We start from the raw sequence: 57,671 nt of genomic DNA on the forward strand, positions 1-57,671 counted from the left end.
GGCGGCGGCGGCGGCGGCGGGGCGGGGCGGCGGCGGCGGGGCGGGGCGGTGCGGGGTGGTGCCGCGCGCGGGCGCTCGGCGGGCGGCGCTGCCGCGTCAGGCGGTCGGCGTGCCGGTCGCGATGAACACCGTGGAGGTCACGCCGGCGGCGGAGTCGGCCTCGACCGTGACGTCGCCCTCGTCCGGCGTGATGAAGCAGGACTCGCCCTGCCGGAGCAGGGTCGCCGACGTCGCGCCGACCAGGGTCACGACGCCCTCGGTGCAGATCGCGATCGAGGGCCCCGACAGCGGCGCGACACCGCCCGTGCTCAGGCCCACCGGTGCGCCGTCGCCGGTGACCCGGACCAGGGCGAACCCCACACCGTCGGGCGCGAACCGGTCGACGGCGTCCGCGAGGTGCTCGGGCTCGAGCAGCGGCGCCGGGTACGCGGTGAAGTCGAGCACGTGCAGGAGCTCGTCCACGTCGACGTGCTTCGGCGTGAGCCCTCCGCGCAGGACGTTGTCGGACGGCGCCATCAGCTCGATGCCGAGGCCCTCGAGGTAGGCGTGGACGTTGCCGGCGGGCAGGTACATCGCCTGACCGCGGGTGAGGGTGACGCGGTGCATCAGGAGCGACACCACGACGCCCGGGTCGCCCGGGTAGGCGCGGGCCAGGTCGGCCGCCGTCACGATGTTCGGCGAGAGCGCATCGCCGTGCTCGCCGTGCACGCCGTGCTCGCCGTGCTCGCCGTGCTCGGCGACGAGCTCGGTGGCCAGGTGGCCCGCGGCGTCGATCACGGCCGCCGCGGACGCGTCGGCCGTCTCGAGCCAGCGCACCGTGTCCTCGAGCCCCTGGTGCAGGTGTGCCACGAGCGGACCGAGCCGCCCGCTGTCCCCGTCGAGCGTCGCGACGTCGACCAGGGTCTCGGGTATCGGCCGGAACCCGCTGAGGGCGTCGAAGCGGTCACTCAGCGCCACGACGAGCTCGGGTTTGGGGAACGGGTCCTTGTAGTTCCGGGACGGGTCGTCGATCGGGATGCCCGCCGCTTCCTCGCGGTCGTAGCCCTCGCGCGCCTGCTCCGGGGTGGGGTGCGCCTGCAGCGAGAGCGGTGCCGCGGCGGCCAGCACCTTGAGCAGGAACGGCAGGCCGGTGCGGTCCTCGCCCAGGGCGGTCTCGGGCTCGGCGGCGATCCAGTCGAGGACGGTGTCCGCGCCGCCGACCATGGCGGGGTTCACGACCACGCTCGGGCTGCCGGGGTGCGCGCCGAGCCAGAGCTCTGCCTGCGGGGCGCCGGTGACGGTCCGCCCGAGGAGCTCGGGGATCGCGGTGACCGACCCCCAGGCGTAGTCGCGGGCCGTGTTCGTGATGCCGAGGAACATGTCCCGAAGCGTATCGGCAGCGACCGTCAGGCCGCCGCGCACTGCGGTGCGGGGTGGTGCGCGGTGGTGCGGCGCGGCATGGACGATCCGTCATACATAGACTTTCCGGGATGCCCGAGTCGTCCGCCCGCACCCGACGCCGCCCGGACACCACGCGGTGGGACATCCAGGGACTCCGGGCCTTCGCCGTGCTGGCCGTGGTCGTCTACCACCTGTGGCCGAACCGGCTGCCCGGCGGGTTCGTGGGCGTCGACGTCTTCTTCGTCATCTCCGGCTTCCTGATCACCGGGCACCTGCTGCGTGAACAGACCACCACGGGCCGGATCGCCCTCGGCCGGTTCTGGGCACGACGGGCGAAGCGGTTGCTGCCCGGCGCGTTCCTGACGCTGCTCACCACCGGCGCGGCGGTCCTGCTGCTGGTCCCGAGCACCTTGTGGGGCCAGTACGGACGCGAGCTCATCGCCGCGACCGTCTACGCGCAGAACTGGCAGCTCGCCTCCGACTCCGTCGACTACCTCGCCTCGGACAACCAGCCCTCACCGTTCCAGCACTTCTGGTCGCTGTCGGTCGAGGAGCAGTTCTACATCGCCCTGCCGGTCCTGCTGGTCCTCCTCGCGCTCGTGCTCCGACGCACGCGGTGGCACTCCCCCGTGCGGACGGCGCGCGTGCTGCTCGGCGCGGTGGTCGTCGTGTCCCTGGTCTGGTGCGTCGTCGAGACGCGCACGGCACCCGGCATCGCCTACTTCTCCACGGCGACCCGGGCCTGGGAGTTCGCGCTCGGCGGGCTCGCGTCCACGGTGGCGCTGTCCGCCCCCGCCACGCGCGTGGCCCGGTCCGTCCGGACAGGAGGTGCGTGGCTGGGCGCCGTCCTGCTCCTCGCGTCGCTCGTCGTGATCACCCCGACCACCCCGTTCCCCGGCACCGCCGCGCTGCTGCCGGTCGTCGGGGCGGCGCTCGTGGTGCTGCTCGGCGGTCGGAGCGGCCTCCAGGTCCTCGGGCGCTGGGCACCCGTCGCCTTCGTCGGCCGGATCTCGTACGCGGTCTACCTGTGGCACTGGCCCGCCGTCGTCCTGGTGCCGATCGCGACCGGCCACCCGCTCGGCACCCGGGACAAGGTCGCGATCCTGGTGGTGACCGCCGTCCTCGCCACCGCGACGACGTTGCTCGTCGAGGAGCCGCTCCGGTTCTCCGCGCGCTTCCGGACCCTCCGACCGCGGCGCGTGGCGCTGTACGGCGCGCTCAGCACCGTACTGGTCCTGGCGCTCGGCGCCTCGACGCTCGGGGCGCTCCAGGTGCAGCAGACCCACGCCGCCGCGTTCCAGCGATCGCTCGAGACCGGCGACGTCCGGTGCTTCGGCGCCGCGGCGCGCATCGGGTCCCCGGACCCGTGCGTCAACCCGGCCCTGGCCGACGTCCGGGTCCCGACCCCGGCGGCGGCGAGCAAGGACGACGTGAACCGCATGGCGTGCTGGTCGAACACCACCGCGGACTTCAACGTCTGCAGCCTCGGGCCGACGACCGGGTACACGCGGCACATCGCGGCGATCGGTGACTCGCACAACAACGCCCTGCTGAGCGCCTACGCGGCCATCGCGAAGGAGCGGAACTGGCGGATCGACGTCGCCGGGCACATCGGCTGCTACCTGACGACCGCCGTGCAGGACGCGCCGTCGCAGGCGTACGTCGACTCGTGCAACGGCTGGAAGCAGGCTGCGCTGGCCTGGATCGGCTCGCACCCCGACCTCGACGCGCTGGTCGTCACCCACGCGACGACCAAGTCGCGCACCGCGGACGAGGCAGCGACCGTGGACGGTCTCGTCGGCGCGTGGCGGGCCGCGACCGACGTGGGCGTCCCCGTCATCGCGATCCGGGACAACCCCGTGGCGCACGACGACGTCATGACCTGCCTCGGACAGATGACCGGTCCGACGACCACCGCCTGCGACGTGCCCCGGACCGAGGCGCTGTCCTCGTTCGACGGATCGGAGCAGGCCGTCGCGGCGATCGGCGACCGGGCGCGGTTCGTGGACCTGACCCGCTACTACTGCACGGCGACAAGCTGTCCGGCCGTGATCGGCGGGGTGCTCGTGCACCGCGACCCCACGCACCTGACGGCCACCTTCGCCACGACGCTCGCGCCGTACCTCGGTGAGGACCTGCAGGACGCGCTCGACTCGTTGGACGGGTGAGCGGCGCTACCCTGTCGGAGTGACGAACACCTGGCCCCTGGCGCGCGGCACCGTCCCCGAGCGCGAGGCCTTCGCCTTCGCCGCCACGGTCCTGCTCACGATGTTCGCCGGCGACGCCGTCCCGAACATGATCACCTGGTACGGCGCGGCCGTCGTCTGGGCACTCGAGGGAGCGTGGGGCGTCGCGATCGTCGTCCGTGCCCGTCCGTCGCTGGCCCGGACGCCCCGTGCGCTCTGGGTGTTCCTGGCCTGGTGCCTGCTGTCGGTCGTCTGGTCGCACTGGCGTGCCGCCACGACCGCGAGCATGGTCGCGCAGGTGCTCTGTGCGCTGGTCGCGTTCGCGATCGCCTCGACCCTGACCTGGCGGCGCATCCTGGACGCGATCAGTCTGGCGATGCGGTGGGTGCTCGGACTCTCGCTGCTCTTCGAGGCGGTCGTGGCCGTCCTGGTCCGCCACCCGATCGCACCGATCTGGACGCACTACGGCGATGCGAAGATCCCGGACGCGTTCTACTTCTCGCGTGCCGTGCTGTTCACCGGTGACCGCATCCAGGGCCTGCCCGGCAACGCCAACCTGCTCGCGATGGTGGCACTGCTCGCCGCGATCGCCGTGGCACTGCAGCTCGCCGAGGGCCGGATGCGCCGCAACCGCGCCATCGGGTGGCTCGTGGTCGCCGTGCTGGTGCTCGGGCTCACCCGGTCCTCGACCGTGCTCGCCGCCGCCGTCGTGGTCGCCGTGGCGGCCGCGCTGGCCGTGGTGATCCGCCGGGTCCCCACCGAACGCCGGACCCCGCGGTACGCGCTGGTCGCGGGCCTGGCCGTCGTGGTCGCCGTCGCGGCGGTGCTCGGCCGCGGTGTCGTCACCGGCCTCCTCGGCAAGAGCTCGGACCTCACCGGTCGCGGCGAGATCTGGCGGGTGGTGCTCGAACGCATCGACCAGCACCCGGTGCTCGGCTCCGGCTGGATCGGCTACTGGTGGCCGAGCATCCACGAGCTCTCCGACATCGCCCACCGCAAGGGCGTCACGTACCTGCAGGCGCACGACGCGTACCTCGACGTGTGGCTGCAGACCGGGATCATCGGGCTGGTGCTGTTCGGCATCTACGTCCTCACGACGCTGAACCGGTCGTGGTCGAGCGCCACCCGGATCGGGTACGGCCCGGACCAGCTCCCCCGCCCGTTCGACCCGGTGTCGCTGCTGCCGCTGCTCGTCGTCGTCGCGCTGCTCGTGCAGTCGGTCGCCGAGTCGCGGCTGCTGTACCAGGGGAACTGGATCCTCTTCGCGCTCGTCGCGATCAAGTCCCGCAACGTGCTCGTCGGCGAGGAACCGGTGTCCGTCGGGGACGGTCCGCGGACACCCCCGGCGAAGCGCGAGTTCCGCTGGTCCGCCGCGCGCTGACCGGACCGGTGTCTAGCGCAGGACGAGCGCGCACGGGACGTCGGTCCCCCACGGCGCCGTCCTGACCTGCAGGACCACGCCCGGGTCCGCTCGACACGCGGGCTCGCCGGCGTGCACCTGTGGGGCCCAGGCCGGACCGTTCGAGCGCTGGGTCACGCCCGGGACGGCGCTCGTCACGGCGGCTGCAACCACGACCGCGATCGCGCCCCACGCGAGCACGCCCGCTGCTGCGCCGGCGACCGCGCGCGTCACGCGAGGCACCGACCCGGCCGCTGCCGTCCCCGACCGGGGACCGCCCGCCCACGATCGTCGGTCCGCCACCACCGCAGCGGCCAGGACCACTCCCGAGGTCAGCAGCACCGCCGACGCCGCCGAGTACCGGCTCGACCCCGACCCGGCGAGCGTCGACACGGCGACCTCACCCCAGTGGCCGTTCGCCTCCAGGTTCGCCACGAGCGCTGCCGTCCAGACCACGAAGGACCCGAGCCCGAAGGCGAGGACCTGGACCCGTGCCCACCACGAGCCGACGACGAGCGCAGCGGCCACGAGCACGGCCATGCCGACCAGGGGCACGACGAGCACCCACCACCCGTGCCGAGCGATCGCGTCCGCGACGGTCCCGACCTGGCGCGTCCAGGCGCTCGGGACCACGATCAGCAACCACCCGTGCACGACGTCGCGCACCGTGGGGTCCCCCGGGGGTGAGAGCCGGGGCACGGTCAGGGCGCACACGACCTGCGCGGCACCGGCGCCCGCGGTCACGATCGAGACCGGCAGGGCGCGCAGCCGACTGCCTTCGGGCCCCCTGGTCGTCCGGAGCCACCCCACCACGAGCAGCGGTGCGAAGAGCAGCGTCTGCGGCTCGGTGAGCACCGCGACCAGGGCGAGCAGCGTGAGGACGGCGGACCCCCACCACGAGCGCACCCGGGCGGCGAACACCCAGGGCACCAGCAGGAGCATGAACCAGTGCAGGTTCGCCGCGTTGCCGCTGATCTCGACCGGCACGACGGGCACCGCCACCGGCACCGCAGCGAGCACCAGCCGGAGCGGCCAGGCCGGCACCAGGTCGCGCGCGAGCACGAACACGGCCGCGGCGACCACCCCGACGACGACGCAACAGGCACCCGCGACGGTGACGGCGTACTGGTCGACCGGCCGGGCGAACCCGAGGTCGACGACCAGACGGGGCAGCAGGTGCAGGTAGCCGGCGTAGGGCCGGAACAGCGAACCGTCCGCGCCGAACGCCAGTCGGTCGCGGAAGAAGATCCCGCCGTCCTCCGCCCAGACCGTGGCGCGCGTGACCGGCCCCAGGCGGTACCAGGCAGCACCGGTCGCGACCGCTGCGACCACCAGCGCCGCCAACGCGGTCGTCAGGGCCCTCGGCGCTCGTCGCATCGCGCATCCACGATATATGCGCCGCACCAGGAGCCGTGTCGACGCACCGTGCGGCGCGCTCGACACCGCACGACGTGCGAGAGGATGGACCGGTGACGGACAACAGGGTGGGCAGGCGAGCACTCGCGCGCCGCTACCTGTCCGCCTGGATCGGGTTCTCGGCGGGCGGGCGCTTCAGCCAGGCGCTCGCGACGATGATCCTGCTGTTCGCGTTCGGGCAGCCGACCGCGACCGCCCTCGTCGGCACCGCCGGCACCTGGGCCGTGCTGGTCACCCTCGTCGTGCTCGCCGGTCTCAGCCTGCTGGGGCAGCGGTACCGCATCGAGTGGCACGGCGTGCTGCCCCTGTCGCTGCTGGCCTTCGTCGGGTACTGCGCGCTGAGCGTTGCCTGGAGCGACTACTCCTGGGTGGCGCTGCGCGGGTTCGTGGCGACCGTCGGCTTCGTCGGGCTCGGGCTCTACCTGGCGCTCGGGCGCGACCTGGTGCAGGTCATCCGCGCCGCCGGCGACGCCTTCCGCATCCTGCTCGTCGTGGCGCTCGGGCTCGAGGTCCTGTCCGGTCTGGTCCTCGACGTGCCCCTGCCGGCGTTCGGCATCCGCGGGGACATCGCGTACGGCGGCCCGATCCAGGGCATCGGCGGCACCCGCAACTTCATGGGCTTCGTCGCGGCCGTCGCCCTCGTCACCTTCGTCGTCGAGTTCCTCACCCGCTCCGTCACGACGTGGCGGGCCGTGGCCTCGACCGCGCTCGCCGTGATCGCGCTCATGCTCGTCCAGTCCCCCATCACCGGCCTGGCGATGATCGCGCTCGCGGTCACCGCGCTCGCTCTCTGGTCACTCCGACACGCCCGGCCCCGCACACGTCCGGTGGTGAACACCGTGCTCGCCGCGATCGTGATCGGCATGGGCGTCGTCGGGGTGCTCGCCCGCCACCGGATCCTCGCCGAGATCGGCGCGTCCGGCGGCAGCGCCGTCCGACTGGGCCTGTGGGCGCAGATCCGCGTGCTCAGCGAGCAGCACCCGATCCAGGGCTGGGGCTGGGTGGGGACCTGGCCGCACGAGGCGGTCGTGCCCTTCGTCACGCTCGTCGACCCGACCGGCACGCGTTTCACGTCGGGGCTGAACGCCTTCGTCGACGCATGGCTGCAGATCGGCCTGGCCGGCACGGTCCTGCTGCTCGCCACGTCCCTCCTGGCCTTCGCCCGTGCCTGGACGACCGCGACCTCGTTCCCAGGCGTCGCGTACGTCTGGCCCGCCGCGATCCTGGTGTTGCTCGGCGTCACCAGCGCCGCCGAGAGCTACCTGCTGCACGGTGCGGGGCTCATGCTCTTCACGACGGTGATCGTGGTCGCCGCCCGACGCCGGTCGTGGCGACGGCTCCTGCCACGCGCCGACCACCACGCCTGAGCCCGGGTCGGCACCGCCCGCCCAGTACGGTGGGCGGGTGCGTCCACGCCTGCTCGAACGTCTCGCCATGTGCCTCGTCGCCGTGGTGGGGACGGTCCTCAACCTCGTCCAGAAGCTGCCGTGCACGGTGTCGGAGCCGCCCGGTGTGCCGCGGGTCGCGTACGTCAGCCAGTACGCGTGCTGGTCCGACGTCGCCGCGATCTGGAACCACCGTCAGCTCGGTGAGCACCTGTTCCCGTACGTGACCGGGACGTACGGCGGCGATCCGCCCGTCCTCGGCGGCGGCTCCGTGGAGTACCCGACCCTCACCGGGATCTGGATCTGGGCCACCGCGCTGCCCGCGGACTCCGCGAAGCAGTTCCTCGTCGTGACGGCCCTCGTCGCGGCCGTGCTCGTCGTGCTCGTGACGCTCATGCTCGCGCGCATCGCCGGACGCCGTGCCTGGGTGTTCGCGGCGACCCCGCCCGTGATGCTCTACGCCGTCTACAACTGGGACCTGCTGCCGGTGCTGTGCACCGTCGCCGGTCTGCTCGTGGCCACGCGGGCACCGGGGCGGTGGCCGCCGCTGCTGCGGTGGGGCCTGGCCGGAGCGGCCTTCGGAGCGGGTGGGGCGTTCAAGCTGTACCCGTTGATGTTCCTGGCGGCCCTGGTCCTGGCGGCGGTGCTCGACCGGGACACCGCGGACGCGCCGGACGACCGGCCCCCGGGCGGACCGGGTCGCTACCGCCGGGCCGCGGTCGCCCTCGGGTCCGGGCTCGCCGTGGTGCTCGCGGCCAACGTCCCGTTCGCGCTGGTGAACGCCGAGGGATGGTGGTCCGTCGTCGAGTACCAGGCCCAGCGACCGATCGACTCGTCGACCCTGTCGATCTGGTACTACGGCCTCCTGCCCTGGTCGAGCGATCCGGCCTCGCCGTTCCAGGACACGATGGCGACGCTGGCCACGGTGTCGACCGCGGTGGGGCTCCTGGCCGTGCTCGTCGTCGCGGTGGTGCTGGGCGTCCGGACGGGTCGGACGCCCTGGGTCCAGGCGTCCGCGGCGATGCTCTGCGTGTACATGGTGTGCAACAAGGTGGACTCGCCGCAGTACGTGCTCTGGCTGCTGCCGTTCTTCGTCGTGCTGCGACTGGGAGGCTGGTGGATCGCCGCCTACCTGGTCACCGACGTCGCGCTCACCACCGGGTTCTTCCGGAACCTGTACTACAGCGCGCTCGGCGTGACCGGCGGGACCTGGGCGCTGCAGCTGTTCACCGCGGCGATCTGGATCCGCGCCGTGCTGCTGGTCGTGTTCGTCGTGCGGTTCCTCCGGGCTCCGGTGGCCCCACGCCCCGGGATCCCGAGGCGCCGGGACGACCGGTCACGCAGCGCAGCCCCGGACCGGGACGGCGAGGTGCTCAGCGCCGCGCCGGGTCCCGAGGTCCCCCGGACCATCGGCGTGGACCCCGCGGGCTGACGGGGGCCTCAGCGGCCGCCGACCACCAGTCGGCACGGCACGGCGGTGTCCCAGACCTTGTCGATGGCGTGCGGGGCGTTGTGCACGACGATCGACGCTGACGGGTCGGCCCGGCACAGGGCGGTCTGCGCCTCGACCTGGGGACGCCACGCGGGTCCGTCCTGCCGCTGCGAGAGCCCCGGGGTGACCGAGCCCACCGCGGCCGCGACCACGACGACGACCGCACCCCAGCCGGCGACAGCGGCCACCACCCGGAGCGCCCGGCTCCGGTCGACGAGCGGCACCCGACCGGATCGCCTGGTCGGTCGCGGCCCGATGAGCAGCGCTGCGGCGAGGACCACCGCCGCGGTGAGGAGCATCGCCGAGGGTGCCGCGTAGCGCGTGGGGACGGTCGTCATCGCCTGCAGCAGCCCGGCCGGCTCGTCCCATCCCCGGTTGCCGGAGCTGTTCGCCTGCAACGCCGCCGTCCAGATGCCGATCGACCCGATCGCGAGCGCGACGACCTGGATGCGGCCCCGCCAGGACCCGACGACCAACGCCGCGACGAGCAGCACCGCGATCGCGACCACCGGCACCACGACGACGAAGGACCCGTGCGCGACGACGGCCCGCGTCACCATGAACGAGTCACGGATCCACGCGCCCGCGAGCGGCTCGAGCAGGTAGCCCTTGACGAGCTCGGCGACCGAGGGGTCACCGGCCGACGTCGGCCGCACCGTGGTGAGCGCCGTCCACACCTGCAGGCCCAGACCGCCGAGTGTCACGAGGGTCACCGGCAGTGCACGCAGCGCGTCGCGCAGCGGCCGTCGCCACCACGCCACCGCCAGCAGCGGGACGAAGAGCAGGGTCTGGGGCTCGGTCAACACCGCGAACAGCGCCAGGACAGCGACGGCGGCGGAGCCCCACCAGGTCTTCACGTGGGCGGTGAACACCCACGGGACCAGCAGGAGCATCAGCCAGTGCAGGTTCGCGGCGTTGCCGAGCACCTCGATCGGCGCGATCGGCACGATGACCGGGACCGCGGCGAGGAGCAGGCGCAGGGGCCAGGCCCGGACGACGTCGGCGGACAGCACGAACACGGCGGCGACGACGATGCCCGCGACGACGCAGCTGGCGCCCGCGACGGTGACCGCGTACTGCTCGATCGGCCGGTGGAACGCCAGGTCGGCGACCAGGCGCGGCAGCAGGTGCACGTAGCCCGCGTAGGGGTGCAGCAGTGAGCCCACGGAGCCGTACTGCAGGTGCTCGCTGAAGAACACGTCACCGTCCTCGGCCCAGACGGTCGCCCGGGTCGTCGGCCCGAGCCGGTACCAGGTGAAGGCCGTCGCGATCACTGCGAGGACCACCGCGCCGACGGCGGTGGTGAGGGTCTTCTGTGCGCGCTCCATCGACCGACGACCCTAGTCGAGCCGTGGTGTGCCGCCACCCCGACGCTCCGCGACGCGCCCTCGTCACGGACGGGCGCGGGCCCGCGTGGGGGTGGCGAGGCCGCCGCGTCCGGCGCGGTGGAAGCCGTTGGTAGCATCGACGGCATGTCCCTGCTCCAGCAGACGCTCATCGTCATGCCCGCGTACAACGAGAGCGCGGTGGTCGGCGACGTCGTGGGCGAGGTCCAGGCCGCGCTGCCGGGCGTCACCGTGCTCGTCGTCAACGACGGGTCTGCGGACGACACCGCCGCGGTCGCGCGCCGTGCCGGTGCGACGGTCCTCGACCTGCCGTTCAACCTCGGCGTCGGCGGGGCGATGCGCGCCGGCTTCAAGTACGCGGTCGCCAACGGCTTCCGGTACGCCGTGCAGGTCGACTCCGACGGGCAGCACGACCCGGCCGGCGTCCCGCAGATCCTCGACGCGCTGCAGCGCAACGACGTGGTGATCGGTGCACGGTTCGCCGGCGTCGGCGACTACGAGACACGTGGTCCGCGCCGGTGGGCCATGGTGGTGCTCGCGTCGGTCGTGTCGCGGATCGCCCGGACCCGCCTGACCGACACGACGTCGGGCTTCCGCGGCGCCGGTCCGCGCGCGCTCGAGCTCTTCGCCGCGCACTACCCCGCCGAGTACCTCGGGGACACCGTCGAGTCCCTCGTGCTCGCTGCCCGGGCAGGCTGCTCGATCGAACAGATCCCCGTGGCCATGCGCGTCCGAGCCGGGGGCACGCCCTCCCACGCGCCGTTCAAGGCCATGATCTACCTCGGGCGTGCAGCGATGGCCCTCGTCGTCGCGCTCTGGCGTCCCCGCCTGTCCCTCCGTGCATCGGAGGTGCCCGGCTCGTGAACGTCGTGACCTACGTCTTCGGCATCGTCGTCGCCCTGCTCGTCCTCGGGGCGGTCATCGAGCTCCTCCGTCGTCGCCGCCTGCGCGAACGCCACGCCCTGTGGTGGATCGTCGCCGGGATCGTCGCCCTCGTGGTGGCCGTGTTCCCCGGTCTGCTCGTCGACACCGCCTCCCTCCTCGGGTTCTCGGTCCCCACGAACCTCGGGTTCTTCATCTGCCTCGTCCTGCTCTTCATGGTGTCGGTGTCGCAGAGCGCCGAGCTCACCGTGCTCGAGGAGAAGACCCGCGTGCTGGCAGAACAGAGCGCGCTGCTCGAAGAGCGCATCGAACGCCTCGAGCACCAGGTCGCGGTCGTCCGCCCGGCCGCTGAGCGACCGGTCGCGCAGCCGGACGTCACCGCGCACGTGCACGACGCGGACCACCGCTGATGACGGCCCGAGACGTCACCGTCGTCATGTTGGCCTACGGTGACGAACCGGTCCTGCACGCCGCCGTGCGGTCCGTGCTCGAATCGCAGGGTGTCGACGTCGCGGTCGTCCTGGTCGACAACGGATGCACGTCCGACGCCGTCCGGACGCTCCCTGCGGACCCTCGGCTGACGGTCAGGACCCCGGCCGAGAACCTCGGCTTCGCGGGCGGGGTCAACCTCGGTGCCGCCGATGTCACGACGACCTACCTCGGCCTGGTGAACTCCGATGCCGAGGTCCGTCCGGACGCCCTCGCCGCCCTCGTACGGGTCGCCGAGCGCCCCGACGTCGGCATCGCGAGTGGCAGCATCCGTCTGGCCGACCGCCCGGACACCATGAACTCCGCCGGCAACCCGGTGCACGTCGTCGGCCTGAGCTGGGCGGGCGCCTACGGCGAACCGGCGGCGGCACACGTCCGCGAGCAGGACATCGCATCGGCCTCCGGCGCCGGGCTCGTCCTGCGCCATGAGCTCTGGGAGCGCCTGGGCGGCTTCGAGGACACCTACTTCGCGTACCACGAGGACGTCGACCTCAGCTGGCGCACCTGGCAGCTCGGGCTCCGCGTCGTCTTCGTGCCCGACGCCGTCGTCCTGCACCACTACGAGTTCAGCCGCAACGCCCGCAAGATGTTCCTGCTCGAGCGGAACCGCCGCATCTTCCTCTCGACGCTGTACGGCCGCCGGCTCCGCGCCGCCACGGCCCTGCCCGCCTGGGCGATCGGGCTCGCGATGGGCCTGGTGGCCCGGGCACAGGGGTGGGGGCCGCAGCACCGCGAGGCGCGCCGGTGGATCCGCGACAACCAGGCGTGGCTCGCCGAGCGCCGTGCGCGCGTCGAGGCCGCAGCCGTCGTGGACGACCGCCGGATGGCGCGCCTGCTCACCGCGACGCTCGACCAGCAGGTGTTCCCGCTCCCCCGGGGCGCTGGCGTCCTGCAGGCCGTGATGCGGGCCTACTGGACGGTTGCCCGCCGCTTCGTCTGATCCCCCTCGGACGCCCGTCCGGAACGGAACCCGATCAGGACCAGCGCGACGAGGCTCACCACCGAGCCGACGACGAAGCCGGTCGTGCCGGCCGTCAGCGGTGCCGACGACACCGAGACGGCGATGACGACGACCCCGACGACGAGTCCGGTGAGCGATGCCACGGCGACCTCGCCCGACCGTCCGGCCGCGAGCAGGAACGCGGCCGGGACCAGCGCGATCGTGAAGACGAACACACCGACCAGCAGCCCGCGCAGCACCGGCGCCGCCGCGACGCCCTGCTCCGGGTAGAACAGCGGCATCACGAACCCGGCCAAGGCCGCGATCGCGCCGAACACGACGACGCAGCCGGCGGTGAAGACCAGGAAGACGGCGAGCCGGCGACGGTCACGGAGCGAGCCGTTGCCGGCCTCGTGCGCGAACGCCGGCACGATGATCTGACTGACGGCCTGCCCCACCATGGAGGCCGGGGTCGCGATGGTGAAGGCCGCCGCGTAGACGCCGACCTGCGCCGGTGCCGCGAAGACCTCGGCGCTGATCATGGCCAGTTGGAGCAGCCCGTTGGTGGCCAGGCCCGCCAGGACGTTCCAGGCCGCGAAGGACAGCACCCCGGTCCGCGGCAGTTCGGTGTCGCCGGCGACCCCCCGCGGCCAGCAGACGACGGCGAACACGGTGTAGCCGAGCGAGATCGGCACGAGCACCCATGAGTGCGCTCCGACCGCGAGCACCACGGCGAGCCCAGCGACGGCCAGCAGTCCGGTGCCGAGGTCGGCGAGCCCGACCCGGCGTGCGCGGCCCCGTCCGAGCGCCCCCGTCCGGGCGTAGGCGTACGCGCCGTACCCCGCGACGGTCCACGCCGCGGTCGCGGCCAGGACGCCGTCGTGGGTCCAGCCCCACGCGACGGGGACGGCGACGGCGGCGAGCACGACGACCGACACGGCCCAGGTCCGGGTGAGGAGCCGGACGACCGCACGGTCGTCCTGGCCGCGGGCCACCGCGAACGCGATGTACCGACTGGCGGCGTTCCCGGCGGCGGTCGGCCACACGAGCGCCATGAAGATCGACAGCGACAGGACGGCGCTGACGTGCCCCAGGTCCGCCGAGCCCAACGACCGACCGATCACGACCGTGTACGCCAGGCGGGCGACGCCCTGCGCCACGATCCCACCCGTCGACCAGGCTGCCGACCGGGCCAGGTCCGCGCTGCCCGCGAGCGCGGCGGGCTGCACCGTCCCGGGCACCCCCTCGGGGACGCCAGGGGTGCCGAGTGACCCCTCGGTGCCGCGCGGGGTCACGAGCGGGGGCGGCGGAACCAGCGCTGCACGCCCCACTGCGTCACGCGCAGCATCGCCTCGATGATCACCGAGCGGTCCATCTTCGACGTGCCGAGCACGCGGTCCCGGAACTCGATCGGCACCTCGACGATGCGGCCGCCGAGGTCGTGCACCCGCAGGGTCATGTCGACCTGGAAGCAGTAGCCCTTCGAGTCGACGCCGCTCAGGTCCATGCGGCGGATGGCGTCGGCACGGTACACGCGGTAGCCGGCGGTGACGTCGTGCACGCCGAGACGGAGCATGAGCCGGGCGTAGAGGTTCGCCGTCCGGCTGAGCAGTTCACGGCGCTTCGGCCAGTCGACGACCGAGCCGCCCCGGACCCAGCGGGAACCGATCGCGAGCTGCACGTCGTCAGCCGGGGCGTCGGCGACCGCGGACAGCAGGGCCGGCAGGCGGTCCGCGGGGTGCGACCCGTCGGCGTCCATCTCGATGAGCAGCCCGTAGCCGCGCTCGAGTCCCCAGTCGAACCCGGCCACGTACGCCGTCCCCAGCCCGAGCTTGCCGGTGCGGCGCATGAGGTGCAGCCGGCTGTCGTCGGCCGCGAGGGCCTCCACCCGGTCACCCGTGCCGTCCGGGCTCGCGTCGTCGACCACGAGCACGTGGACGTCGGGCGCGTGCTCGAGGATCTTGTCGATGGCGGTCTCGATGTTCTCGACCTCGTTGTAGGTCGGGACCACCACGAGGGCTCTGAGGGCGGACGCACTGTCCTGGGTGTCGGGCACTGTTCGGTCCGCTCCTTCGTCGATGTTCGCCGAGCGATCGTAGCCGACCCGTCGCCGGGCACCTACTCGGACGCACCGTCCGACGCGGAACCGGCCTGCTCGCGACGCCGCGGTCCGGCCGTCAGGGACTGCACCCGTTGCCCTCACGAGCAGCGGACGCGCGCGCTGCTAGAGTTCCGGATGGCCCGCGACCGGCGGGCGGTGGCGCAGGGGCGCCCGGGTGAGGAGACGCAGGACACCGATGACGGGAACGACGCTCGGAACGACCGGACAGACCGGAACGACCGGCGCACGACGCCCCGCCTGGCAGGTGTTCCTCATGGCGTTCCTCGTGATCGCAGCCATGGCAGGCAGCTGGGCGATGACCAGTCCGCTCGAGTCGGCGCCGGACGAACCCGCCCACACCATCCACGCAGCTGCCGTCGTCCGCGGTGAGTTCGTCGGCGCGAAGTCCACCGTGCAGCCGGGGGCGAGCGACGTCGAGGTGCCGGCATGGGCCGCGCAGACGTCGAAACTCGCGTGCTTCGCCTTCAACCCGGGCATCGCCGCCAACTGCCAGAAGCCGGTCACCCAGTCCGACGCCGAGCAGACCGCCACGACGAGCGCCGGGACCTACAACCCCGTCTACTACGCCGTCGTCGGTCTGCCGTCCCTCGTCCTCGACGGGAAGGCCGCGCTGTACGCCATGCGGGGCGTGAGCCTGCTCTGGTGCTCCGCACTCCTCGCCCTGGCGGTCGTGGCGCTGTCGAAGCTCCGCGCCCGCGGGTGGGCGTTGGGCGCCTTCGCGGTCGCCGTGACCCCGATGGTGCTGTTCATCGTGGGCTCCGTGAACCCGAGTGCGCTCGAGATCTCGGCGACCGTGATGCTCTTCAGCTGGCTGACGCTGATCGCCGAACGTCGCGCCGCCCGGGTCGCCCCGAGCCATGCGGCCGCCGTCGCGGTCTCCGGTGCGCTGCTCGCCAACACCCGGAGCATCGCCCTGCTCTGGTTGCTCCTCGTCGCGGTCGCCACGCTCCTCGACCTGCGTCTGCTCGGTCGCCTGGTGCGCATCCGCGCCGTCTGGATCGCCGCCGCCGTGCTCGCCGTCGCCGCGGTCGCCGGGCTCGCCTGGACCCTCGGGAGCAACAGCCTCGGCGAGGGGGTCCCGTACGTCGGTACCGGAACGAGTCACCTGCGCGGCTTCGTGCACATGTTCGCGCTGACCTTCCAGAACTCGGACGGCTACATCGGCCTCTTCGGCTGGATCGACACCCCGCTCCCGCCGTCGACGGTCTCGCTGTGGGGCGGCGTGATCCTCGCGCTGACGATCGGCGCGCTCGTCTTCGGCCACGGCCGTCGGCGGTTCGGCGTCATCGTCCTCGCCGCGGCGATGCTCCTCGTCCCGCCGGTCGTCCAGGGCATCGCCGTCACCGAGTACGGCTACATCTGGCAGGCCCGCTACGTCCTCGCGATCCTCGCCTGCATGGTGATCGCCGCCGGCGTCGCGCTCGACCACGCGTTCCCGCACGCGTTCGCGAACACGCGGGTGCGGTGGATGCTCGGGCTGATGCTCGTGACCCTCGCCGTGCTGCACGTGCACAGCTCGATCTGGGCCCTGAAGCGGTACGTCGTCGGCGTGCACGTCGGGTGGCGTGCCATGGTCACCGAGCCGCAGTGGCAGCCGCCGCTGGGCTGGCCCGTGTGGGTGGGCGTCCTCACCCTCGCGGTGATCGTCGGCGGGCTGCTCGTCATGCGCGTCGCCGTCGCCCCCGTCGGTCCGCTCCCCGTCGACGGGCCCCGCGACGCCACGCTCGACGACGACCGTCAGTCGCGGGAGTCGGCCAGCGCTGCTGTCCGCACGGAACGGCGCTCCGACGACGCGACCGCCGACACCGCGCCGACCCACACGGTCGCCGACACCGACCCGACTGCGTCCGACGCCCGCTGACGGCGCTGGTGCGGACGCGCTGACACGGTCACCCCGCTGACGGCGCCCGCGCGGACGCGCGGACGCGCTGACCGCAGGCGCACGTCGACGCGGCCGTCCCGGGCACCGACGCCCGTCGGCTGGTACCGGAGGTCCGTCCCGCCCTCCGCGGAACGCCCCCCGACCTGAGGAATGCGCCCGAGGCCCGCACCTGAGGAACGCGCCTGCCGCGCTGACCGGGCGCGGTCGTCTGCGCCAGGCCGTCACAGCGAGCGGTCCCCGATCCTCCTGCATCCGTCAGCGGGTCGGAACGCCGACCACACCCGGGACTGACCGCATGCCGAACCGCCGATCCGCCGAACCGCCGACGGCGTCCCAGGCCGCCGCCGACACCCGGGAACGCCGACGGCCCCGAACCACGAAGGGGTCGGGGCCGTCGGCGTCCAGCGCGGTCGATGCCGGTCAGGGCACCGTCACCGTGAAGCACCCGAGCGAGCTGTCCCCGCCCGTGCCGGTGTTCACCGCGGTGACGCAGAGCTGCTGTCGCCCGGACGGGGCCGGGACCGTCGTGTCGAAGCCGTGCGCCGGACCGAGGGCCGGGTACGCGGCGCCGACGTCACTGCGCGTGACGTTCGCCGTCAGCGGCGTGACGGTCGAGCCGACCTGGGCCTTGACGGTGATCGCGGTGCCCGGGGTGTCCTGGTCGAACGCCCATCCGCGGAGGGCGATGCCGCCCGCGACACCGGTCGCCGAGTCGACGGAGCCGCGGGGCGTCGTGCCCGGGTCACCGGCGACGGTCACCTGTCGGCAGCCGAGGTCGGTGTCCCCGCCCACGCCGTCGTTGACGGCCGTCAGGCAGACGGTCTGCTTCCCGGTGCCGGCGGGGATCGTCGTGTCGAACCCGGTCGTCCCGGTCGCCGCGGGGTAGGCCTTCGGCACGTCGGTGCGTGCGCCGGAGGCGGTGATCACGGTGGTGGTCCCTCCGACGGTGGCGCGGACCGTGATCGGCTTCGCCGTGTCGGGGTCGAACGCCCACCCGACGACGCGGACCCCGCCGGGGACCGCGGTCGCGTCGTCGTACCAGCCGATCGGCTTGCTGCCGGCGTCCGTGACGACGACCGTCCAGCAACCGAGCGACGTGTCCCCACCGGTGCCGGTGTTCACGGCGGACAGGCAGACCTGCGTCGGACCGGTGCGGGCCGGGATCGTCGCCGCGAAGCCGTGCGCTGCGCCGGCAGCCGGGTAGGCGGTCCCGACGTCGGTGCGGACGGCGTCCGCCGTCAGCTTCGTGACCGTCGACCCGACCGTCGCGGTGACGGTGAGCGGCGTCTTCGGGGTGTCGCTGTCGAACGCCCATCCGCGCACCGTGATGCCGCCCGGTGCCGCGGTGACCGCGTCGACGTTGCCGCGCGGGACGGCTCCGGTGTCCACGACCGGCTGCGGGACGGTGACCGTCTTGCAACCGAGGTCGGTGTCCTTGCCGCTGCCGACGTTCACGGCGGTGGCGCAGACCGTCTGCACGCCGGCGGGAGCCGCCACCGTGCCTGCGAACCCGCTCGTCGCGCCGGCCTTCGCGTAGACGCGCTGCACGTCGGGTCGGGCCTGGTTCGTCGTCATGGTCGACGCGGTCGACGCGACGCTGAGCTTGATCGTCAGCGGAGCGGTGCTGTCTGCGTCGAACGCCCAGCCCCGGACGGCGATCCCGCCAGCGGTCGGCGTCGCGGAGTCGAACACGCCGGTCGGCGAGTTGCCGCTCGGCGCCACGATCGTCACCGACTTGCAGCCGAGTCCGGTGTTCGCGGTGCCACCGCCCTGGTTGATGCCGAAGGCGCAGACGTTCCAGGTGCCGGGCGACAGGGTCATCGTCGTCAGGAAGCCGTGCGCCGCACCGTAGGCCGGGTAGACCGCTGCGACGTCCGGACGGGACTGGTCGGCCGTGGCGTGCTGGCCCTGGGCGTTCGCGTACACGTCGACCGGGATCGAGGCACTCGTGTCCGGGTCGATCGCCCATCCGCGCAGCGTCACCGTGTTGCCCGAGGTCGTCACGGAGTCCAGGGCGCCGATCGGGTTCCCGGTCGGGACCTGGACGCTCTGGCAGCCGGCGGGGGTGTTGGGGCCGCCCTGCGCGTCGATGAAGAACAGACACACCTGGTGCTGACCGCCAGCGATGCCGAACGTGCCGGCGAAGCCGTGGTCCGGGCCGTTGCTCGGGTAGGCGGAACCGATGTCCGCACGCCCCAGGTTCGCGGTGATCGCGCCCGCACCGACGCCGTCGATGTAGACGTGCACCTGGATCGGCGTCTTGGCGGCGTCCGGGTCGATCGCCCAGCCGGACACGCTGACCGTGCCGATGCCGGCCTTGACCGACTCGACGTTGCCGAACGGTTGCGACGCGCCGGTCGGGGACCCGAACCAGTTCGTGTAGTAGTTGAAGAAGTTCAGGTTGCCGTAGGCACCGCAGGAGTCACCGCGACCGGCGAGCACGCTGGCGTTCGGCTGGTACGGCGTGTAGTAGTACAGCGCCGCGGTCGCCTTGTTCTGCACGGTCACCTGGCTGGAGCCGCACGCCGCGTTCGGGTTGTACCGGACGGCCGAGGGGACACCGATCGGGTACCACGTGAAGTAGTTGCTGGTGCCGGCCGGGTTGCCGTAGCGCTTGAGCTGCCACGCGGCGAGGTAGATCTGGTTGTACAGGCCGGCGTAGGCGGGGTCGCACCAGCCGGGCTTCGCGGTGTTGTCGGGGCAGGCGTAGCCCATCGCCCGGTCCAGGCGCGCGTCGGACGGCGCGGACATCGTGACGAGCGACTGCTCCTTCTGCAGGATCACCAGCAGGGCCTTCGCGCTGATGCCGCAGGACCGCTGCACCTTGAAGATGATGGTGGACGTCAGCTCGCCGGACGCGCCCTGGTAGGCGGCACACATGGCGTCGCCGCCGCGCGAGGCGGTGTCCGTGCGCTTCAGGCGCAGGCAGTTCCCGTTGCCGCAGGACGGCTCGTTCGCGTTGAGGAACGCCTGGATCTCGGCCTCGGACATCGCGTTGGCGTTGTAGAAGTTCGCATCCGAGATGATGTTCCCGGCCTGGAACGTCGCCGCGCCGGCGGAGTTCGACTGGACGGCCACGAGTCCGCCGACCACGGTCGCGACGAGCGCGAGCGCGATGGCACCTCGGAACCAGATGGATCGCAGCATCGCTGCCATGGAGCTCCCCTTCGGGCGTCAGCCGCGTCCACACGGCGTCTGATCACCTGCTGTTCGGGAGTCAGCAGACATGGACATCAAGATGCTATGCGACAACAGGCGTTCACAGCAGCCCCATCTGTCACCCGAGAACGGGGGACGCGCGATCCGGACGCTGGCCGGGCACGACGCGACGAGCGGGCCGGACGGGAGGCACGCCTCCTGTCCGACCCGCTCGTCGCGTCCGGTGTCCGGTCCGGTCAGTCCGCCGCTTCGGCGGCCGCCAGCGTGCCGGCCGGCGCCTCCGCCGGCTGCTGGGCGGCGATCACGCCTTCGGGGTCGACCAGGAACGGGTAGATGTGCTCCAGCGCGTGGTCCCACGAGCTGTGGTGCTCGTCGATCGTCTGCAGGGCGCCCGCGGAGAGCCGGCGGCGCTGCTGGGCGTCGAGGATCAGCGCTTCGAGGTTGTCGACGATGTCGTCCAGCGAACGCATGGTGAGCCGCGAGTTCTCGCCGTCGCGGAACAGCCACGTGAACCACTCGCTGTCGGGCGCGACCATCGGGACGCCGCTGGCCATGAGCTCGAGCGGCAGGTACGACGGGTGCCGGGAGATCTGCATCGTGAGCCCGATGTCGGTCTCGCGGTACATCCGACCTGTCGCGCGGTAGTCGAGCAGCCCCATGTCGATGAAGTCGGCGCTCTGCGGCAGGTACCGGGCACCGGCGGCCAGGATCCGCACGCCGTCGCCGTGCCGCCGCTTGATCTCGGTGAGCGCCTGGAACACGAGCTCCCAGCAGTTCCGGAAGTGGTCGCGGGCGTAGGCGAAGATCGTGACCGGCTCGTCCTCGCCCTTCTGCCGACGTCCTTCGGGGTGGTAGATCGAGCGGTCGACCGCCGGCGTGAACGGGATCGACTTGCCGCCGTACTCCCCCGAGTAGATGCGGTGCATGCTCTCGGTGTTGCAGATGCCGTAGAGCCCGAGTCGGTAGCTCTCCTCGGCCATCGCGAACATGCTCGACGCCGGGTAGAACGCGGGCTCGTAGTCCTGCATCAGGTAGAACTTGCGCGGCGCGCTGTCGGACCGGGCGACGTGCATCGCGGTCAGCCAGAGCGTCGCCACGGCGGCGTCGGCCTTCGGGATCGCGGCGATCTGCTCGTCCGATCCGTCGTAGAACATCACCTCGGACTCGGCGAGCGAGGGGAAGGCGGCGGCGATCGCGGACTTGATGTAGGCCTCGTTCGGCTGCGCGTACGCGATGAAGCGGTGGTGCACACCGTGCTCGCGGGTCAGCTTGTCGGCCAGGCGGAACGCGGTGTTGAGCCCGCCGAAGAACGGCATGTCGACGTCGGGGATGAACCAGTTCACCGTGCGGACCTCGCGCGGACCGGTCGTCGCGGCGTGCAGGTCGTGCACGCGCGCGACGGTGTCACGGGTGACCGAGGCCACACCGAGGAGCGACTTCGCCTCGTCCGAGATCGAGGAGCTCTGCGCGACCTTCGTGTAGGCGCGCCCGATCACCGCGAAGGCGAGCTGGACCGGCTTCGGGTCGCGGGTGCTCGCGAAGCGCGGCACGGCCGACAGCCGCGAGACGTTCGGCGACGAGTACGGGTCGCCGTTCTGCAGCCAGGGGTGGTAGCGCCAGTAGCTGGCGAAGAAGTCCTCCATCGGGACGGTGGTCCCGCGGGTGATGGACTCGTAGTGGCGCACCATGTCGAACGGGATGACGACGTTGCGGCGACCGGCGATGACCTGGTCGAGGCCGAGCACGACGTCGCTGCCGGTCAGGATGAAGCGCTCGTCGAGGCCGTTGACCGCCTCGAAGTGCTCGCGGGTGATCGCCACGCAGGCGCCGGTGACGGCGAGCGAGTCGCGGTACCAGCGCGTCGAGCCGAGCAGGGTCTCCGAACCGGGCTGCATCCCGGTGAACAGGTTGTCCGCGAAGCCGTTCGGGCCGACCATGACGCCGCCGTGCTGGATGAGGCCGTCGCCCTGGCGGTGCTGCATGCCCACGGTGGCGACACCGTCGCGCTGGAGCATGCCGACCATGTCGCGCAGCCAGGTCGGGTCGACGATCTCGGTGTCGTCGTTGAGCATCACGACGACGTCGCCGTCGGTCGAGCGGACGCCGACGTTGTTGACCCGCGAGTAGTTGAAGGGCGTCTCGGTCCACCACATGACCTTCGGCACGATGCCGTGGACCCCGGAGGCGTACCAGGCGTCGCGCTCGTCGTCCTGGCCGCCGTTGTCCACGATCGTGACGTCGAACTCGGGGTAGTCGGTGCGGGCGAGGCTCGGCAGCAGGCGGTCGAGGTTCGGGCGGTTGTGCCGGGTCGGGATGACGATCGACACCTTCGGCCAGGCCTCGGGCTCGAACGAGACCCGCACGACGCCGTCCTGCGGCCGGGTGACGACCGTGTTGCCCTGCGCCTCGAGCACCTCGCGCACCATCGCGGCGTCCGCGGGGACCGCGCGCCACGCGGTCTCGTCGACGCGCTCGGAGAGCAGCACGCGCGAGACGTTGCCGACCGTGCGCTCGTGGAGGTCCGCGCTGAGCAGGAAGCGCCAGATCCCACGGTCGGACAGGTCCGCCTCGGGGACCTGCGCGACGGTGGCGCGGCTGGCGGCGAAGGCGCGGCCGATGTAGTTCGCGCCGAGCAGCATCTCCGGCGAGAACACCGGCCGGAACCGGGGCGAGCTCCGACGGCCACGACGGCCGATGTGGTCGGAGTCGAGCACGATGAGCGCCAGGGCCGGGTCGATGCGGTGCACGCGGGCGATGTCGGTGAACGCGTTGGAGCGCAGCACGCTGCCACCGCGCAGGAAGAGGTAGAAGTCGGCGTCGGTCCGCTCCGTGATGGCCGCGAACGTCGTGCCGCGCGGGACCACGACGGTCTCGACCGCACCGTCACCGCGCTGGGCCCGGACGCTCTCCCGCGTGACCTGGTCGGCCTGCGGGTCCGTCGACTCGATGACGACGGCGAAGCGCGTCTGCGCCAGGCGGTCGAGCGGGGCGTGCGGGATCCGACGCTGCTGGGCCAGGAAGTCGTGGTACGACTCGAACCCGGCGGCGCGCTGCGGGACCTTCGCGAAGAGCTGCTTGGTGTCGGCGATCCAGACCCGGGCGCCCTTGTAGGAGTGGAACCCGGCGATCGCGAGCCCCCGGCTCCGCGAGTTCATCGGGAGCGACTTCCGTGCGCTCGCGACTGCCCAGACCCTGAACTTGTGCAGCAAATTGCTCTCCCTTTGGGTGTCGATCGACTGGGGCAGTCTAGACGGTCGTTCAGGCCGCGCCCACGGAGGCGGCGGCGTCCAGGTAGGTCGCCCCCCAGCGCTCCGTCGGCTCGAGCACCGCCCCCTCGGCCCACTCGTTCCAGGCGTTGAGGTAGACCACCGGCGCGTCCGGCGTGACGCGTTCCGCCGAGCGGACGGCCTCGGCCAACCACCGTCGGAACGTGAAGGGGTTCGCGCCGTACCAGATGTCCGGCGTGAGCTGCCGACGCGCGGTGTTGTCGAAGCCGACCATCACGCCGGGAGCGACGCTGCCGAGTCCCTGCGGTGCGCGGAGGCGGTCGATGGTCTCGTCGGCCATCGCGCGGTACTCCAGGATCCGCCCGGCGAACGACGGTCGGACGTCGAGCGCGCCCTGCTCCTTCCACCGCCACGGGTGGTTGTGCGGCGGGAACCCGAGCAGGCCGTCGAGACCGGAGTCCTCGAGCCCAGCGGCTCCGAGCCCGTCGAACACCGCGCCGACGTCGACGCCCACCACGTGCAGCGGCCCGACCCCGGCCTCGGCTGCCCGACGCCGCCACGCCGCGATGGCCGCGCGGTGGTCGGGCAGGTGCGCCGGGCGGTAGACGGCGATGACCGCGGCGCCGCGGACGCGGTACCAGCGGGAGTCGGCGAGCATCGGCAGCAGGTGCTCGATGAAGTCCTCGGCTGGTGCCCGGTCGTAGTCCTGCGCGATGAGCACGCTGTCGCCGCGGCCGTCCCAGGTGCGGGTCCAGTCCTCGTTCGCCCACATCACGCAGAAGCGCTGGTCCAGGTCGCTCGCGACGAGGCGCTCGAGGGGCATGTCCATGAGCCGTTCGCCGGCGAACCAGTAGTGGTAGTACATGAAGGCGCCGATGCCGGCCTCGTTCGCCAACTGCGTCTGGGCGGCCCGGACCTCGTCACGGTGCAGGTCGTAGAACCCGAGCGCTCCGGGCAGCAGCGGCTGCTGGTGTCCGGCGTGGTCCGGCACCGCGCGCGTGACGTTGGTCCACTCGGTGAAGCCGGTCCCCCACCACGCGTCGTTCTCGGGGAAGGTGTGGAACTGCGGCAGGTAGAAGGCGACGAGCTCCGCCCGCGCCGGCGGTTCCGGTCGCCGCGCCGGCAGGTCGTCGACCGCCGAGACGGTCAGGCCGCTCTCGATGGTGAGGACGCCGAGCAGTCGCTCGACCGCGTGCGCGGTGGTGCCGTCGATCTCGCCGCGCTCGTCCGGGAAGTCGTCGCGGTCCATCCGGAGCGCCCGGAGCCCCCGGAGCACGAAGCCCTTCGCCCAGTACACCGACCCGGCCGGGAAGCGCAGGTCGACGGGCAGGTCCTCGAGCTCGAGCCGGTGGAGCAGCGAACGGACGCCCGGCTCGTCGGCCCCCCAGTGGTCGGCCCCGACGATCGACGCCGCCGAGGTCACCATGCCGGCGTCGGTGTGCCGGAGCGCGTCGACGATCGCGGCGGTCCGGTCGCGGTCGCCGAGCACGGCGTCGAGGAGCTCGTCGCGCCAGTCGGCTCCGCTCCCCTGCAGCGTGCCGTGGTCCTCGCGCCAGGCCGACCGCTTCGTGTGCACCTTGAGCACGGCGTCGTACCCGTCCAGGAGCCCGGCGTTGACGACCGACACGAGCGGCAGGACGTCGCGCCCGCGGTTCTCGATCGGCAGGACGACCACCCGGCGCACCAGGTCGAGGCCGGTCGTGTCGACGTCGGCGTCGATGCCGTCCGTCACGGTGACGACCAGGTCGAACGGCTCGGGGACGTTCCGCAGGCGGGACACCAGACCGGCCACCAGCTCGGGGTAGTGCACGTGCAGCACGACGGCGAGGCGGGGGCGTTCGACCCCGACACCGCGGTCCGCGGCGCCGATCAGCTCGCGCCACTGCTCCGGGAACCCGACGAACCGTCCACCCGAGCGACGCTCCACCCACGAGCCGAAGTCGTGGGGCGGTCGCGACGCGGTGTCGGCGGCCGCGGCCTGCCGGATGAGCGCGCGACCCAGGTGGATGCGGTACCGGCCGAGACGTCGCTTCGCCCCGGCCCACGTCGGGATCCTGATGATCTTGCCCCTTCCGAACGGACGGAGCGCAGGTCTCGACCACCGCTCCAGCCGGTCTATCGTAGTATCTCCGCGGCGATCACTCGGTCGCCGCCGGTCGCCGCACCCGCGCGACCGGACCCCCCGGCGAGGAGACCGCACCTGATGCCAGACGCGAGCACAGTGGCCACCCGACGCGCGGAACGACTCGCGACCGAGCCCTGGCAGCACGCCGGCGCACGCGGGACCGGCCTGGCCGGCTTCGCCAACACGGTCCGTGACATCTGGGCGCAGCGCGAGCTGCTCGGCATGCTCACGAAGCGCGAGCTGAAGGCCCGCTACAAGGACTCCTCGCTCGGCTTCCTGTGGAGTCTCGCACGTCCGCTGACGTCGCTGTTCATCTACTACGTGGTGCTCGGGACGTTCCTCGGCAACGCGAAGAACATCGACAACTTCGCGATCTACATCTTCTCCGGCCTGACGATCTTCACGGTCTTCCAGGAGATCGTCGGCTCGGGCACCGCGTCGATCGTGGTGAACTCTGGCCTGGTGAAGAAGGTCTACCTGCCGCGCGAGATCTTCACGCTGTCCTCCGTCGGGTCCGCGCTGTTCAACTTCCTCATCCAGTTCGCGATCCTGCTCGTCGCCGCCCTGGCCCTGCAGACGATCGCCTTCGGGTGGGACCTGCTGTACGGGGTCGGTGCGCTCGTCCTGACGATCGTCTACGCGGTCGCCCTCGCGCTGCTGCTCGGTGCGCTCAACGTGTACCTGCGTGACGTGCAGTACCTGGTCGAGGTCGTCCTCATGCTGGCCATGTGGGGCTCGCCGATCGTCTACTCGTGGACGCAGGTCGCCACCCGGGTGCCGGGCTGGATCACCGAGCTCTACCTCAACAACCCCGTCACCCTCGCCGTGATCGGCTTCCAGCAGGCGATGTGGGGTGCGACGAGCCACGGCACGACGCCGGACCACCTCGCCACGCGCATGATCGTCGCACTCGTCATCGGACTGGTGCTGCTGTTCGTCTCACAGCGGGTCTTCGCCCGCCTGCAGGGCAACTTCGCCCAGGAGCTCTGAATCGATGTCCACCGCCACCCCCATCGTCCGCGTCCAGGACGTCTCCAAGCGGTTCGTCCTCCACAAGGAGAAGAGCCTCAAGGAGCGCGTCCTCAGCGCCGGCCGCAACAGCGCCTTCCGTGAGGACTTCTGGGCGCTCCGCAACATCGACCTCGAGATCGACTCCGGCTCGACCGTCGGCCTGATCGGCCCGAACGGCTCCGGCAAGTCCACGCTGCTCAAGACCATCGGCGGCATCATCCAGCCGTCCAGCGGCTCCGTCGTGCGCCGTGGCCGGATGGCGGCCCTGCTCGAGCTCGGCGCCGGGTTCCACGCGGACCTCACCGGGCGGGAGAACGTCTACCTCAACGCCTCGATCCTCGGGCTCTCCCGCACGCAGACCGACCGGTACTTCGACGACATCGTCGAGTTCTCCGGGATCGCCGAGTTCATCGACACGCAGGTGAAGTTCTACTCGAGCGGCATGTACGTGCGGCTCGCCTTCGCGGTGGCCGTGCACGTCGACCCCGACCTGCTGCTGGTCGACGAGGTGCTCGCCGTGGGCGACGAGGCGTTCCAGAAGAAGTGCCTGGACAAGATCGCGTCCTTCCAGCAAGAGGGCCGCACGATCGTGCTCGTCACGCACACGCTGAACCAGATCACCGACCTCTGCTCGCGAGCCCTCGTGCTCGCCCGCGGCAGCGTCGTCTTCGACGGGGACCCGACCGACGCCGTCAGCGTGCTGCGCTCGGGGTTCCAGACCACCATCGCGGCGGACGAGGAGAGCGCCCGGCGCACCGAACCGGAACCCGAGCCCGCACCGACGTTCGACATCGCCCGCGTCGAGTCGATCGTCGTGGACGGCGACCGCGACGACAAGAGCGGCCAGGTCGTCGTCCGCCCGGACCGCCCCCTGACCATCGACGTGACGGTCGACGCCAAGACCCGGCTCGAGGAGTGGGGCATCGGCGTGCACGTCGACAACCCGTTCGGCCAGGTCGTCGTCGGCACGCACAGCGACCTCGTCCGGACGCCCCCGCCGTTCGAGGGCAAGAAGACCGTCCGGTTCACGTTCTCCGACGTGCGCCTGGGCGGCGGCGAGTACCGCGTGACGAGTGCCGTCTTCGGTCGGGGCAGCCAGGAACTGCACCGCATCACCGACGGTGCGACGTTCACCGTCCGCCCGACGCGCACGTCCTACGGCCCGATCGGCGCCGCCGCCGCCATCCAGTTCTGACCCCGATGCCCGGCCGGATCGAGGTCGTCGTCGTCAACTGGCGGCGAGCCGACCTGACGATCGCGTGCGTGCGGTCAGTCCAGGACCAGGCAGCGGCGCTGGACGCCGTCGTCACCGTCGTCGACAACGCCTCCGGTGACGGGTCGGCAGCGGTGCTGCGCGACGCCCTGCCCGGCGTCCGGATCGTCGAGAGCCCGGTGAACGGCGGGTTCGGCGCCGGCGTCGACCTGGCTGCCGCTGCCTCGACCGCGGACGTCCTCGTCCTGCTCAACAACGACGCCGTCGCCGAACCCGGCTTCCTGCGCGCGCTCACCGACCCGGTGCTCGACGGCACGGTGACCGGTGCCACGACGGCCCGCATCCTGCTGCACGCCGAACCCGGGGAGCCGGTGCTGACGAACTCGACCGGCAACGTGGTCGACGCGGCCGGCAACGGCGGCGACCGCGACTGGCTGGTCCCCCACCCCGCCCAGGCGACTGCTTCGGTCTTCGGCTTCTGCGGCGGCGCGTGCGCCATCGCGATGCCGGCCTTCCGCCAGGCGGGCGGCTTCGACGAGTCGCTCTTCATGTACTACGAGGACACCGACCTCAGCTGGCGCCTGCGCCGCCACGGCCACCAGGTGGCGTTCGTCGGCACGGCCGTCGCGGTGCACCGGCACGCGTCCTCGCTCGGCACCGAGTCCGAGGGGTTCGTCGTCGCCAACACCCGCAACCGCCTGGTGGTCGCGGTGAAGAACGCGCCGTGGCCGGTCGTCGTCCGTGCGGCGGTACGCGGCGTCGCCCGCGCCGGTCTGGACACGTTCTCGCGCGATCCCGGGGTCCGACGGCGCGCACGCTGGGAGCGGCGCGCGCTCGCCCAGGCCGTGACGCGCCTCCCGTCCGCTCTGCGCGCCCGTCGGGCGCTCGACCGGAGCGCCACCGCACCGCGGCCCCAGATCACCGGCTGACACAGACCACCAACTGACACCGACCGTCTGGAGGCGCGGATCGCCCCCGGCGGCCAGCGTCGGCCGGTCCGTGGGTGGCGACCGGCGGTCAGCGTCGGCCGGTCAACCGGAGCGCGTCGCGGCGGACACGGTCGCGGACCCGCTCCGCGACCAGGCGCGGACCGCCGTCGCGCAGCAGCCGGGCGAACGTCACGAGGTCGTCCTTCCGGGTCCGGGCGGGCAGCGGCGGCGGGTCCTCGACCATGTTCCAGATCGGGACCGTGCTGCGCGCCGGCGCCTCGAGGAAGTCGAGGAACGGGCCGAGCACGCGTTCCCAGGTCATCGCCTCGGCGAGCTCCCGCGACGCTGCCGCCCACGCCTCGCGCGCCGACGTGTCGCGCGCGGCACGCACGATCGCGGCCGCGAGCGCGTCGACGTCCCCGACCGGGACCGTCAGCCCGTTGCCGTGGCGCTCGACGAGGTCCGCGAACACGTCGCCCTCGGTCGTGATGATCGGCAGCCCCGCCCACAGGTAGTCCAGGTTGCGGGTGCGGAAGCTGAAGCGGGTCTCGAGCCCCGCGGGGTGCGTCGTCACCCCGATGTCCGCCTCGGCGAGGTACCCGGCGCGCTCGTCGTAGGGCACCCACTCCTCGTTGAAGACGACGTGGGTGCCGAGGATCCCGAGCTCGCGGGCGAGGGCGACCGCCTGGTCGGGGACCGCGTGTCCGTCCAGCATGGCGTTCGGGTGCACCTTCGCCATGAAGAACAGGCGCAGCTCCGGGACCTCGTGCCGGGCGACGTCGACCGCCCGGATCAGGGTCATCGGGTCGAACCAGTCGTAGATGCCGCCGCCCCAGACGAGGACGAAGTCGTCCGCGCCGATGCCCTCGACCGCACCGCGGAGTGCCCCAGGCGTCGGCTCGAAGGCCTGGCCGGTGACCCCGAACGGGGCGATGCGGACCAGGTCGTCGATGACACCCGCTGCAGCGCCGTCGGCGCCCGCTGCGGCGCCGTTGACCGGGCGGACCCGGCCGAGCGCGGCGAGCTGACCGATCCACAGGTCGCGCTGCCGGTCGTTGGCGCAGAGCACCAGGTCCGCGCGGGAGAGCTGGGCGTTGAGCTCCTTGGTGAGCTCGCTGACCACGCGGGTCTCCTGGTCGCGGTCGAAGCCGTGCTGGCGCCCGAGGAACTCGAGGTGGAACGGGTCGTAGAGGTCCATCACCTGGATCTGCGGGCGGACGGCGAGCCAGGGCATCGTGGCGTAGAAGCCCCCCTGGAACACGACGACGTCCGACTCGTCGACCAGGGCCTCGGCGTTGTCGCCGCGGAACTCGACCACCCGGAAGCCCTCGCCCTCCCGCGAGACGGACCGGGACGACGCGATCGTCACGTGGTGGTTGCGCGCGGTCAGGGCACGGGCGATCTCCCAGGCGCGGATCGCCGGACCGGCGAGCCGTTCGGAGATCGGCTCGCCCACGATCAGGAGCACGCGCGCGCGGGCGGGGACACGGGTTGCAGTCACCTCAGCGAGCGTAGTGGCATCGACGTACCGTTATGCTTGACGCTGCCCTGCCAGCCGAGAGGAACCGCACAGCTCCATGACCGTTCCAGTGCTCATCGACGGGACCGCGATCCCGGAACGGCTGGGCGGAGTGGGTCGGTACCTCGAGGGGCTGGTCGCCGGACTGCACGAGCTGGGGACCCCGTTCGCGCTCGTCGTCCGCCGCGAGCACGTCGCGCACTTCCGCGCTCTCGCCCCGTCGGCCCGGATCGCCGTCGCCCCGGACTGGATCCGGTCGCGACCGCTGCGGTTCGTCTGGGAACAGCTGGGGCTGCCGCTGCTGCGACTCCGCGCCGGCGCGCGGGTGCTGCACTCGCCGCACTACACGTTCCCACTGCTGGCCCACCGCAGCGTCGTCACCCTGCACGACGCCACCTTCTTCAGCGACCCGGCTGCACACGGCACCCTCAAGCGGCGGTTCTTCCGTGCGTGGACCCGGGCGGCCCTGGCAACCCGTCGCGTGTGCCTGGTCCCGAGTGCCGCGACCGCCGATGCCCTGCGCGAGCACGTGCACGGCGTGCGCTCCGGACTCGTGGTCGCCCACCACGGCGTCGACCGGTCGGTGTTCCGCGTCCCGGACGACGCCGAGGTGGACCAGGCGGCAGCGCGGCTCGGCATCGACCGCTCCCGCGGGTGGATCGCCTTCCTCGGCACGATCGAGCCGCGCAAGAACGTCGGCCCGCTCGTCGAGGCCTTCCGGCGCCTGCGCCGCGACCGTCCCGACGCCCCGGACCTGGTGGTCGCCGGGCAGCGCGGCTGGGACCCCGTCGCCGCTGCCGCGCTCGACGCGGTCCGGCCCGGCGACGGCGTGCACGAGGTCGGCTACCTCCCCCTCGAGACCCTGCCCGGCCTGCTCGGTGGCGCGACCGTGGTCGCCTACCCCAGCTCCGCCGAGGGCTTCGGGCTGCCGGTGCTCGAAGCGATGGCGACCGGCGCGTGCGTCCTGACCACGGACCGGACGGCCCTGCCCGAGGTGGGCGGCGACGCGGTCGCGTACACCGAGCCCGAGGCCGACGCCATCGCCGCGGCCCTCCGCGACCTCGTCGACGACGCGGACCGGCGGGCGGGCCTGCGTCGCGCGGCGGTCGACCGTGCGGCGACGTTCACCTGGGCCGCCACCGCACGCCGGCATCTCGACGCCTTCCGGGGCGTCGCGTGAGCCGGGTCGCGGTCGTCACCGTCGCGTACGACTCGGCCGATGCGCTCGACGGGTTCCTGGCCAGCATCCGCGCGTCCGACGGCTTCGGGGACGCCGAGGTGGTCGTCGTCGACAACGCCTCGTCGGAGCAGGCCGCTGCGCGCGCCGTCGCCGAGCGCCACGGTGCCGGGTTCGTCGCGTTGACCGAGAACCGCGGGTACGGCGGTGGGATCGCAGCCGGACTCGACCGCGTGTCGAGCGCGCCCGAGTACGTGCTCGTGTCGAACCCCGACGTCGCGGTCGGTGCGGGAGCGATCCGCGCACTCGTCGAAGCCGCCGACAGGACGCCGGTCGGGGCCGTCTTCGGTCCGCGCATCCTCGACGCCGACGGCCAGGTGTACCCGTCGGCGCGGAACGTCCCGTCGCTCCGGACCGGCATCGGGCACGCCGCGTTCGGCCGGATGTGGCCGAGCAACCCGTGGTCGCTGCGGTACAAGGCCGAGCGGGACACCGACCGGGAACGCGACGCCGGGTGGTTGTCGGGCGCGTGCCTGCTCGTCCGCCGTGACCGCTTCGTCGCCCTGGGCGGGTTCGACGAGGACTACTTCATGTACTTCGAGGACGTCGACCTCGGCGCCCGGGTGACCGCCGCCGGCTGGGCGAACCGCTACGTCCCGAGCGCCGTCGTCACCCACACCGGCGCACACTCGACCGCACGGAACGTGAAACGCATGGAGCGGGAGCACCACCGCAGCGCGTACCGGTTCCTGTCCCGCCGGTACCGCGCGTGGTGGCTCGCACCGCTCCGGCTGGTGCTCCGGGTGGGACTCGCCGCACGCGCGCGCTGGGTCACCCGCTCGCAGCGCTGACGCCGGTCACGACGCAGGACGCGACGACGCCCCGGTCTCGTGGAGGCCGGGGCGTCGTCGTGCTTGCTGGTCGTCGTCCTGCGTGCTGCTTACTTGCCGAGCAGGCGCTGCAGGTAGACGCCGTAGCCGCTCTTGACCAGCGGTGCGGCGAGCGCAGCCAGAGCCGTGTCGTCGATCCAGCCGTTGCGCCAGGCGATCTCCTCGATGCAGCCGATCTTGCTGCCCTGACGGTCCTCGATGACCTTGACGTACTCGGACGCCTGCATCATCGACTCGAACGTGCCGGTGTCGAGCCACGCGGTGCCGCGGTCGAGGACCTGCACGCTCAGCGCGCCGTCGTCCAGGTACCGCTCGTTCACCGTGGAGATCTCGAGCTCACCGCGCGCGCTCGGTTGGATCGTCTTGGCGATCTCGACGACGCGGTTGTCGTAGAAGTACAGCCCGGGGACCGCGTAGTCCGACTTCGGCTGCTGCGGCTTCTCCTCGATGGACAGCGCGCGGAACTCGTCGTCGAACTCCACCACGCCGTACGCCTTCGGGTCGGCGACCTGGTACGCGAAGATCGTCGCGCCGACGACGTCGGTGTTGTTCTTCAGGCTCGAGCCGAGGCCGGTGCCGTGGAAGATGTTGTCCCCGAGGACCAGGGCGACGCTGTCGTCGCCGATGAAGTCCTCGCCGATGACGAACGCCTGGGCCAGGCCGTCCGGGCTCGGCTGCACGGCGTACTGGATGTCCATGCCGAGGCTGGACCCGTCGCCGAGGAGCGCCTTGAACTGCTCGTTGTACTCCGGCGTCGTGATCACGAGGACCTCGCGGATGCCGGCCATCATGAGGGTCGACAGCGGGTAGTAGACCATCGGCTTGTCGTAGATCGGCATGAGCTGCTTGCTGATGCCCTTGGTGATCGGCCAGAGCCGGCTGCCGGACCCCCCGGCGAGGATGATGCCCTTCACTTGATGCTCCTCAGCGACTCCGTGTACGCGATGCACTCCTCGTACGTCGGCAGCAGACCGAGCTCCGCGGCCTGCTCGAGCGTCGGTGCGCTGGTGTCCTTGTCGGACAGCACCGGCTCGCCGAGGTCGCTCGGCAGTTCGAGCCCGACCGTCGGGTCGAGGATGCTGATCCCCTTCTCGCGCTCGGGGTCGTAGTGGGCGCTGACGAGGTAGTTCACGGTCGACTGGTCCTCGAGCGCGACGATCGCGTGCCCGAGCCCCTCGGACAGGTAGACGGCCTTGCGGTCGACGTCGTCGATGCGCACCGAGTCCCACTGCCCGAACGTCGGCGACCCGACGCGGATGTCGACGATGTAGTCGATGAACGCGCCCCGGACGGCGGTGACGTACTTCGCCTGGCTCGGCGCGACGAGCGCGTAGTGGATCCCACGCGCGACGCCGCGCGACGAGATCGACATGTTGACCTGGCGGAGGTCGAGCGGGTGTCCGACCGTCGCTTCGAGCACGTCGGCGCGGTAGGCCTCGAGGAAGGCTCCTCGTGCGTCGCCGTGCTGGACGGGGGTGAACTCCCACGCGCCTTGGATCTTCAGTTCGCGGATCTGCACCGTGGAAGCCTAGCAAAGCGCACCAGACGCGTCCCCGTTTAGGCTGGACCCCTCCCGAACCGCCTCGCTCGCAGCGCGACCCCGCGCGCAGTGCCCCGACGACCAGATCGAGACGCCCCGACATCGTGAAGCTCTTCATCCAGATCCCGTGCCTCAACGAGGAGCAGACGCTCCCCGACGTGCTCGACTCGATCCCGACGTCGATCCCCGGCGTGGACGAGATCGAGGTGTTGGTCATCGACGACGGGTCGACCGACCGGACCGTCGAGGTCGCACGCGCGCACGGCGTCCAGCACGTCGTCCGGCACACCACGAACATGGGGCTCGCCCGGTCCTTCCGGGACGGCGTCGACTACGCGCTGCTGCACGGGGCGGACATCGTGGTGAACACGGACGGCGACAACCAGTACCCCCAGGCGCAGATCACCGAACTCGTGCAACCGATCCTGCGCGCCGAGGCCGAGATCGTCATCGGCGACCGCCAGACGCGCACGATCGAGCACTTCTCGGCGTTCAAGAAGCTGATGCAGCGCTTCGGGTCCTGGGTCGCCAGCCGCGCCGCCGGTCTCGACCTGCCCGACGCCGCCAGCGGCTTCCGGGCGTACTCGAAGTACGCGCTCATCCGGCTCAACATCGTGACGCGCTTCAGCTACTGCATGGAGACGATCGTGCAGGCCGGCTACAAGCGCATCGCGATCGCCAGCATCCCGATCTCGACGAACGCCAAGACCCGCGAGTCCCGCCTGTTCCGCAACGTGTGGCAGCACATCTTCGAGTCCGGCTCGGCGATCGCACGCGTCTACCTGATGTACCGCCCGATGGCGCTGTTCGCGTCGGTGAGCGCGGTGCTGGCTGCCTGCGGGATGGTCCCGTTCGTGCGGTACCTGGTCCTGCTCGCGACCGACTCGGGCGGCAACCACGTGCAGTCCCTGCTGCTCGGCATCGTCCTCGTCATCACCGCGGTCCTGTCGATCACGATCGGTGTCGTGGCCGACCTCACCCGGCTGAACCGCACCCTCGCCGAGGAGCAGCTCGACCTGCAGAAGCTCGCACGGTATGGCGACTGAGCCCCCGGTCGCACCGAGCCACCGCGAGCGCCTCGTCGTCCTCGTGGTGACCGCCGCGTTCGGCGTGCTCCTGGTGCTCTGGGCGGCGCTCGTCCCGGCGTTCCAGGCGCCCGACGAACGCGCGCACTTCGACGCGGCGGTGCACGTCGCGATCGGGGACGGCTGGCCTGCCCCGGGCGACCTCCACCTGCTCCGCGCGGTCGACCGGGCCGAGCCGGGCACCACGGAGTCGATGGGCGCGTTGCTCGACGCCTCCGACGCGGGCGAGGTCGACACCGTCGACCAGATGACGCAGCACCCGTCGACCTACTACACGGTGGCCGCCGGGGTGCTGCACCTGGTCGACTTCGGAGCGCACCGACCGGCCGTTGACGTGCTGGCGCTCCGGTTGCTCAGCGCGCTGTTCGTCCTCCCGCTGCCCGCGCTGGCGTGGGCCACCGTCCGACGGGTGACGGCGAGTCCCCGCGCGGCCGTGGTCGGGGCGTTCGCCGTGCTCGCGGTCCCGGAACTGGCGTCGATCGGCGCATCGGTGTCGAACGACGCCCCGGTCATGCTCTTCGGTGCCACCACGGTCTGGCTGGCCACCCGGGTGCTGACCGGCGACGCCAGGACCAGGACCGCCGTCGCCCTCGGCCTGTCCCTCGGGATCGCGATCCTCTGGAAGGGGACGGCGTTGCCGCTCATCCCGTTCGTCGGGGTCGCCGTCGCGCTGTCGGTCGGAGCGCCGCACCGGAGGACCCTCGGGGCCCGGCTGCTCCGGACGCTCTGGGTCCTGGCGATCGCCGCGGTGGTCGGGGCGTGGTGGTGGCTCCGGAACCTGCTGGTCTTCCACACGCTGCAGCCGGACGGCTACGCCGCACTCCGTCCACCACAGGCGTTCCCCGCCGGGACCGGCCCCGACCCGGTGTCGTTCGCGACGGTCTCCTGGAGCACGATCGCACGCACGTTCTGGGGCAGCTTCGGCGGCGGGGCGCAGTGGGTCCTCTCCCCCGTGGTCTACGAGACCGCGACCGTGCTCGGGCTCGGCGCAGTGCTCGTGTGGGGCTTCCGCCGGCAGCCCGGACTCGCGACTGCGGTGTCGCTCGCCGTCCTGCCCCTCACCGTGTTCGTGTTCCAGACGGCGACCACCTGGAACAGCTACCTGTCGACGACCTTCGTCGGCGGCACGCAGGGGCGCTACTACTTCCCCGCGATGGTCGCGTTCATCGCCCTGAGCGCGATCGCCTGGCGACGGGCACTCGACGCGACCGCCGATCGGCGGCGGTTCGCCACGACCGTCAGTGCGATCGGCGGTGCGCTCGCTCTGTACGGCCCCTTCGTCGCCTACACGTCGTTCGCCGAGGTCGCGCGCACCCAGGTCACGCCGGGCGGTCTCGAGACGCTGGCGGCGTCCACCCCGGTCCCGGTCGCGGCGGTCGTTGCTGCCTGGGTTCTCGCACTCGCGCTGACCGTCGCCGCGGTCGTGCTGTCACGTCGGGTCCCGGGCAGCGCTGCCCTGCGCAGACCGGCCGACACCCGGGCCGACGCCGAGCCGGTGACCGGACCCGTGAGCCAGCCGGAGGCGCGCGCATGAGCGGCCTCCCCCATGCAGCACGCCCGACGCGTGCCGAGGTCCTGGCGATCGCCGGGATCACCGCGACGTTCGTCCTGCTCCTCGCCACCTGGGCGTACCTCGACCCACCGCTGCGCGGTCCGGACGAGGCCGCGAACGTCGACGCGGTCCTGCACCTGCTGGCAGGACGACCGTGGCCGGCGACCGGTCACCTGCACTTCTTCCAGGGGGTGCTGGCGCAGGACGTCGCCGCGCAGCTGCCGCCGGTGGCGCAGCGAGGCTCGGTCGCCGCCCTCGTCGGGGACGGCTCCGAGAACGCGCTGCAGAACCCGATGTCGCAACACCCGCCGACCTTCTTCCTGGTGCAGGCGGCCATCGCGCTCGCGCTCGACGCCGGGCCCAGGCGCTGGGACCACGTGGTCCTCGTGATGCGATTGGTCGACGTCCTGGCGATGGCTCCGCTGCCGGTGCTCGTGTGGGCGTCGGTCCGGCGCGTCACCCGGTCGCCACGGCTCGCCGTCGCCGCTGCCACGGTCCTGCTCGCGGTGCCGCAGGTCGCCCAGCTCGGGTCGACGGTCTCCGTCTGGGTGCCCGTCATCACCGCCGGAGCGCTCGCCACCTGGCTCGGACTCCGCGTGCTCACCGGCGACCGGTCCTGGCTGACGGTGCTGGCGCTCGGCGGCGCGGTGGCGGTCGGGACGGCCGTGATGGCGGGCGGGTTCCTCGCGGTGCCGTTCGCCGTGGTGGCGGTCCTCGCCGCCCGACACGACACGGAGTCCGCGGCGCCGGTGTCGTCCCGACGGGGCCTGGTCGTCCGGGTCTGCCGCGCGCTGGTGGTGCTGGCCGTCCCCGCGGTCACGACCGGCTGGTGGTACGCCCGGCAGTTCCTCCGGACGGGCTCGCCGCAGCCCGATCCGTACGCCCCCGTGCACGAGCACTGGGCGGCGGGCGAGGGACCGGACGTGGTCCAGTTCGTGGGCGCGTTCTGGAACGGCATGTCGGACTCGTTCCTGGGGCTGCTCGGGCGGTACCAGTGGCCCCTCTCGCCGGTCGTCGTCGACACCGCCACGGTCGTCGCCCTCACCGCACTCGTCTGGGCCGCGACCAGTCGGCGGGTCGACCGTCGCACGATGCTCCTCGTCGCCGCGTTCCCCGTGACCGTCCTGGTCGTCGTCGTGGCTCGGGACTGGGCGAGCTACGTCGGGCACGTCGGCATCACCGTGGTGCAGGGCCGGTTCCTGTTCCCGGCGATGGCCGCCCTGTTGGCCATGCTGGCCCTCGCGTGGCAGGGCCTCGTCGTCCGCCACACGGTCCGGGTCCGCCTGACCCGTGCCGTCCTGCTGGTCGCACCGCTCATCGCCGTCGGGGCGCTGGGGCTGCTGTACTCGGGCTCGTTCGAGGGCCTCGTGTTCCGGGTCTCCGCCGCGGGCCGGCAGGCGCTCTGGACCTCGCTGCCGTCCGGGCGCGGGCCACTCGTGGCGCTCGTGGGCCTCCTGGCCGTCGTCGGGCTCGCGACGGTGGTCGCCCTGTGGCGCTGGTTCGGCCGTCCCGGTGCGGACGCGACCGCGCACGCGACCCCGGACGAGACCACCCCGACCGCGCACGCGACCTCCGAGTCCGCTCCGACCGCGCACACCACCCCCGAGCTCGCTCCGCCGAGCGCGCCCGCTAGACTGCCCGCCGACCGTCGACCCCCTCACTGAAGGAACCACGCGTGAAGATCCTCGTCACCGGAGGAGCCGGCTTCATCGGCTCCAACTTCGTCCGCCGTACGCTGCAGGACGCCTACCCCGGCCTCGAAGGGGCCGACGTCGTCGTCTACGACGCACTGACGTACTCGGGCAACCTCGAGAACCTCGCGCCCGTGGCGGACTCGCCGCGGTACTCCTTCGTGCAGGGCGACATCACCGACGCCGCGAATCTCGACGAGGTCGTGCCCGGGGTCGACGCCATCGTGCACTTCGCCGCCGAGTCCCACGTCGACCGTTCGGTCCGCGACTCCGGCATCTTCGTCGAGACCAACGTCGTCGGCACCCAGCGCCTGCTCGACGCGGCCCTCCGCCACGGCACCGAGCGCTTCGTGCACGTCTCCACCGACGAGGTCTACGGCTCGATCAGCGAGGGGTCATGGGCCGAGGACCGCCCGCTCGAGCCGAACTCGCCGTACTCGGCGTCGAAGGCCGGCAGCGACCTGCTCGCGCGCAGCTACCACCGCACGCACGGGCTGAACCTGTCGATCACGCGCTGCTCGAACAACTACGGGCCGTACCACTTCCCCGAGAAGGTCATCCCGCTGTTCGTCACGAACCTCATCGACGACGTGCACGTGCCGCTGTACGGCGAGGGCAACAACATCCGCGACTGGCTGCACGTCGACGACCACACCCGTGGCATCGCGATGGTGCTCGTCAAGGGCCGCGCCGGCGAGATCTACAACATCGGCGGCGGGACCGAGCTCACGAACAAGGAGCTCACGGAGATGCTGCTCGAGGCCACCGGCAAGGACTGGTCGTACGTCGACCGCGTCGCCGACCGCCTGGGCCACGACCTGCGCTACTCGGTCGACATCTCAAAGATCCAGGCCGAACTCGGCTACGAGCCGCAGGTCCCCTTCGCTCAGGGACTGGCCGACGTCGTGCAGTGGTACCGCGACAACCGCGCGTGGTGGGAGCCCCTCAAGGAGCGCGCGGCCCTCGCATGACCCGCTACCTGATCACCGGCGCCGCCGGCATGCTCGGCCAGGACCTCCAGCAGACCCTCGTCGGCCGTGACGTCACCGCGCTCTCCCGCGCCGACCTCGACATCACCGACCAGGACGCGGTCGCTGCTGCCGTCGCCGGGCACGACGTCGTCGTCAACGCCGCCGCGTACACGAAGGTCGACGACGCCGAGTCCCACGAGGACGACGCGTACGCCGTGAACGCCCGCGGCCCGGAGGTCCTGGCCACCGCGGCGGTCGCCGCGGGCGCGAAGCTGGTGCACGTGTCGACGGACTACGTCTTCGACGGCAACGGCACCTCGCCGTACGCCGAGGACGAGCCGACCGACCCGATCGGTGCCTACGGCCGCACCAAGGCCGCGGGCGAGGAAGCGGTCCGCCGGATCGCCCCGGACTCGTCGTACGTCGTGCGTGCCGCCTGGCTGTACGGCGCGGGCGGTCCGAACTTCGCCAAGACGATGATCCGCCTCGCCGGCTCGCACGACACCGTCAGCGTCGTCACGGACCAGGTCGGTCAGCCCACGTGGACCGGCGACCTGGCTCGCCAGATCGTCGCGATGCTCGACGCTGACGCACCGGCCGGCATCTACCACGGCACGAACGCCGGGCAGGGGTCGTGGCTCGACTTCACGAAGGCGATCTACACCGAGGTCGGGCTCGACCCGGAGCGGGTCCTGCCGACGGACAGCTCGGCGTTCGTCCGTCCCGCTCCGCGCCCCGCCTACAGCGTGCTCGGGCACGACGCCTGGACGCGCGCCGGCATCGCGCCGATGCGCGACTGGCGCGAGGCCCTGCACGCCGCGGCGCAGGCCGGGGTCCTCACCGCGTGACGGCGACCACCGCGCTCGTGATCGGGGGCGGCGGGTTCCTCGTACGCGCCGTCGCCCGGTCACTCGCGGCGGCCGGTGCGGACGTCATGGTCCCCCGCGTCCGGTGGGACCACCCCGACGCGACCGTCCCGCCCGGAGCCGACGCGCCGGGTGTGGTGGTCTCCGCGTCGCGCTCCTCCTCGATCGTCCGCCGGGTGGTCGACGACCGCAGCCGCACGCGGTTCGACGACGACGCGCGCCGCACGCTGGCCGACGTGCTCCACACCGTCGCAGCCGACCCCGCTCCATGACCCACGCCGGAACCGCGCCAGGCCATGTCCGCGCCGCCGTCGCGAGGCACCCGTGGGCCGGGCTCACCGTCTGGGCCGCGGTCGTCTTCGTGCTGGCTGCGTCCGTCGCGCGCGCGTTCACCTACCCACCCCTCGGCAGCGGTGACGAACCGGCGCACTTCGACTACGTCGTTGCCGTGTGGCACCTGCACCTGCCCATCTTCGAGGACGGCATCACCCACGCCGCGCCGTTCGGGGTCACGACGCCCGTGCAGTGGGTCTCGCAACACCCGCCGCTGTACTACCTGCTGCTCGCGCCGGTGGTCGGACCGCTCTACGACGGCGGCGATCCCCTGACGGCGGTGATGGCCGGACGCGCGATGAGCGCGCTGATGGCGGGGGGTGTCGTGCTCGCCGCGGCATGGGCGGCCTGGCGGTGCTTCCCCGGCCACCGACGGCTGCCCGGCGCCGTCGCGATCGTCACCGCGGGCAACGGCATGCTCATCCAGCAGGGCGGTTCGATCTACAACGACGTGCTCTTCGTGCTGCTGCTCGTGCTCGCCTGCGGCATCGCCGGGGCGGCGATCCGCTCCGGCACGGGGCCGGGACTCGCGACCGCTTCAGCGCTGGTCGGGGCGGCGGGCATGTCCACCCGGCTGTCGTTCGCGCTGTGGCTGATCGCCCTGGTGGTCGCGACCCTGTGCGCCCGACGCGTGCAGCTCGGCCGACTCCGTGGGGTCCCGGCCCGGGTCGTCGCGGCAGCGATGCCCCTCGCAGCCGCGGCCGCCGCGTCGGGGTGGTTCTGGCTCCGCAACATCGACCAGTCCGGCAACGTCAGCGGTCGTCATGCGCAGTGGGGCATCGACAACACGGGCCGCGTCGTCCGACCGCACATCGACGTCGCGCTCGACGGCGACTTCTGGACCGGCCTCTGGGGCGTCTACCGTGGGGTGACGGCCCCGACCGATCCGGTGCAGTGGGTCCTCCTGCTCGTGCCCGTGCTGCTCGCAGCCGCCGTCGGCCTCGTCCTGTCGGTCCGTGGCCGTCCGGGGTCAGCCGGAGACCGCGTCCACGACCGCCGCTCGACCTCGCTCGTCGTCCTGATGTTCGCGACGCTGACGGTCCTCCTGACCGCGGTCGAGGTCGACTACGTGCACGGCGGCGGTGCCCCGATCCCGCGGTACGCCCTGACCGTCCTGCCGGTCGTGTCGATCGCGATCGCCGCTGGCCTGACGGGCCTGCGGCGAGCCTCCGGTGTGCTCGTGGCGGCGTGGGCCGCCCTCGCTGCCGTGCCCTACCTGTCGCTCGTCGACCTGCAGGTCGAGGGGATCGTGCCGCACGCCGCACAGGTGGTGCAGGTGGCGTTCGCGGTGTCCGTGGTCGCGGCGCTCGCCGCCGCCGTCGGGGCGTTCCTGGACCAGCGGCACCGCGAACCGGCTCCGGTACCGTCTGGTCCCCGCTCGTTCCGTCCTCCGGTCGCGGCTGTGCCGACTGATCAGGACCGGACGGCCGCCCTGAGGAGGGTGCGGTAGCGGTCCGCCACCGCGCTGACCGTGTGCGCCGCGGCCGTCGTGACCGCGGGCGCGTCGAGCCGCTCGACCGACTCCGGATCTGCGACGACGAGCACCGTCGGCCGATCGGCGGGATCGGGGTGCACGCGGTGCGCTCGCCTAGAGTTGGCGACCGATGGACAGACGACAGCCGACGGGTCCCGTTCCGCCACCCCCCGCCCCCGGGCCCGGCACGGCGGGGTCCCCTCGGCGACCCCGCCGCGAGCGTGTCCTCACCGTGGTGAAGTGGGTCGCAGCGGTCGTCGCGATCGGCCTGCTCGCGCTGGGCATCGCCCGGCAGTGGGAGGCGATCGTCGCCGACTTCGCCCGCCTCGACGCCGTGACGGTGACCGTGGGGCTCGTCACGACCCTCGCCGCGCTCGTCACGAACATGCTGTCCTGGCGGGCGATGATGGCCGCCACCGGTGCGCGGGTTCGGCTCGCGCCGGCGGCGTCGATCTTCTTCGTGGGCCAGCTCGGCAAGTACATCCCCGGCGGCGTGTGGTCGATCGCGGCGCAGGCGGAGCTCGGCCGGTCCCACGGCCTCGCGCGGACCGGCAGCGCGGTGGCCTCGCTGGCCTCGATGCTGGTGAGCATGGTCACCGCTGCCCTCGTCGGGATCGTGGCGCTGCTGGTGTCGGCGACCGACGGTCTGGCGCACTACTGGTGGCTCGCGGTCGTCGTCGTGCTCGGGCTCGTGGCGCTCACCCCGCCGGTGCTGAGCCGGTTGATCGCGCTCGCCTTCCGGGTCCTGCGTCGACCGTCGGCGTCCGTCCGGCTCACCTGGTCGGGAACGGCGATGTCGATGACCTGGTCCGTCGCCATGTGGGTGCTGTACGGCGTCCAGGCCACCGTCGTCCTGCGGGCGTTCGGCGCCGCGGACCCGTCGCTGTTCGCGGTGGCGACCGGGGCGTACGCCGTCGCGTGGCTCGTCGGGTTCCTGGTCGTCATCGCACCAGCGGGTCTCGGCCCACGGGAAGGCGTGCTGCTCCTGCTGCTCGCCGGCATCGTGTCGCCCTCCGGCGGTGCCGCACTGGCCCTGGCGGTGGTCAGTCGGGTGTTCATGACCCTCGGCGACCTGCTGCTGGCCGCACTCGGGTCGGCTCTGGCCGTGCGCCACCGACGCGCGGCGCGTCGACGGGTCACCGCCGGTGATCTCCCGGACCGCCACTGGTAGCCTCGCTGTCGACCCAGCCGGGGACTCCCCCGTCCGACCACCCGAGGAGCCCGACCAGATGACGACCCTCCGCGTGATCGTTGACCAGGTGATCGCCCCGGTCCCCGGCGGCATCGGTCGGTACGCGGAGGAACTCACCCGCCAGCTCGTCGCGGCGGCTCCCGCGGGCTGCGACGTCGAGGCGATCGTCTCGGCTGCCCCCGCCTCGGACATCGACCACCTGCGCCGGCTCCTGCCGGGCCTGGCCGGGCTCGAACGGCTCGCCCTCCCCCGCCGCGAGCTGGCCCTCGCCTGGCAGGGCGGCATGGTCGGCAGCGCCGCCCAGGGCATGGTGCACGCCCCGAGCGTCCTGGCGCCGCTGGTGAAGCACAACCGCTTCCAGGAACCCGGGCGGCAGACGGTGGTGACCGTCCACGACACCGTGCCGTGGACGCATCCTGAGACCCTCACCACCCGTGGTGTGCACTTCCACAAGGCGATGGTCAAGCGGGCGTTCAAGCACGCCGACGCGGTCGTCGTCCCGACGCACGCGGTGGCGGCGCAGCTCAACGAGGTGCACCGGTTCGACGAGCGCCTGCGGGTGATCGGCGGCGCCCCGAGCGGGCGACTCCGCGTCCCGGTCGACGCCGACCTGCGCGCCGAGCGGCTGGGGCTGCCCGAGCGCTACGTGCTGGCCGTCGGGACCCTCGAACCGCGCAAGGGCCTGGCCGACCTGATCCGGGCGATGGCACACCCCGACGCCCCGAAGGACGTCCCGCTCGTCATCGCCGGACCGGACGGCTGGGGTGACGTGGACGTCGTCGCCACCGCCGAGCAGGCCGGACTCGCGGCCGACCGCGTGAAGGTGCTCGGACGCGTGGACGACCCCGACCTGGCCGTGGTCTACGACCGGGCGACGGTGTTCGTGTTCCCGAGCCTCGCCGAGGGCTTCGGCCTGCCCGTGATCGAGGCGATGAGCCTGGGGACTCCGGTGATCCACTCCGACGACCCCGCCGTCAGCGAGGTCGCCTCGGACGCCGGTGTCCGCGTCGAGACCAACCCGCGCGAGCAGTACCCGCAGCGGCTAGCCCAGGCCGTGTTCCAGGTCGTCAACGACCCGCTGCTCGCCAGCCAGCTCGCGATCGCCGGACCGGACCGCGCCCGGATGTTCGACTGGCACGACGCGGCCCTCGAGACCTGGCAGCTGCACGCCGACCTCTGACCGACGCGCCTGGCAGTCCCGCCGCCGGGATCCCGAGCATCACGGGAGCGCATCGATCCCCCACCGCACCGTGTCGTCGGCCGACGGTGTCTCCCCCTCCTGCCATCATCGCCACATGGCTCGTCGACTCCATGCCCCGGTCCTCTCCGCAGCCCTCGTGCTCGGCGTCGGGCTGACCGCCCTGCTCACCGGCTGCTCGGACGGGTCGTCCCCTGCACCCAGCGCCTCGTCCTCGAGCAGCGCCGACGGCTCGCAGGACACCGGCTCGACCCCCGGCGGCGACCAGACGAGCGACGACAGCGCCACGTCGGGCACCGGCAACGGCAGCGGCGTCGAGGACCCGGGAACGATCGACTGGGCCGCCGTGACCCAGCAGGGCATCGCCGGGGCGGGCGGCGGCTCGGTCGTGTCCGTCTCCGGGGCCGGGGACTCGTGGACCGTGGTCGTCGTCGGTCCGGACGGGTCCGAGACCCAGTCCGTCGTGTCGGCGGCGCTCGGGCGGGTGACCTCGGGGCCGTTCCCGAAGGCGGTCGACGCGGCCACCGGGACGGCCGACCTGGCGCGCGCGACCGCTGCGAAGACCGACGCAGCGACCGCGGCGACGACCGCGCTGCAGACCGTGTCCGGCAGCAAGCTCTCGGCGCTGACCCTCGGCGGCACGGCTGCTGCTCCGGTCTGGACCGCATCGGTCACCGCCGGTGGCACGACCAGCACCGTGACGGTCGACGGCCTGACGGGCGCGGCCACGGCCTCCTGACCGTCCCGCGCGGTCCGGCACGTCCGCGCCGGACGTGACCGCGGGTCAGAGCGCTTCGCGCAGCGCCTGCGCCTTCCGTTCGACGACGTCCTCGAGTCCCGCCGCGTACTGCGCGAGCCGCTCGGCCACGGCGACGTCGGCGCTGCCGATGATCCGGGCGGCGAAGAGCCCGGCGTTCGCCGCACCGTTGATCGCCATCGTCGCGACGGGGACACCCGCCGGCATCTGCACGATCGACAGGAGCGAGTCGAGTCCGTCGAGCCGCGCCAGCTGGACCGGGACGCCGATCACGGGCAGCGTCGTCATCGCGGCGACCATGCCCGGCAGGTGTGCAGCCCCGCCCGCGCCGGCGATCACGACCCGGATCCCTCGCCCGGCGGCACCGCGCGCGAACCGTGTCATCTTGTCCGGGGTGCGGTGCGCGGAGACCACGTCGGCCTCGAACGGGATGCCCAGTTCGGTGAGCAGGTCGGCGGCGGCACGCATCGTGGGCCAGTCCGAGTCGGAGCCCATGATGATCGAGACGAGCGGCGCAGGAGCAGTGGTGTCGGTCACGCCGACGAGCCTAGCGGCGCCCCGGACGCCGGCAGCGGGGCGGGCCTCAGCGCACCGCAACCGTCCGACATCCCAGCGAGGCGTCACCGCCGGGGCCGAGCCCGGTCGCGGTCACGCACACCCGGTGGCTCCCGGACGGACTGACGACCCGCGTCGCGAACCCGTGCGACGGCCCGGCCGCGTGGACCCGGTCGACGTCCGGCCGCGCGCTGTCGGCGGCGATCCGCGCGGCGCGCGCACCGTCGACGGTGACGGTGACCGTCACGGCCGACGTCACCTGGTCGCGGTCGAACGCCCATCCGGACACGTCGACCCGGCCGCGCGACGGTGACGCCGCGCCGTCGAAGGCGCCGAGGGGTGCGCTCGCGGCGACGATGACGGTCCGGCAGACGGGGGTGCTGTCGACACCGGGACCGCGGTTCGCGCCGGTGACGCAGACGCTGTGCGTCCCCGCCCCGCCGGGCACGATCGCGGACCAGCCGTGGGCCTGACCTGCCCCGGACGGCAGACCGACCAGGTCGGTCCGCCGTTGGTCGGCGGTCAGGGTCCGGACCGATCGACCGTCGACCGTCACCGTGACGGCGAGTGCGGCCGACGGCTCGTCCTCGTCCAGACCCCAACCGGACACGGCGACCCCCGCCATGGCGACGTCGGCCCGCTCGAACGCCACGACGGGCGAGTGCGGCACGTCGCCGACCGCGGCGGTCGGAGCCGGCGGTGTCCCGAGCTGCGCGGCGCGCACCAGGGCCTGCGCGTAGGACGACCACCACGTCCCGGCCGCCGGACCACCGTTGCAGGTGCCGTCGCTCGCACCCGGGGTCTTCACCCAGAGCAGTGCGTCGAGCGCGGTCCCGTCCGCGACGACCCGTGGCGACGTGCCGAGGCCGGCGCCGGGGGCGTTGCACCAGGTGCCGCGCCACCCCGTGCCGTTCCGCGAGGTGTCGATGACGTAGTGCGAGCCTCCCGTCAGGGCCGACACCTGCTCGGCGTAGGCCTGCTCGCGCGCGGTGGGGTAGTAGTTCGCGACGTTCGTGAAGAAGCCGCGCGCGGTCCGCACCCCGGCTGCCTCGAGCCGGCCCGCCATGGCCGCGGGCTGGATCCAGTTCGAGTTGCCCGCGTCCAGGTAGGCGGGGACGCCCGCGGCGGTGAAGGCCGCGACCTCGCGGGCGAGGATGCGGTACCGCTGCTGGTCGAGGGTGCTCGTGCACCGCGGGTCGCTCAGCATCGCCAGGGAGTCCGGCTCCACCACGACGGCGGACCGGGTGCCCGCGACGGCGCGGACGATCTGGTCGACCCACGCGCCGTACGCGGCCTCGTCGAAGCCGCCGGACGAGTACCCGCCGCAGTCGCGGTCCGGGATCGCGTAGGTCACGAAGACGGCGGTGGTGTTCGTCGCGGCGGCCCCGGCGGTCGCCGCAGCGATCGTCTTCGTCAGGGTCGTGCCGGTCGTCCACTCGCCGAGCCAGGTGGCCACCGGGTACCGGGCGATCGTGGACGCGGCGGTGGCCCCGGCTGGGTCCGTGGCGGCGAGTGCCGTAGCGGCCTTCGCGGCCTCGCTCGTCGGCGACCGGTACTGTCCGGCCCCGAACAGCTGCGCGGACGTGCGCGAGCGGAGGTCGGTCGCGCTCGTCGCGGCGTCGGCGGTGGTCGGTGTGATCACGCTGGCGAGCACCGCGACGAGCGCGATCCCGGCAGCGGCGACCGTCGTGGTGCGCATGCGGTGGTTCCCCTGGTGGTTCGGTGTCCCGGACCCTGCAATGGCACCACCGGACGGCAGCGACGACCAGCCGCCAGTCCGGGTGCCACCCGTCGAGGTGGCACCCGATGAGGAGGCCGTCCGCTCAGTCGTCGAAGTGGGCTGCCGCTGCGCGGGCCCGGTAGACGACGTCGTCGACGTCGTCCCCGACGACCGTGACGTGGCCGATCTTCCGCCCCGGTCGCGGTGCCTTGCCGTAGAAGTGGAACTTCGCCTCGGGGAACGCCGCGAGCGCGTCGGGGTACCGCCCCGCGAGGTCGCCGTCGGCCGGTCCCCCGAGCACGTTCACCATGACCGCGTGCGGGGCGTGCGCACCCGTGGCCCCGAGGGGCAGGTCGAGAACTGCGCGGAGGTGCTGCTCGAACTGGCTCGTCGTGGCGCCGTCGATCGACCAGTGCCCGGTGTTGTGCGGACGCATCGCGAGCTCGTTGACCAGGATCCGCTCGTCACCGGTCTGGAACAGCTCGACGGCGAGCACCCCGGTCACCCCCAGTTCCTCGGCGATGCGCACGGCGAGCGACTCGGCCGTGTCCGCGAGACGACCGGCGCTGTCCGGGGCCGGGGCGATCACCTCGGCGCAGACGCCGTCGCGTTGCACGGTCTCGACCAGCGGCCAGGCGGCCACCTCGCCCGAGGGACGTCGTGCCACGGACTGGGCGAGTTCGCGCGTGAACGGCACGAGCTCCTCGACGAGCAGGGCCTGGTCGCCGCCGGCCTCGGCCACCGCGGTGAACCAGTCCTCGACCTCGGACGGGTCGGTCACGACGCGGACGCCCTTGCCGTCGTAGCCACCCCGTGCGGTCTTGACGACGGCGCGACCACCGTGCTCGGCGATGAACGCGGCGAGCGCGTCGGCGTCCTGCACGGCGGCCCAGTCCGGCACCGGCACCCCGAGGTCGGACAGCCGCTGGCGCATCACGATCTTGTCCTGCGCGACCGCGAGCGCGTCGGGTCCCGGGTGGACGTCGACGCCGGCGTCGACGAGCGCACGGAGGACGTCCTGGGGCACGTGCTCGTGGTCGAAGGTCACGACGTCCACGTCGCGCGCGAAGGACAGCACCGTGTCGGTGTCGTGGTAGTCGCCCTCGGCCGTCGCCGCGATCCCCGCGGACATGTCCGGTCCTTCGGCCAGGACCCGGATGTCGACCCCGAGCTCCACCGCCGCCGGCACCATCATCCGAGCGAGCTGTCCGCCACCGATCACGCCGACGCGCAGGGTCATGCTGAACGTTCCTTCCGTGCCTTCCCACGTCCCGGGAGGCGGCACTCGTCTACAATCTCGGAGGCTGCCACGGCAGCACCACCGCCCGGCCGGGCGGTCGGGTCAACTCTACGGACACCAGGAGGCACCGTGCGGCGACTCATCGCGCAGCTGGCCCGGTTCGGCGTCGTCGGAGCCGTCGGGTTCGTCGTGGACACCGTGCTGTTCAACGTGCTGCGCGCGACCGTGTTCGGCCCGGAGGACCACCAGGCGGGCCCGGTCATCGCGAAGGTGATCTCGACCACGGTCGCCATCTTCGTCAACTGGATGGGGAACCGCTACTGGACGTTCCGCGACCAGCGCCGTGACGTCGCCACCCGCGAGGGCCTGGAGTTCATCGTCGTGTCCCTCGGCGGCATGGCGATCTCGCTCGGCTGCCTGGGGGTCTCCCACTACCTGCTCGGCTTCACCTCGGCCCTCGCCGACAACGTGTCGGGGAACGTCATCGGCCTCGTGCTGGGGACGGCCTTCCGCTTCTGGCTCTACCGCGTCTGGGTGTACCACCCCGACCGGGTCACGGGTGACGCGTCCGGTCAGCACCAGGGCGACGGCGTGTCCTCGACCCCGGAGCACTCGTCCGTCTGACCGACGCACGGCACCCGGTAGGCTCGCGGCGACCCCGACCCGTGCCGTGCGACTGCCCGTCGGCAGGTGCACAACCCACCGACGGAGGCCCATGACCCACCGTGCCCGGCCACGACTGCTCGTGCTCGCATCCACCTTCCCCGCGCACGCGGACGACGGCGTCCCCGCGTTCGTCCTCGACCTCGCACGGCAGGAGGCGCTCGACTTCGAGACGGTCGTGCTCACTCCCCGGGTCCCCGACGCTCGCCAGACCGAGGTCGTCGACGGCATCAGGGTCGTCCGTTTCCCCTACTTCCCCCGAGCGTTCGAGGACCTGGCGCACGGTGCGATCCTCGACAACCTCCGGGAGCGACGGACCCGGTTCCTGCAGGTGCCCGCACTGCTCGTCGCCCAGTACCTCGCAGTGCGACGTGCTGTCCGGACGTTCCGCCCTGACGTCGTCCACGCGCACTGGTTGGTCCCCCAGGGTCTCGTCGCCGCGCTCGCGGCACGACGTGTCCCGCTCGTCGTCACCACCCACGGTGGGGACGTGTACGCACTCCGCGCCGCCCCCCTCGTCCGGCTCAAACGCTGGGTCCTGGGCCGCGCTGCCCACGTCACCACGGTGAACGGAGAGATGCGGGAGCAGCTCACCGACTGGGGCGTCCCGGAGGCGCGGTCGAGCGTCGTGCCGATGGGTGTCGACCTGGCACCAGCTGCACTGGCTCGCGCGCGCGTCGACCGTCGGCCGGGTCGGGTGGTGGCCGTCGGTCGCCTGGTCGAGAAGAAGGGGTTCGGCCTCCTGGTCGAAGCGCTGCGGACCATCGGTGACGTCCCCTGGGAACTCGTCATGATCGGTGACGGCCCCTGGCGGGCACGGCTGCAGCGCCAGGCCGACGGCCTCCCCGTGACGTTCCTCGGCCAGCGGGGGAAGACCGAGGTGCTCGCCGCCCTCGCGTCGGCCACCGTCGTCGTGGTGCCCTCCGTGCCCGCGGAGAACGGCGACCAGGAGGGCCTCCCGGTCACCCTGCTCGAGGCGGCGGCGGTCGGTGCCGGGATCGTGGCGAGCGACCTGCCCGGGATCCGGGACGTCGTCGTCGATGGCGTGTCCGGCCTGTTGGTGCCCCCGGGCGACATCGCGGCGCTGACCGCGGCGGTGCGCCGGGTGCTCACCGACAGCGCAGCACGCGATCGCTTCGGTGCCGCGGCGACGACCGCTGCTGCGGCGTTCTCCGGGACGGTGATCGGCGAACGCTACCGCGCCGTGCTCCACGACGCGGTCGGCTGAGCACGACGCCCCATCGTCCGGTCCGAGGCCTCGGACGGAAGGACCGCTCGGGCGCCAGGGCGGCAGCGGGTCGGCTAGCGCCCCATCCCGCGCACGGTGAACCCGGCGGCCGTCCAGGCGTCGCGGTCCAGGACGTTCCGGCCGTCGATGACGACCCGATCCCGCACGAGCGACGCCACCGCGGTCGGGTCGAGCTGGCGGAACTCGGTCCACTCCGTCAGGACCAGCACCAGGTCGGCGTCCTGCACCGCGGCGTCGACCGAGCCGACGTAGTCCAGTTCCGGACGGACCCGGGCCGCGGTCCCGTTCGCCTGCGGGTCGTACGCGCTCACGGTCGCACCGAGTTCGCGCAGGCGGTCCGCGATGTCCAGGGCGGGCGAGTCGCGGACGTCGTCGGAGTTCGGCTTGAAGGCCAGCCCGAGCACCCCGACCCGCTTGCCGGCGAGGACGTCACCGAGCAGCTCCTGCGCGAGGGTGACGACGTGGGCCCGGCGCCGCAGGTTGATCGCGTCGACGTCGGCCAGGAAGTCGAGGGACTCCCCCACGCCGAGCTCGGTTGCCCGGGCTCGGAACGCGCGGATGTCCTTCGGCAGGCACCCGCCGCCGAAGCCGAGTCCCGCGTTCAGGAACTTCCGCCCGATCCGCTCGTCGTGGCCGATCGCGTCCGCGAGCGCGGTGACGTCGGCGCCGACGACCTCTGCGATCTCGGCCATGGCGTTGATGAACGAGATCTTCGTCGCCAGGAACGCGTTCGCGCTGACCTTGACGAGCTCGGCGGTGGCCAGGTCGACCACCAGGCGCGGGGTGCCGTCGGCGAGGGTGGCGGCGTAGACCTCGTCGAGCGCGGCGACGGCTGCCTGCCCCGCGGGGCCGGACGGCACGCCGTAGACCAGGCGGTCGGGCGAGATCGTGTCCCGCACCGCGAAGCCCTCGCGCAGGAACTCCGGGTTCCACACGAGCGTCGCCCCCGGGACCACGGCGGTGACCTCGGCGGCGAGCCGTGCAGCGGTGCCGACGGGCACGGTGGACTTGCCGACGACGAAGTCCCCGTCGGACAGGTGCGGGACCAGGCCGGCGACCGCCGCGTCGACGTACGTCACGTCGGCGGCACCGGTCGGCCCCTGCGGCGTCCCGACGGCCAGGAAGTGCACGCGGGCGCCGGCGACCTCGGCGGTGTCGGTGGTGAAGCGGAGCCGACCGGAGGCCAGCGCCTCGGTCAGGATCTCCGGCAGCCCGGGTTCGAAGAAGGGGGCGTCACCCGCGGCGAGCCGTTCGATCCGGACCGGGTCGACGTCGACGGCGACCACGTCGTGCCCGAGCTTGGCCATGGAGGCGGCGTGCACGGCACCGAGGTACCCGCAGCCGATGACGGAGATCTTCACCCCTCGACGGTAGCGGGTCGAACGCGCCCGGACGCTACCGTCGCGTCTCGCCCCACGGCGGCCGGTCCGCTCCCCCGACGATCTCGTCCCAGTCGGGCTCCCGGTGACGCCGGCGCGCCTCGTACGTCTCGACCAGGTCGTGCAGGACCGCGACGACCAGGTCGGCGTGCGGCACGTCGGCGAGCACCACGGCGGGGTCGTCCCCGGGGAACACGAGGACGTCGCCGGAGCGGAACAGCCCTTGCAGTCCCCGACGACGCACGGTCACGTCGTACCCCCGTGCGTGCAGCAGTTCCTGGCGGGTCCGGGTCCCGAGGCCGCGCACCACGACCAGGCGCCGGGTGGTGAGCACGTAGCGCTGCGTCAACCACCGCACCAGCGGCACGATCCCGCCGAACAGCACGAGCACGACGACGAGCACGGCGATCACCACGTTGACCCACGCGAACTGCGCCTGGAACACCCCGAAGCCGAACCCGCCGGCCACGGCGACGAGCACGACGAACACCGCCGGTCGCACCAGGCTCCGAGCATGCGGCCGGAGTCGGGCGACCACGCGTTCCGGCGGCGGCTCGGCGGTCATGGCGTCAGGCATACCGCAGGTGGGTGACGTCCCCCACGGCGACGCCCCTGGTGGCGCCGTCCCGATCCCGGATCGTGATACGACCGGTGTCGTCGATGCCGACGGCGTCGGCCTCGACGGCGCTGCCGTCGGGCAGCTCCAACCGCACGCGCGCGCCGATCGTGCCGCACCGGGCGCGGACGTCGGACCGGACCGCCTCGGCGTCCGCACCGCCAGCGGCCAGGGCGACCACGGCCTCCCGGACGCCCGTGACGAAGGCCGACAGGACCGCGTCGGCCAGGTCGGGCGCGGATCCGGCGGCGCCGGCGACTGCCAGCGACGTCGACGTCGGGGTGGGCAGGCGGTCTGCGGGGATCGTCAGGTTCACGCCCACGCCGACGACGACGGAGCCGTCGGCGGCGACCTGGCAGAGGATGCCGCACACCTTCCTGCCGTCCACCAGGACGTCGTTGGGCCACTTCACCAGCACCCGTTCCGGCTGGTCCGGTCGTCCCGGTCCGTCCGGTCGTCCCGGTCCGTCCGGTCGGGAGGCTCGGCTCGGGTCCGCCTCGTCCGTCGCGTCACCCTGCGCCGGCTGAAGGGCCGCGCGCACCGCGTCGCACATCGCCGCTCCGGCGACCAGGGGCAGCCACCCGCGGTCCCGGTCGTCGAGCGCTGCCCGGACCAGCAGGCTCGCCGCCAGGGTCTTGCCGGCCGGCGCGGTCCACGTCCGGTCGAGCCGTCCGCGGCCGGCGGTCTGGTCGAGCGTCACCACCACGCTGCCGTCGGCCAGGTCCGGGGCGGCGGCGAGCAGGTCGGCGTTCGTGGACCCCGTGCGCGGTCGGACGTCCAGGACGGCTCCGGCGGACACGACGGCGGCACGGGAACGCGGCAGGGCGGGTGTGGACATGCACGCAAATGTACGGGCAGGAACCGTGGGGGTCCTCCAACCGTCGGCTGTGCGTCCCCCGGTAGGGTGAGCGGGTGACTCAAGGCGACACCCCCGATCTCTCCACGACGGCCGGCCGGCTCGCCGACCTCCGCGTGCGGTACCACGAAGCCGTGACCGCCGCTGGCGAAGCCGCCATCGCGAAGCAGCACGCCAAGGGCAAGACCACGGCGCGCGAGCGCATCGAACAGCTCCTCGACGAGAACTCCTTCGTCGAGCTCGACGAGTTCGTCCGGCACCGCACCACCGCCTTCGGCATGGACGCCAAGCGCCCCTACGGCGACGCGGTCGTCACCGGCTTCGGCACGATCCACGGCCGCCAGGTCGCGGTCTACGCGCAGGACTTCACCGTCTTCGGCGGGTCGCTCGGCGAGGTCGCCGGCGAGAAGATCATCAAGGTCATGCAGCACGCGCTGAAGACCGGCGTGCCGATCATCGGCATCCTCGACTCCGGCGGGGCACGCATCCAGGAGGGCGTCGTCGCCCTCGGCAAGTACGGCGAGATCTTCCGCCTCAACACCCAGGCGTCCGGGGTCATCCCGCAGATCTCCATCGTCATGGGCCCGGCAGCCGGCGGCGCCGTGTACTCCCCGGCACTCACCGACTTCGTGATCATGGTCGACAAGACCAGCCACATGTTCGTCACCGGCCCCGACGTCATCAAGACCGTCACCGGCGAGGACGTCGGCTTCGAGGAACTCGGCGGCGCGCAGACGCACAACGCGGTCTCCGGGGTCGCGCACTACCTGGCCGAGGACGAGTCCGACGCGCTCGACTACGCGCGCTCGCTCATCGGCTTCCTGCCGGACAACAACCTCTCCGACGCCCCGGCGTACGACGTCGGCCCGGAGCTCGAGACCACCGACGCCGACCGCGAGCTCGACCTCGTCATCCCGGACTCGACGAACCAGCCGTACGACGTCACGCAGATCATCGAGCACGTCGTCGACGACGGCGACTTCTTGGAGGTGCAGCCGCTCTTCGCGCCGAACATCCTCATCGGGTTCGGCCGGGTCGAGGGCCGCACGGTCGGCATCATCGCGAACCAGCCGCAGGCGATGGCCGGCACGCTCAACATCGACGCCGGCGAGAAGGCCGCCCGCTTCGTGCGGTTCTGCGACGCGTTCGGCATCCCGATCTTGACCCTCGTCGACGTGCCCGGCTACCTGCCCGGCACCGACCAGGAGTGGACCGGGGTCATCCGCCGCGGCGCGAAGCTGCTGTACGCCTACGCCGAGGCCACCGTCCCCCTCGTCACCGTCATCACGCGCAAGGCCTACGGCGGCGCGTACATCGTGATGGGCTCGAAGCAGCTCGGCGCGGACATCAACCTCGCGTGGCCGACCGCCGAGATCGCGGTGATGGGCGGCCAGGGCGCGGTCAACATCCTGTACCGGTCCGAGATCAAGCGCGCCGAGGACGCCGGCGAGGACGTCGCCGCCGTGCGCTCCCGCCTGGCGAACGAGTACACGTACAACGTGGCCTCGCCGTACCTGGCAGCCGAACGCGGGGAGCTCGACGGCATCATCCAGCCGCACGCCACCCGCGTGTCCGTCATCAAGGCCCTCCGTGCACTCCGGGGCAAGCGCGCGTCGCTGCCGCCGAAGAAGCACGGCAACATCCCGCTGTGACGGTGCGCTGATGGCCAAGCACGCAGCCGCCGTCCCCGCGGACGAGCCCGCATCGGTCGCGGACGTCCGTGTGGTGTCCGGTGAGCCCACGCCCGAGGAGCTCGCCGCGGTCGTCGCTGTCCTGCAGCGGCAGGCCGACGAGGCCGCCGCCGCGGGTCGTGCGCGGATCGAGGTCTCGCCGCGGGCGTCGTGGGACGCCTCGGCGCGCGGACTCCGGGGGACGCTGCCGTCCGGCCGGGGCGCCTGGTCGCGGTCGTTGCGGTAGCGGTCGCCGCCGGGGGCGGTCGTTGGGGTAGCGCGGCCGTTGCGGTAGCGCGGCCGTTGCGGTAGCGCGGCCGTTGCGGGCCGTTGCGGTGGTCCGCATGCCTGGGGACCGCCCCTTCCGGTCCGATGATGCATCGTGCGACCATGTACCCCTCGGATCCTCCCCGGTATCGGCGTTGCAGGGTGCACTTCCGGGTCCGTCTCCCCTCGATCGGGGGTCAGGATCTCCGGAACGGCGTCGAAACGGGCCGAATTGTCCCCCATAATGACGACTGACACCTGTCGTCCGTGTCGGCATAGTAGTTCGTGTTCGGTGTCCTTCAACGAAGAGCATCGCCGGACGGTGGCCGACTAGGGTACGACGCCATCGTCCAATGCGAGCCAGGGCGATATTCGGGTTGTCGCTCTGCCTCGGGTCGTGAACGGGCCGGTCGGATCTCCGACCGGCCCGTTCCCCGTTTCCGGCCGTCCCCCGTTCCCGGCCGTCCCCCGTTCCCGGGCTGGCACGGTCGCGTGCGCCGGGCGTCGGGCGCCGGGCCGCCGCTCGCCGGGCCGCCGTGCCGCGCGACATCCCCGCTGTCGTACGACATCGACGGTGTCGTTCCGTCGGACGGAGCGACGCCGACTCCGTGCCGCGCGACATCCCCGCTGTCGTACGACTTCGACGGTGTCGCCCGAGTCGCTCGCCCCGCCCGAGTCGTTCGAGTCGCTCGAGTCGCTCGAGTCGTTCGAGCCGTTCGAGCCGCCCGAGCCCACGGCGACCACCGCCGCCACGCTGACCACGGCCGCCGCGCCGCGCCGCGTCGGCACCGTCGCGCGCTGGTCAGGCGGTCTCGTGCCGCGGGATCTCGAGCCAGAGCGCCACAGAGTCGTCCCCGTCACCGTCCTCGTCGTCGTCCTCGTCCTCGTCCTCGCCGAGCCCGGCCCCGAGCGCCGCCGACTCGCTCGCCGCCAGGTCGAGGCGCAACCCCACGACGGTGACCGCCGCACCGGACCCCTCGGGCACCGTCCGCACGATCACGTTGTCGGCGTCGTGCGCCTGTCGGAGCGCGTCGGCCAGGTGCAGGTGGATGCGACGCAGGTCGTCGACCTCGAGCTCGTCGAGCCCACCGTCGTCGTGCAGCTGCACCACCGCTCCCCGTCGGCGCAGCCGCATGACCTCGTCACGGACGTCGTCGGAGAGCAGAGAGCGACCTCGGATCTCGTCGCGGATGGCCTGCTCCAGGTGCAGGCACTCCTCGCGCTCGTCGTCGGTGAGGTCCCCGCAGGAGTCGATGATGCGCTGGAGCATCGGCAGCGCCATCCGCGTGGTCTGGCTCAGCCGGAACTGCCGCTCGAAGACGTGGGCGTCCTGCGCCGCCTGCCAGTCCGCGGTCTCCTGCTCGGCGCGCATGAAGTCCCGAGTGATGCGCGTCGCCCGGTTCATCGCCGCGGCGAAGGCGGTGGCGATCGCGACCCACGACAGGCTGCCGACCACGCCGAGCTTGCTGAGCGAACCCGGCCCGGCCCACACGGCGACGAAGACGGTCAGGAACAGCACGCCGGCCCAGGCGAAGGGGGCACGCTGCCGCACGACCAGGATCGTCATGAGCGTCCCGATCGCTGCCACCCACCACGTGGCGTAGCTGGCCTCGTCACCGGGGTCGACCACGGGCGCGGCCACGACGGGCATCGCGATCGCCGTCGCGAGCGCGAAGCACGCGGACCACACCGGCAGAGCCTGCGCCCGCAGGAACAGCGCCGTCCCGGTGGCGGCCACGTACAGCGCCATGCACGCGATCGCTGGGCCCATGTCGCTCGCGCCGGGCAACGCCGTCAGCCCGAGCACGAGGTGGTAGACCGAGAACAGCGCGGCGAGACCGGTGGCGATGCCCGCGGGGACGGAGACCTTCACCGTGCTGCCTCGTCCGGAGCCGGCCAGGTCAGCACGACGTGCGTGCCGGATCCGGGCGTCGTGTGGATGGTCGCGGTGCCCCCGGCCGAGACGACGCGCTCCAGGATGGACCGTCGGACGCCCAGCCGCTCGGCGGGGATGGCGTCCTGGTCGAAGCCCGAGCCGTCGTCGCAGACCTCGATGCGGACGACGCCGGCGGTGTGCTCCATCGTCACCCAGCGCGACGCCGTCTGCCCGGCGTGCTGCACGCTGTTCACGGCGGCCTGCACCGCGGCGGACGCCAACGCGTCGGCGACGACGGCCGGGACCGTGGCCGTGGCCGAAGCCGAGGACCGATGACCGGGCCGGACCGTCACCGGGGCCGCCAGCCCCGTCACGGCGTGCGTCACGCGGTCGCGCAGCTCGGTCAGCGACACCGGAGGGCCGTCCCCCGGGGCGTCGGCCGCGGCGGCGAGGTGGTCGATGGCGTTGCGGGCCATCCGCGCCGCCAACGTCCGGGCGTCCTGGGTGTCGGTCCGCGCGGCCGACAGCAGCGTCGTCAGCACGCTGTCGTGCACGATCGCGTCGACCTGGATGCGTTCGACCTCGGTGGCGTGCTCGCGGATCGCGTGGGCGTAGCGCCGGACCGCGGTCGCCTGGGCGGTGTCCACCGTTGCCGCGGCCCGGCGGAGGATGACGATGAGCACGAGGGCCGCACCGCCGAGGATGCCGATGTACGTGCCGTCGAGGACCGCCCGGAGCACGCCGACGTCGCC

At 72.6% G+C, this 57,671-nt stretch carries 46 protein-coding genes (1 of these 46 running past the window's edge); 27 read left to right on the plus strand and 19 right to left on the minus strand.

All coding sequences use genetic code 11. The features are described 5' to 3' along the window. Positions 1 to 96: 96 nt before the first annotated feature. On the minus strand, positions 97 to 1,359 hold the full coding sequence (manA, locus tag BIU90_RS03805) for a mannose-6-phosphate isomerase, class I (RefSeq protein ID WP_071298921.1): 1,263 nt from the start codon (positions 1,357 to 1,359) through the stop codon (positions 97 to 99). Positions 1,360 to 1,469: 110 nt separating this feature from the next. On the opposite strand from manA, the gene BIU90_RS03810 reads away from it, so the two are divergent. Both BIU90_RS03810 and BIU90_RS03815 read left to right on the plus strand, forming a co-directional pair. Continuing rightward, positions 1,470 to 3,548 (plus strand): acyltransferase family protein, encoded by a 2,079-nt coding sequence (locus BIU90_RS03810; protein ID WP_083403672.1) that lies wholly within the window; start codon positions 1,470 to 1,472, stop codon positions 3,546 to 3,548. Positions 3,549 to 3,567: 19 nt separating this feature from the next. Beyond that, positions 3,568 to 4,947, plus strand: a complete 1,380-nt coding sequence (locus BIU90_RS03815) for an O-antigen ligase (RefSeq protein ID WP_071298922.1) — start codon at positions 3,568 to 3,570, stop codon at positions 4,945 to 4,947. Between the two features lie 12 nt (positions 4,948 to 4,959). Here the strand turns inward: BIU90_RS03815 and BIU90_RS03820 are convergent, their stop codons facing one another. Further along, entirely contained in the window at positions 4,960 to 6,342 is a 1,383-nt protein-coding gene (locus tag BIU90_RS03820; protein ID WP_139195091.1) for a hypothetical protein, read from the minus strand. A gap of 92 nt (positions 6,343 to 6,434) precedes the next feature. Between BIU90_RS03820 and BIU90_RS03825 the strand changes: the two genes are divergently transcribed. Next, positions 6,435 to 7,748, plus strand: a complete 1,314-nt coding sequence (locus tag BIU90_RS03825) for an O-antigen ligase (protein WP_139195092.1) — start codon at positions 6,435 to 6,437, stop codon at positions 7,746 to 7,748. A gap of 37 nt (positions 7,749 to 7,785) precedes the next feature. Then, positions 7,786 to 9,198, plus strand: coding sequence for a glycosyltransferase 87 family protein (locus BIU90_RS03830; protein ID WP_139195093.1), 1,413 nt, complete (start codon positions 7,786 to 7,788; stop codon positions 9,196 to 9,198). 8 nt (positions 9,199 to 9,206) lie between these two features. Here the strand turns inward: BIU90_RS03830 and BIU90_RS03835 are convergent, their stop codons facing one another. After that, a complete protein-coding gene (locus BIU90_RS03835) occupies positions 9,207 to 10,586 on the minus strand; it encodes a hypothetical protein (RefSeq protein WP_071298925.1) in 1,380 nt (459 codons plus the stop codon). A gap of 144 nt (positions 10,587 to 10,730) precedes the next feature. Between BIU90_RS03835 and BIU90_RS03840 the strand changes: the two genes are divergently transcribed. The 3 genes from BIU90_RS03840 to BIU90_RS03850 are packed head-to-tail and all read left to right on the plus strand — an operon-like array spanning position 10,731 to position 12,915. Next, positions 10,731 to 11,468, plus strand: a complete 738-nt coding sequence (locus BIU90_RS03840; RefSeq protein WP_071298926.1) for a glycosyltransferase family 2 protein — start codon at positions 10,731 to 10,733, stop codon at positions 11,466 to 11,468. Beyond that, positions 11,465 to 11,896 carry a DUF2304 domain-containing protein gene (locus BIU90_RS03845; protein WP_071298927.1) on the plus strand — a complete coding sequence of 144 codons (432 nt, stop codon included), beginning with the start codon at positions 11,465 to 11,467 and terminating at the stop codon, positions 11,894 to 11,896. The genes BIU90_RS03840 and BIU90_RS03845 overlap by 4 nt, the downstream gene beginning before the upstream one ends. Beyond that, the gene (locus tag BIU90_RS03850) at positions 11,896 to 12,915 is read left to right on the plus strand and encodes a glycosyltransferase family 2 protein (RefSeq protein ID WP_071298928.1); all 1,020 of its coding nucleotides are present in this window, start codon (positions 11,896 to 11,898) and stop codon (positions 12,913 to 12,915) included. The genes BIU90_RS03845 and BIU90_RS03850 overlap by 1 nt, the downstream gene beginning before the upstream one ends. On the opposite strand, the gene BIU90_RS03855 is transcribed toward BIU90_RS03850, so the two are convergent. Continuing rightward, on the minus strand, positions 12,885 to 14,210 hold the full coding sequence (locus BIU90_RS03855; RefSeq protein ID WP_139195094.1) for a lipopolysaccharide biosynthesis protein: 1,326 nt from the start codon (positions 14,208 to 14,210) through the stop codon (positions 12,885 to 12,887). The genes BIU90_RS03850 and BIU90_RS03855 overlap by 31 nt on opposite strands. Next, positions 14,207 to 14,971, minus strand: coding sequence for a polyprenol monophosphomannose synthase (locus BIU90_RS03860; RefSeq protein WP_175470132.1), 765 nt, complete (start codon positions 14,969 to 14,971; stop codon positions 14,207 to 14,209). Before BIU90_RS03860 ends, BIU90_RS03855 begins: the two co-directional genes overlap by 4 nt. Before the next feature lie 241 nt (positions 14,972 to 15,212). Between BIU90_RS03860 and BIU90_RS03865 the strand changes: the two genes are divergently transcribed. Further along, positions 15,213 to 16,898, plus strand: a complete 1,686-nt coding sequence (locus BIU90_RS03865) for a DUF2142 domain-containing protein (protein WP_071298930.1) — start codon at positions 15,213 to 15,215, stop codon at positions 16,896 to 16,898. A gap of 441 nt (positions 16,899 to 17,339) precedes the next feature. Here BIU90_RS03865 and BIU90_RS18175 read toward each other — a convergent pair whose 3' ends face one another. From BIU90_RS18175 to BIU90_RS03880, 3 genes are all read right to left on the minus strand, one after another. Then, positions 17,340 to 20,075, minus strand: coding sequence for a hypothetical protein (locus tag BIU90_RS18175; RefSeq protein ID WP_139195095.1), 2,736 nt, complete (start codon positions 20,073 to 20,075; stop codon positions 17,340 to 17,342). A 239-nt stretch (positions 20,076 to 20,314) separates the two neighbouring features. Then, positions 20,315 to 23,233: a glycosyltransferase gene (locus BIU90_RS03875; RefSeq protein ID WP_139195096.1), complete on the minus strand. Its 2,919-nt coding sequence runs from the start codon at positions 23,231 to 23,233 to the stop codon at positions 20,315 to 20,317. Between the two features lie 103 nt (positions 23,234 to 23,336). Then, positions 23,337 to 25,232, minus strand: a complete 1,896-nt coding sequence (locus BIU90_RS03880; protein ID WP_254786942.1) for a glycoside hydrolase family 99-like domain-containing protein — start codon at positions 25,230 to 25,232, stop codon at positions 23,337 to 23,339. Positions 25,233 to 25,508: 276 nt separating this feature from the next. Between BIU90_RS03880 and BIU90_RS03885 the strand changes: the two genes are divergently transcribed. The 3 genes from BIU90_RS03885 to BIU90_RS03895 are packed head-to-tail and all read left to right on the plus strand — an operon-like array spanning position 25,509 to position 28,583. After that, entirely contained in the window at positions 25,509 to 26,420 is a 912-nt protein-coding gene (locus BIU90_RS03885) for an ABC transporter permease (RefSeq protein ID WP_071298932.1), read from the plus strand. Positions 26,421 to 26,424: 4 nt separating this feature from the next. Then, the gene (locus BIU90_RS03890) at positions 26,425 to 27,636 is read left to right on the plus strand and encodes an ABC transporter ATP-binding protein (protein ID WP_071298933.1); all 1,212 of its coding nucleotides are present in this window, start codon (positions 26,425 to 26,427) and stop codon (positions 27,634 to 27,636) included. A gap of 5 nt (positions 27,637 to 27,641) precedes the next feature. Next, positions 27,642 to 28,583 carry a glycosyltransferase family 2 protein gene (locus BIU90_RS03895; RefSeq protein WP_071298934.1) on the plus strand — a complete coding sequence of 314 codons (942 nt, stop codon included), beginning with the start codon at positions 27,642 to 27,644 and terminating at the stop codon, positions 28,581 to 28,583. Between the two features lie 88 nt (positions 28,584 to 28,671). Here the strand turns inward: BIU90_RS03895 and BIU90_RS03900 are convergent, their stop codons facing one another. Continuing rightward, positions 28,672 to 30,084, minus strand: a complete 1,413-nt coding sequence (locus BIU90_RS03900; protein ID WP_139195097.1) for a glycosyltransferase family 4 protein — start codon at positions 30,082 to 30,084, stop codon at positions 28,672 to 28,674. A 76-nt stretch (positions 30,085 to 30,160) separates the two neighbouring features. Here BIU90_RS03900 and BIU90_RS03905 point away from each other — a divergent pair, with 76 nt between their 5' ends. Beyond that, positions 30,161 to 31,282, plus strand: a complete 1,122-nt coding sequence (locus BIU90_RS03905) for a glycosyltransferase family 1 protein (RefSeq protein WP_139195098.1) — start codon at positions 30,161 to 30,163, stop codon at positions 31,280 to 31,282. After that, on the plus strand, positions 31,279 to 32,130 hold the full coding sequence (locus tag BIU90_RS03910) for a glycosyltransferase family 2 protein (protein ID WP_071298937.1): 852 nt from the start codon (positions 31,279 to 31,281) through the stop codon (positions 32,128 to 32,130). The genes BIU90_RS03905 and BIU90_RS03910 overlap by 4 nt, the downstream gene beginning before the upstream one ends. 89 nt (positions 32,131 to 32,219) lie before the next feature. Here the strand turns inward: BIU90_RS03910 and rfbA are convergent, their stop codons facing one another. Both rfbA and BIU90_RS03920 read right to left on the minus strand, forming a co-directional pair. Then, positions 32,220 to 33,083 (minus strand): glucose-1-phosphate thymidylyltransferase RfbA, encoded by an 864-nt coding sequence (gene rfbA / locus BIU90_RS03915; protein WP_071298938.1) that lies wholly within the window; start codon positions 33,081 to 33,083, stop codon positions 32,220 to 32,222. Next, a complete protein-coding gene (locus tag BIU90_RS03920; protein ID WP_071298939.1) occupies positions 33,080 to 33,688 on the minus strand; it encodes a dTDP-4-dehydrorhamnose 3,5-epimerase family protein in 609 nt (202 codons plus the stop codon). Before BIU90_RS03920 ends, rfbA begins: the two co-directional genes overlap by 4 nt. A gap of 125 nt (positions 33,689 to 33,813) precedes the next feature. Between BIU90_RS03920 and BIU90_RS03925 the strand changes: the two genes are divergently transcribed. From BIU90_RS03925 to BIU90_RS03970, 10 genes are all read left to right on the plus strand, one after another. Then, entirely contained in the window at positions 33,814 to 34,755 is a 942-nt protein-coding gene (locus BIU90_RS03925; protein ID WP_071298940.1) for a glycosyltransferase family 2 protein, read from the plus strand. Next, positions 34,745 to 36,328, plus strand: coding sequence for a glycosyltransferase family 39 protein (locus BIU90_RS03930; protein ID WP_071298941.1), 1,584 nt, complete (start codon positions 34,745 to 34,747; stop codon positions 36,326 to 36,328). The genes BIU90_RS03925 and BIU90_RS03930 overlap by 11 nt, the downstream gene beginning before the upstream one ends. Continuing rightward, complete coding sequence (locus tag BIU90_RS03935; RefSeq protein ID WP_071298942.1) at positions 36,325 to 38,010, plus strand: hypothetical protein; 1,686 nt, start codon at positions 36,325 to 36,327, stop codon at positions 38,008 to 38,010. The genes BIU90_RS03930 and BIU90_RS03935 overlap by 4 nt, the downstream gene beginning before the upstream one ends. An 11-nt stretch (positions 38,011 to 38,021) precedes the next feature. Then, positions 38,022 to 39,008, plus strand: a complete 987-nt coding sequence (gene rfbB, locus BIU90_RS03940; protein ID WP_071298943.1) for a dTDP-glucose 4,6-dehydratase — start codon at positions 38,022 to 38,024, stop codon at positions 39,006 to 39,008. After that, positions 39,005 to 39,856 carry a dTDP-4-dehydrorhamnose reductase gene (rfbD, locus tag BIU90_RS03945; RefSeq protein ID WP_071298944.1) on the plus strand — a complete coding sequence of 284 codons (852 nt, stop codon included), beginning with the start codon at positions 39,005 to 39,007 and terminating at the stop codon, positions 39,854 to 39,856. Before rfbB ends, rfbD begins: the two co-directional genes overlap by 4 nt. Continuing rightward, positions 39,853 to 40,146: a hypothetical protein gene (locus BIU90_RS03950; protein ID WP_071298945.1), complete on the plus strand. Its 294-nt coding sequence runs from the start codon at positions 39,853 to 39,855 to the stop codon at positions 40,144 to 40,146. The genes rfbD and BIU90_RS03950 overlap by 4 nt, the downstream gene beginning before the upstream one ends. After that, positions 40,143 to 41,657 (plus strand): hypothetical protein, encoded by a 1,515-nt coding sequence (locus BIU90_RS03955; protein ID WP_071298946.1) that lies wholly within the window; start codon positions 40,143 to 40,145, stop codon positions 41,655 to 41,657. The genes BIU90_RS03950 and BIU90_RS03955 overlap by 4 nt, the downstream gene beginning before the upstream one ends. 259 nt (positions 41,658 to 41,916) lie before the next feature. Beyond that, entirely contained in the window at positions 41,917 to 42,852 is a 936-nt protein-coding gene (locus tag BIU90_RS03960; protein WP_175470133.1) for a lysylphosphatidylglycerol synthase domain-containing protein, read from the plus strand. Positions 42,853 to 42,910: 58 nt separating this feature from the next. After that, a complete protein-coding gene (locus BIU90_RS03965; RefSeq protein ID WP_071298948.1) occupies positions 42,911 to 44,053 on the plus strand; it encodes a glycosyltransferase family 1 protein in 1,143 nt (380 codons plus the stop codon). Positions 44,054 to 44,168: 115 nt separating this feature from the next. Next, on the plus strand, positions 44,169 to 44,810 hold the full coding sequence (locus tag BIU90_RS03970) for a hypothetical protein (RefSeq protein WP_071298949.1): 642 nt from the start codon (positions 44,169 to 44,171) through the stop codon (positions 44,808 to 44,810). Positions 44,811 to 44,855: 45 nt separating this feature from the next. On the opposite strand, the gene purE is transcribed toward BIU90_RS03970, so the two are convergent. The 3 genes from purE to BIU90_RS03985 all read right to left on the minus strand — a co-directional run bounded on the left by purE (position 44,856) and on the right by BIU90_RS03985 (position 48,343). Continuing rightward, the gene (purE, locus tag BIU90_RS03975) at positions 44,856 to 45,365 is read right to left on the minus strand and encodes a 5-(carboxyamino)imidazole ribonucleotide mutase (protein WP_254786943.1); all 510 of its coding nucleotides are present in this window, start codon (positions 45,363 to 45,365) and stop codon (positions 44,856 to 44,858) included. 46 nt (positions 45,366 to 45,411) lie between these two features. Beyond that, positions 45,412 to 47,082 (minus strand): glycoside hydrolase family 6 protein, encoded by a 1,671-nt coding sequence (locus tag BIU90_RS03980; RefSeq protein ID WP_071298950.1) that lies wholly within the window; start codon positions 47,080 to 47,082, stop codon positions 45,412 to 45,414. Between the two features lie 124 nt (positions 47,083 to 47,206). After that, positions 47,207 to 48,343, minus strand: a complete 1,137-nt coding sequence (locus BIU90_RS03985; protein WP_071298951.1) for a 5-(carboxyamino)imidazole ribonucleotide synthase — start codon at positions 48,341 to 48,343, stop codon at positions 47,207 to 47,209. Between the two features lie 129 nt (positions 48,344 to 48,472). Here BIU90_RS03985 and BIU90_RS03990 point away from each other — a divergent pair, with 129 nt between their 5' ends. Both BIU90_RS03990 and BIU90_RS03995 read left to right on the plus strand, forming a co-directional pair. After that, the gene (locus tag BIU90_RS03990; protein WP_071298952.1) at positions 48,473 to 48,967 is read left to right on the plus strand and encodes a GtrA family protein; all 495 of its coding nucleotides are present in this window, start codon (positions 48,473 to 48,475) and stop codon (positions 48,965 to 48,967) included. Positions 48,968 to 49,058: 91 nt separating this feature from the next. Further along, positions 49,059 to 50,234, plus strand: a complete 1,176-nt coding sequence (locus tag BIU90_RS03995) for a glycosyltransferase (RefSeq protein ID WP_071298953.1) — start codon at positions 49,059 to 49,061, stop codon at positions 50,232 to 50,234. Between the two features lie 74 nt (positions 50,235 to 50,308). Here BIU90_RS03995 and BIU90_RS04000 read toward each other — a convergent pair whose 3' ends face one another. The 3 genes from BIU90_RS04000 to BIU90_RS04010 are packed head-to-tail and all read right to left on the minus strand — an operon-like array spanning position 50,309 to position 53,088. Then, positions 50,309 to 51,616, minus strand: coding sequence for a UDP-glucose/GDP-mannose dehydrogenase family protein (locus BIU90_RS04000; protein WP_071298954.1), 1,308 nt, complete (start codon positions 51,614 to 51,616; stop codon positions 50,309 to 50,311). Positions 51,617 to 51,650: 34 nt separating this feature from the next. Beyond that, on the minus strand, positions 51,651 to 52,199 hold the full coding sequence (locus BIU90_RS04005; RefSeq protein WP_071298955.1) for a PH domain-containing protein: 549 nt from the start codon (positions 52,197 to 52,199) through the stop codon (positions 51,651 to 51,653). A 4-nt stretch (positions 52,200 to 52,203) separates the two neighbouring features. Then, complete coding sequence (locus BIU90_RS04010; RefSeq protein ID WP_083403676.1) at positions 52,204 to 53,088, minus strand: biotin--[acetyl-CoA-carboxylase] ligase; 885 nt, start codon at positions 53,086 to 53,088, stop codon at positions 52,204 to 52,206. 74 nt (positions 53,089 to 53,162) lie between these two features. Between BIU90_RS04010 and BIU90_RS04015 the strand changes: the two genes are divergently transcribed. Then, entirely contained in the window at positions 53,163 to 54,758 is a 1,596-nt protein-coding gene (locus tag BIU90_RS04015; RefSeq protein ID WP_071298956.1) for an acyl-CoA carboxylase subunit beta, read from the plus strand. Between the two features lie 10 nt (positions 54,759 to 54,768). Then, entirely contained in the window at positions 54,769 to 55,023 is a 255-nt protein-coding gene (locus BIU90_RS04020) for an acyl-CoA carboxylase subunit epsilon (protein ID WP_071298957.1), read from the plus strand. An 822-nt stretch (positions 55,024 to 55,845) separates the two neighbouring features. Here BIU90_RS04020 and BIU90_RS04025 read toward each other — a convergent pair. Both BIU90_RS04025 and BIU90_RS04030 read right to left on the minus strand, forming a co-directional pair. Beyond that, positions 55,846 to 56,916 (minus strand): hypothetical protein, encoded by a 1,071-nt coding sequence (locus BIU90_RS04025; RefSeq protein WP_071298958.1) that lies wholly within the window; start codon positions 56,914 to 56,916, stop codon positions 55,846 to 55,848. After that, positions 56,913 to 57,671, minus strand: partial view of a sensor histidine kinase gene (locus BIU90_RS04030; protein ID WP_071299033.1) — the 3' portion only. It continues 471 nt past the right edge of the window; the window shows 759 of its 1,230 coding nt (coding positions 472-1,230); the start codon falls outside the window, past its right edge — the gene reads right to left on this strand; it ends in the stop codon at positions 56,913 to 56,915. The genes BIU90_RS04025 and BIU90_RS04030 overlap by 4 nt, the downstream gene beginning before the upstream one ends.

The sequence above is a fragment of the Curtobacterium sp. MCBA15_001 genome, from assembly GCF_001864835.1.
In the GTDB taxonomy this organism is placed as follows: Bacteria; Actinomycetota; Actinomycetes; order Actinomycetales; family Microbacteriaceae; genus Curtobacterium.

Bases quoted from the DNA above. Each gene is read 5' to 3' on its own strand.
- BIU90_RS04010 (WP_083403676.1), bottom strand. From the start codon at position 53,088: ATGTCCACACCCGCCCTGCCGCGTTCCCGTGCCGCCGTCGTGTCCGCC.
- BIU90_RS03970 (WP_071298949.1), top strand. From the start codon at position 44,169: ATGGCTCGTCGACTCCATGCCCCGGTCCTCTCCGCAGCCCTCGTGCTC.
- BIU90_RS04020 (WP_071298957.1), top strand. From the start codon at position 54,769: ATGGCCAAGCACGCAGCCGCCGTCCCCGCGGACGAGCCCGCATCGGTC.
- BIU90_RS03835 (WP_071298925.1), bottom strand. From the start codon at position 10,586: ATGGAGCGCGCACAGAAGACCCTCACCACCGCCGTCGGCGCGGTGGTC.
- BIU90_RS03930 (WP_071298941.1), top strand. From the start codon at position 34,745: ATGGCGACTGAGCCCCCGGTCGCACCGAGCCACCGCGAGCGCCTCGTC.
- BIU90_RS18175 (WP_139195095.1), bottom strand. From the start codon at position 20,075: ATGGCAGCGATGCTGCGATCCATCTGGTTCCGAGGTGCCATCGCGCTC.
- rfbD (WP_071298944.1), top strand. From the start codon at position 39,005: ATGACCCGCTACCTGATCACCGGCGCCGCCGGCATGCTCGGCCAGGAC.
- BIU90_RS03995 (WP_071298953.1), top strand. From the start codon at position 49,059: ATGACCCACCGTGCCCGGCCACGACTGCTCGTGCTCGCATCCACCTTC.
- BIU90_RS03875 (WP_139195096.1), bottom strand. From the start codon at position 23,233: ATGAACTCGCGGAGCCGGGGGCTCGCGATCGCCGGGTTCCACTCCTAC.
- manA (WP_071298921.1), bottom strand. From the start codon at position 1,359: ATGTTCCTCGGCATCACGAACACGGCCCGCGACTACGCCTGGGGGTCG.
- BIU90_RS03810 (WP_083403672.1), top strand. From the start codon at position 1,470: ATGCCCGAGTCGTCCGCCCGCACCCGACGCCGCCCGGACACCACGCGG.
- BIU90_RS03890 (WP_071298933.1), top strand. From the start codon at position 26,425: ATGTCCACCGCCACCCCCATCGTCCGCGTCCAGGACGTCTCCAAGCGG.
- BIU90_RS03865 (WP_071298930.1), top strand. From the start codon at position 15,213: ATGACGGGAACGACGCTCGGAACGACCGGACAGACCGGAACGACCGGC.
- BIU90_RS03840 (WP_071298926.1), top strand. From the start codon at position 10,731: ATGTCCCTGCTCCAGCAGACGCTCATCGTCATGCCCGCGTACAACGAG.
- BIU90_RS03965 (WP_071298948.1), top strand. From the start codon at position 42,911: ATGACGACCCTCCGCGTGATCGTTGACCAGGTGATCGCCCCGGTCCCC.
- BIU90_RS03985 (WP_071298951.1), bottom strand. From the start codon at position 48,343: ATGACCCTGCGCGTCGGCGTGATCGGTGGCGGACAGCTCGCTCGGATG.
- BIU90_RS04005 (WP_071298955.1), bottom strand. From the start codon at position 52,199: ATGACCGCCGAGCCGCCGCCGGAACGCGTGGTCGCCCGACTCCGGCCG.
- BIU90_RS03935 (WP_071298942.1), top strand. From the start codon at position 36,325: ATGAGCGGCCTCCCCCATGCAGCACGCCCGACGCGTGCCGAGGTCCTG.
- BIU90_RS03820 (WP_139195091.1), bottom strand. From the start codon at position 6,342: ATGCGACGAGCGCCGAGGGCCCTGACGACCGCGTTGGCGGCGCTGGTG.
- BIU90_RS03895 (WP_071298934.1), top strand. From the start codon at position 27,642: ATGCCCGGCCGGATCGAGGTCGTCGTCGTCAACTGGCGGCGAGCCGAC.
- BIU90_RS03885 (WP_071298932.1), top strand. From the start codon at position 25,509: ATGCCAGACGCGAGCACAGTGGCCACCCGACGCGCGGAACGACTCGCG.
- BIU90_RS03905 (WP_139195098.1), top strand. From the start codon at position 30,161: ATGACCGTTCCAGTGCTCATCGACGGGACCGCGATCCCGGAACGGCTG.
- BIU90_RS03955 (WP_071298946.1), top strand. From the start codon at position 40,143: ATGACCCACGCCGGAACCGCGCCAGGCCATGTCCGCGCCGCCGTCGCG.
- BIU90_RS03980 (WP_071298950.1), bottom strand. From the start codon at position 47,082: ATGCGCACCACGACGGTCGCCGCTGCCGGGATCGCGCTCGTCGCGGTG.
- BIU90_RS03850 (WP_071298928.1), top strand. From the start codon at position 11,896: ATGACGGCCCGAGACGTCACCGTCGTCATGTTGGCCTACGGTGACGAA.